Below are 48,978 nucleotides of genomic sequence, written 5' to 3'. Positions count from 1 at the left end.
TCACCCAACGCGGGGTGGAGCAGCCCGGTAGCTCGTCAGGCTCATAACCTGAAGGCCGCAGGTTCAAATCCTGCCCCCGCAACCAACGACGCTTGCGAATGACCATTCGCCACATTTCGCCGGGATCGTAGTGTGCGGTTCCCCGCAACCAACGATACTTGCGATACGAACGCATCAAGAACGCCACTGTCCGGATGGACTGTGGCGTTTTTCTTGTGTGCCGCGAACTGCAGGATCGCTGCCAGATCGCCGCGCAGGATGATCGTCAGTTCGCCGTCGGCCGGTTGGAGCGTGATCTGCGAGACGAGCGTGCGCAGACGCTCGGCCGCCTCCGTCTTCGTCTCTTCGGCCTGAAGGCTCTCATAAAGAGACGCGATCCGCTGCTGGTAGATCTCCGCCATGTTCGGATGGAGAAGGGGAGGCGGCTCCTCCGCGTTGGCCAGACGTTCTGTGAGTTCGATCTTGCGAGCTTCGAGCGCGCCGATCTTATCCTTGAGCTTCGCACCCGGAACGCCGTCGAGGATGGCCTGAATCGCCTTGTCCAGTTCGCGATCAATGCGAGGCAGTTCGTTCCGCATTGCTGCGAGATCGGCACCAAGTTCCATGCGCAGTCGGTTCACCTCGCGGGTGAACTCGTTGCAGAACTCCCTGAACAGGTCCGGTTCCATCAGATGCGTGCGCAGCCCACTGAGGACCGATGCTTCAAGCGCATCCCGACGGATGTTGAGCCGGTTATCGCAGGTGCCCTTGTTGCGTGCTGTCGAGCAGCCGAGCAGATCCTTCGAGATCATGCTGTACCCGCCGCCACAGCAGCCGCAGCGGATGAGCCCGGCAAAGAGGTGGCGAGGACGGCGCCGGTGATTGAGGGCTTCGTTGCCCCGTGCCGGCTGGCTGAAGGTTGTTTCGGCCTGGCGCGCCTTCACGGCATCCCATAGATCCTGCTCGATGATCCGCAGTTCCGGCACCTCCTGGATGACCCATTCGGATTTAGGATTGAGACGGGAGACGCGCTTGCCGCTATCAGGATCCTTGAGATAGCGCAGCCGGTTCCAGACCAGGCGTCCGACATACATCTCGTTGTTGAGGATGCCGGTGCCACGTTCCCGATTGCCGTGAATGGTGGATGGTCCCCATTCGTGACCCTGTGGACCCGGAACGCCGTCCCGGTTCAGTTCCATGGCGATCGTGCGCGACGACTTGCCCCGCGTGTAATCGGTGAAGATCCGTCTGACCGTACGGGCCTCTTCCTCGTTGATGGTCCGGTCGCCCCGGATGCGCTCGCCTTTCGCATCGAACTGGCGCACGACATCATAACCATAAGAGTTGCCACCGCCGGACTTGCCGTCCTCGACGCGTCCGCGCAGGCCACGGCGCACCTTCTCGGCCAGATCCTTGAGGAACAGGGCATTCATGGTGCCCTTGAGGCCGATGTGCAGGTGGGTGACGTCGCCCTCGGAGAGGGTGATGATCCGTACGCCGGCGAACGTCATCCGTTTGAACAGGCCGGCGATATCTTCCTGGTCGCGCGACAGCCGGTCCATGGCTTCGGCCACGATGATCGTGAAGCGACCGCGCGTGGCGTCCTGGATCAGTTCCTGAATGCCGGGGCGGAGCAGGGACGCACCGGAGATGGCACGATCCGTGTAGCTATCGACGATCGTCCAGCCCTGCTTCTCGGCATGGAGCCGGCACAGCCGAAGCTGGTCCTCGATCGACGCGTCGCGCTGGTTGTCGGATGAGTAGCGGGCGTAGAGCGCGACCTTCACAATCCTATCTCCCTATTCCTGGAGATCGCGTCGCCTCGCGGCCTCCACTTCAGCGTTGACGAAATCCCGTGCGGCCTGACGGGCCAGAAGCCGGACCAGACTGACCAGCCGAGGATCGGCTCCACTGCGTAATGGTGTCACGTTGGCGTCCGGGGCGTCGAGAATGAGCCGCACCTTGCCCGCTATCGTATCGCGTTGGCGTGCCATCTTCCCGTCCTTTCTGCATGGACCCGTGGGTGGTTCTGAACGCACTGTGGAGATCGAACGGGAGATGCGCGAACAGAAAAATACACGGAAACAAGGAGATGGATCGTCCGAAGAGGGCTTCGGGATAGTCACGAACATTCGCGGCTATCGTGGTCGGCATCATCACAAGATGGTGATGGAACGACTATAATAGTCGTAATTTATCGCGGTGAGCGTCGACTCGCAGGTTGGTTGATACGGGTTTGCGTTCCGTAAAGCCGTATCTACGCGGTTCCGTGGATGTGATCTGGTGTCTGTTGGGCCAGGAGAGAGGAAGAGGGACGTGGGGTTTTTCGTGACGGATTAGGGGTGGGAGAGAGGCTTCCGCCCGTCCGTCACGGAGTGTTCTGCCATGGCGAGCGCCATCCAGAAAATCGCCCTCAATGCGTCCCGTGATATCCCCTTCAACAAGCTGGTGCTGTCGCAGTCCAACGTGCGGCGCGTGAAGGCTGGCCTGTCGATTGAGGAACTGGCCGCCGATATCGAACGTCGTGGGCTGCTCCAGAGCCTGAACGTCCGGCCCATTCTTGACGATGCCGGTGTCGAGACCGGTACCTTTGAGGTGCCCGCCGGCGGTCGACGCTTCCGCGCCCTTGAACTGCTGGTGAAGCAGAAGAAACTGGCGAAGACCGCCCCGGTGCCCTGCGTCCTGCGCGAGGCCGGATCGGCCATTCTCGCCGAGGATGATTCCCTGGCGGAGAACGTCCAGCGCGTGGCCCTGCATCCGCTGGACCAGTTTCGCGCCTTTCGTGACATGCTGGAGAAGGGCATGTCCGAAGAAGAGATCGCGGCCGCGTTTTTCGTCGTGCCGGCCGTGGTGAAGCAGCGACTGCGCCTGATGACCGTATCGGACAAACTGCTCGATATTTACGAGCAGGATGGCATGAAGCTCGACCAGTTGATGGCGTTTTCCATCAGCGATGACCACACCCGTCAGGAACAGGTCTGGGAGATTATTGCCCAGAGCCACAATCGCGAGCCCTATCTGATCCGCCGCATGCTGACGGAGAAGACCGTGCGGGCGTCGGATCGCCGGGTACGCTTTGTCGGGCTGAACGTCTATCTTGTCGCCGGCGGTGCCGTCATGCGTGACCTGTTCGAGGCAGACGATGGCGGCTGGCTGCAGGATCCGACCCTGCTCGACCGGCTGGTGATGGAGAAGTTGCAGGAAGCTGCCGAACAGGTCCGTGCCGAAGGCTGGAAATGGGTCGAGACGGCGCTGTCCTTTCCCTGGGGTCATACACGGCACTTAGCGGAGATCGACGGTGTGCCGGTGGTGCTCTCGGAAGAAGATGCCGCGCGTCTGATCGGGCTGCACAGCGAGCAGGAAGCCATTGAGGCGGAATACGCGCAGGCCGATGAATTCCCGGAAGAAATCGACGCGCGCCTTGGCGAGATCGAACAGGCCATTGAGGCGCTGGAAGAACGCTCCGTTTCCTTCGAGCCGACAGACAAAGTGCGGGCAGGGGCCTTCGTCAGCCTGGACACCGACGGCACGCTGCTGGTCGAGCGGGGCTTCGTCCGGCCGGAAGATATGCCGGTCGAACCTGAAGTCGATCACGACGAATCAGACGGATATGACGAAGCCATTGACCATCGCGGCGATGGCGACGATGCCGAAGGGAATGGGAGGGAAGGCGCACCCGACATCGAGCCCGAGGAGGAAGACGGCCTGAAGCCGCTTTCCGACCGCCTGCTGACCGAACTGACAGCCTGGCGCACGCTGGCGCTGCGGGATGCGTTTGCCGGCAATCCCCACATCGCGCTGACCGAATTCCTGCATACACTGGTGCGCGATATCTACTGGCAGGTCTCGGGCGCGGACTGCCTGGAAGCCTATGTTCGGGAAATTTCCCTTCCGGTTCATTCCCCCGACATGCCGGGCAGTCTGCCGGCTCATGCGCTGCGCCAGCGCAACGAGGGTTGGAAGCACGATCTGCCGGAGGATGAGGACGCGTTGTGGCGCTGGATCGACGGACTGGATGACACCAGCCGTCTGGCCCTGCTGGCGCATTGCCTGTCTTTCGGGATCAACGCGTTGCATGAATCGTCCCATGGCCCGTCTTTGGCACGCAGCGTCAGGGAACGGCTGGCGCGAGCCGACCGTCTCGCCACTGCGCTTACGCTTGATCTGGTCGAAGCGGGCTGGCAGCCAACGGTGGAGAACTATCTGGGCCGTGTCACCAAGGCCCGTATTCTCGAAGCCGTACGCGAGGCGCGGGGAACTGAGGCAGCCGAGCGTATCGCACATCTGAAAAAGAACGACATGGCGCAGGCGGCCGAAAGGCTGCTTGAGGGCGCCGGCTGGCTGCCCGAGGCTCTGCGGACGGCGAACGTGCCGGAGCGAACTGAAAGGGAGGAAGGGGCGGCGCGTATGATCGATAGTCATGAGACGGTCGCAGCCGAGTGAGATCTGTCGATGAATATCATGGGCGGCTTCCGATCTTCGGGAGCCGCCTTTTGTATTGGACGAGACTGTATCCGGGCACAGCCGTTGCAACGTACACCCGGGTTGGTGGCCGGTTGGAGTCAGTGACGGGTCGCCGGGTGCAGGTGTCGATCCGTTTCAAGGCTAAGGGCTGCTGGCCATAAGGGCGTTTTGGTATAGAAATCCCGTCTGCTGAAGCCGGTGCCTGTTCGGTGCTCGTTGAGCAGTCCTGCCCAGCACAGCGGTCGCAGGACATGGACGTAAAGACTGGCGGTCAGCTTGAAATCCCGGCGACGGATATCTTCTTCCTCGCCCCCGTAGAGAACCGAACACAGCCGCTCTTCGGTGACGGCAACCTGAGCTTCGATATTGATGACGTTGAGAAAGATATCCCAGTTGCCGAACAGTGGTTCATCGCTTCGGGTATAAGGGCTGTGGTCGATGACAAAGAGAAGATGGGTCGTCAACAGCATCCAGAGCCGGGCTGGCTCCGATCTGAGCTTTCTCGCCAGGTCGGTCAGTCGCAGGGTTCCCTTGAAATGCCTTGCGAGCTTCGCACTGAGCAGAACCTCATGCAGGATCACCAGCGGCGGAAAATCGTGTTCATTGAGAACTTTGTTGACGGCATAGAGGTCTTCGACCGTATAGCCGGGCCAGTCAAATGCCTCGGCGGCCCACGCGACAAAATAGCGTTTCAGCGCCTTGCTGGGCGTGAGGCCGATCGGGCCGTGTTTCTCAATATAGCCGATCGTCAGCAGTGCGGCCTTCAGGATGAGGGCATGCGACAGGGGATGGTCGTTATCGGGCGAACGAAACGGATTCATTACGTAAACAATGAACCAGGTCGGCGCGAGTTGCCAGTCTGGCTTTGCGACGCAGGGACGATCTCTGTCCCGCGTCCTTCATTGTCATGTCGGCTGTCGCCCTCAAAGCAGAAAAATTTTCCAGAACTTGCCTGAGTTGCATTTTCACGTAAGCACTCAAAATACAATCAGGTCGAAGGTTGTCCTGCCTGCCGGTTGTTTTCTGATTGGTTGATGAAGCGCGTGGCGAGCAATAGAGCGCCATGAAATAAAGCGAGCAATCCAAATGTCTCGGCATAAGCCTCTGACGCGACATGAGACGGAGCGACTGTCGCAAGCCGCCACCCAAGGAATGTGGCGCACGCTGTAATCAATGTCGGCCCTCCGATCCTTTGCATGATGTTCAGCGCAGTTGTCGCCATCGGGATATCCGCGCGGGCGATCGAAGCGTATCCCGCGCTCATCGCCGGAATGCCGACGGCACCCCCGCCGCCGCCACGCAGCAACAATGCTATGCTCAGCAGGGCAACGTTCAGACCGCTATAGGCAAGCACCACCAAAATCACTGTTCCGACCAACGAGATAAGAACCCCGCAACCGGTCAGATCGCGCGCGTCAAACCGGTCACTCAGACGGCCAATGAGCGGATAGACGCACATCATCCCTAGACCCAGGGGTGCCATGAACAGGCCCGTCCGCTCGGGCGAGACACCGCAGGCGTGGATCAGCCATACGGGTAGCAGCATCTGACCAGCGAACGACACCCCGTTCGTCAGAAACATGATGATCGCCGATACCGAAAAGGCAGGCGTACGCAGCAGGCGCAGGTCGATCAGCGCGTCATCGCCCTTGCGTCGCGCGGATCGGACATACAGGACGAACAGTACGAGGGACGCGCCTAAGGTCGCCTGTCCATAAGGCCGGGCGACATGATCCATGCCGTAGAGAAACGAGACGAGAGCGGGCGCAAGAAATCCGAGCCCTACCAGGTCAAGCGGCCGAGGGCGCTCGTCATGCCTGTCGTCCGGGAGAAACAGAACAGCAAGGGCAAAAGCCGCAAGCCCGACCGGCACATTGAGAAGAAAGATCCAGCGCCAAGACGCGACGGAGAGAATGGCACCGGCGACGACGGGTCCAAGAAGCGGCGCGAGCAGAACAGGTGCCGTCATTGCGCTCGCAACCCTCGGCATCTGTCGGCCCGCCACCCGGGCAACCGTCATCTGCGCCATGGGTGCGAGCAGACCGCCCGCCATGCCTTGCAGCAGACGGAATACGATCAGCGACGGCGCTGACCACGCCAGCGCGCACAGACCTGATGTCAGCGTGAAGGCACCGAAGCACCATAAATAGACCGCTCGCCCCCCGAGGCGGCTTACGAGCCATCCATTCAGCGGCAGCGTCAGGGCGAGCGCCAGCAGATAACCGCTGACCACCCACTGTATGAGAGAAAATGGCGCGTGCAGGGTCGTGACAAGATCTGGTAGCGACACATTGACGATCGTGGCGTCCAGTTGCGCCATGAAAGATCCGATCGCCGCAACGCTCACGATTTTCCAGGTGCCCGGAGGCAGTTGATCCGGGCCTGAGGCTGGTGACGACGTTCTGGCGTTCATGAATGATCTCGCTGGGAACCGCGAGACGCGCAGACATCCGCCATGGACTTACGCATCCAGCGCGATCGCCTCGCTCGTCGTCACACGGCCAAGGCGCGGAAAAATCTCCTCACAGGCAAAGCGCTGCATGTCTTCGGTGAATGTGGACATGACATCCTCGACGAGCACGACGTTGTATCCATGCTCATGCGCCGCTCTGGCGGTAGATTCCACACCCAGATTGGTGGCGATTCCGCCGAGCACGATGGTCGTGATACCACGTCGCCGTAACTGGAGATCGAGATCCGTGCCGTAGAAGGCACCCCATTGCCGTTTCGTGATGCGCAGATCGGTCGGTTCGGCAAGCCCCTCGACCAGTTCTGTCCAGTCTGGTGCGAAGCCGCCAGGCGGTGAAAAGGAGCGATCGACGACCGCATGCACGGCATCGGCGAAATCTGGCGCAAACGCTACATTAACCAGAACGACCGGAGCCCCAGCAGCCCGGAAACGCGTTGCGAGCTCTTTCGATCTCTCAACAATCGCCGCACCCGATGTCGGAGCCAGGGGAAGCCCCGTAATGCCCTTCTGGAGATCGATCAGGACGAGGGCCGTCCTGCTGGCTGGGAGTGAAATCATGGCAAGACCTTCGCTGTTGACGTTTGACCGTCGTCCCGAACTGTTGTCCGGAACGCGCGGAAACGTTAGTAAGTTGAGTAGGTACTCAAGCAGGAGCATTATTTGAGGATAGACTCAAATTCGTCAAGGGGTAAACGGACATCTCTTCAACCGCTGCGCGCGGCTGGGCGTCAGCGCGTCGAGGAATTACTGGAGGCCGCGTCCGACCTCATGGCGGAACGAGGGTACGAGGCGACGACCATGGCGGAGATCGCCGTGCGCGCCGGAGCAAAAATCGGCTCGCTCTATCGTTTCTTTCCAAACAAAGAGGCGGTGGCGGACGCTTTGGTGCAACGGCATATCGCCATTCTGGAAGACGAATACGAGGCACTCGCCAAACGTGCCGCTACGCTATCCCCGGATGCTCTGGCGGACGTCCTGATCGAACTGCTTGTCACGCTTCATCCTCGTGTGAAATCCCTGTCCGCTCTGATGGAGGCACGGACTGACAGGATGGAGATCCGTGATCGTGCACGAGGACATGCCATAGCCGGAATTGCGGCAGCGTTGCGTGTCTGTGCGCCCGGGTTGGAGGAGGTATTGGCGAGAGATATTGCTGCGGTCGTTCTAAACAGTATGAAAGTGTTGCGTGGCATGCTCGCGCAGGACGCGCCCACGACACCTGGCGCGCCTGACGAATTGCGACGGATGCACCGTCTCTATCTAGCGTACCGGCTGGAGCCGTTTCGGCGTGCTCCAGACAGCATAAAGGACCTTTAGACGGCGTAACGGACGCACAACCATAATTTCCCGGATTTATGTAGTATTCGACACACCACCTAAGAACTTTGGCGCTGTCGCGAAGCAGGCAGAGTCTCGACGCGGGCGATCTAGGAAACCGATGTTCGCGAGCCCGCGATGAGGATATCGACCAAGCGTTTTGCACTACTTTCCCAGCCGGGACCAGCCGCGAAATTCGACACGCCCGCCAGCGCCCTCAGCAGATCCAGCGGTTCAATATCGTCGCGTAGGTCTCCCGCAGCGACGGCAGTCGACACCAGGTCGTTGGCTGCGGCTTTGAGAATATCGCCCGATTGCGCATAGAGGGCTCCCGTGCCGCTCACCAATCCGTTGAGTGCCGGGGCTATGACCTGCTTGGCAGCGATGTAATCCACGAACAGTCGCATCCATGCGCGAAGCGCCTCCACTGGAGGATGTTGCGCAGCCAAAACAGGAGCCGCTTCGGCAAGGCGGTCCAGTTCAACGCGATAAACCGCCTCGATGAGAGCGTCGCGGCTGGGAAAATGACGATAGAGCGTGCCAATCCCCACGCCCGCGCGGCGTGCGACGTCATCCAAAGCGATGTCGACTTCACCCATCGTAAACGCGGCTTTGGCCACTGCCAGGAGATGTTCCCTATTGCGCTGACCGTCGCTGCGCGGTCGACGGCGAGGCTTTTTCACGTCGGTCACCGGTCACTCTCTTGTTAAACGGAGTACTCCTCCGTATATATCAAACGGAGCGATGCTCCACATAAAGCCAATGTTGCCATTTCGGCAAGAAGTGCCCGCACCGTTCCAAGGGAGTTCTACTCATGACTCAGATCTTTGACGCGACCTCGACGACCGACGATGTTCTCTCCGGCGTATCCCTGAAAGGCAAGCGCGTTCTCGTGACCGGCGTTTCCGCCGGACTGGGTATTGAAACGGCCCGGGCACTGGCAGGTCATGGCGCGCATGTCGTGGGCGCGGCGCGCGATCTTGCAAAAGCGGAACGCGCAACCGATCAGGTTCGCGTGGCCGCGTCGCAAGGAGGCGGAGCATTCGAACTCACCGCGCTCGACCTTGCGGATCTGGCAAGTGTGCGTGCCTGCGCCGACCGTCTGAATGCGCAAGGCACGCCCTTCGACCTGGTCATCGCCAACGCGGGCGTGATGGCGACACCATTCGGGCATACGAAGGACGGGTTCGAGACGCAGTTCGGCACCAACCATCTGGGACATTTCGTTCTGGTCAACCGAATTGCCGGACTACTGCACGACGGCGCGCGACTGGTCAATGTGTCCTCGGCCGGACATCGCTTCGCCGATGTCGATCTCGACGATCCGAATTTCGAGCACACGCCGTACGTGCCGTTCGTGGCCTATGGACGTTCCAAGACCGCCAATATTCTCTTCGCCGTTGCCTTCGATGCGCGGCATCGCGCACGGGGCGTGCGGGCGACAGCGGTTCACCCCGGTGGAATCATGACGGAACTGGTGCGGCACATGGCGCCTGGCGAGATCGAAGCCATGGTAAGCCAGATCAACGAACAGGCCGCTGCCGAGGGCCAGAAGCCGTTCCAGTTCAAGAGCATCCCGCAGGGGGCTGCAACCTCGGTCTGGGCCGGTGTCGTGGCTGAAGCCGGTGCGGTAGGCGCTCATTACTGCGAGGATTGCCACGTCAGCGATGTCGTGCCGAACGACCAGCCGATCAGTCTGGTCAACGCGGGCGTACGCGCCTACGCTCTTGATCCGGCACACGCCGAAGCCCTGTGGACAAAAAGCGAGGAGATGGTCGGCGAACGCTTCGCCTGACGCATTCGCGCGAACAGCGCTTCGATAAGGGCAAGCTTGCAGATTGACCCGGCGCCGACGGCCAACACTTGCCGTCGGGCCCACCTATCCATGAGGATATCCATACTGGTGCGCGTTATCGTTTTCGGCCTGCTCCTGTCGATCGTAATTCTGAACTGGTTGTGGCCACTCCCTCTTCCGATCGCTGTGAAACTTCTGGCGTCCGTCTTCGTCATCGTGGCGTCACAATACCAGTTCTGGAGCAGGCTCTCTTCAGGCTCGGTGTTCGCGCCTGAATTTCCGCGACCGCTCATCATTCTGTTCAATTGGGCAGTCGGGACGATTCTGTTTCTTACGCTGCTGCAACTCGCGCTTGATCTCGGCGCGCTGGTGATCGCGCTGGTCGAGTGGCAACCGGTTTTTATCGGCACGCCGGCCCGGGTTGTCGTGGGTGCACTGGCCGGGCTGCTCGCCGCCATTGGCGTCGCCAACGCGCTGCGGGTGCCGCATGTCAGGGACGTGACCGTCGCTATACGCGGTTTGTCCGCGCAGTTCGACGGATACCGGCTGATCCAGTTGAGCGATCTGCATATCACGCGGCTCTTCTCTGCAAAGTGGACCGCTCGTGTCGTGGAGCGGGCAAACGCGGCGAGCGCCGATCTGATTGTCGTGACGGGGGATTTCATCGACGGGTCGGTAGAGATGCGCCGTGCCGACGTCGCACCGCTCGCAGCCCTGCACGCACCCGATGGCGTACTGGCGGCTCCGGGCAACCATGAATATTTCTTCGATTACGCTGCCTGGATACGGCACCTGTCGGCACTGGGTTTCGATATGCTGGAAAACCAGCACAAGGTTATAACGCGCGAAACTGCTCATCTGGTGATCGCGGGTGTAACGGATCGCTCGGCGCGTCGACACGGTGAGGTGGAGCCGGATTTCGACGCCGCGCTGGCAGGCGCGCCGACACATGCACCGGTCGTGCTGCTCGATCATCAGCCTGGCGACGCCCGGGCCGCGGCGGCGCGTGGGGTCGTGCTTCAGCTCTCGGGTCATACGCATGGCGGGATGATCCGTGGCCTCGACCGGCTCGTCGCGCGTGGCAATAACGGCTTTGTCTCCGGGCGCTACCAGGTGGGCGGCATGACGCTGTATGTCAGTAACGGGACCGGCCTATGGCCCGGCTTTGCGCTTCGACTGGGCGTGCCAGCCGAAATCACACAGTTTCATCTGCGGGCCGAATAGAGGGCGAGGCCCGGCCCGCGCGCCCTCATGTCTCCTTCTTGAACAAATCCTGAAAAATAAACGGTCCCCAAACGTGGCCGCGTGCATGCACCAGCGCGCCACCCTCGTCGAGTTTTCCCAGCTTGACGGGTGCAAATCCGAGTTGCCTGGCTAACGCCGCGACGGGTGCGGTCGCATCCTCGGCGTCGCTCGACAGAAAGACGACCCGGTGCCCGCCTTCGACGACCGGGTCGGTGGCCAGGGTGGCAGCAATCAGGTGATTGAACGCTTTTACAAACCGTGCGCCGATGAATGCCTTTGCGGCGAAGGCGGAGGATAGGAGTCCGTCCATCTCCACAAGAGGAGCCTGCGAATTCATTGCGTCGATGACCGTCTTGTCTTTCCAACTCGGCAGGATCTTCGCAACTTCACGATGTTGCTCAAACGGGACCGCCAGCATGATCGTGTCAGCCTCGAGCGCCTTCTGCAGCGACCTCGCGACGACCGTGGGTCCAATTGCCCGGGCCTGTGGCTCCAACGCCTCGGGCGGCCGACGGCTCGCGACGGTCACGTCGATGTTCTTGCGGGCGAAGGCGTGGGCGAGGGCCTGGCCAATCTTGCCAAAACCAATAATCGCGTAGCTCATGTCATTTTCCAGTCCGTGTTGAAATTGATGATGCTGGCGGACGAAATGTTCAGTGTGGAACGCTGTTCACGATGGACATTTCAGCCCCCCAGATCAGCTATTTGTCGCGATCCGGTGCGTGCTCAGATGGCTGAGAAACCGCCATCGACAGACAGTTCCACCCCGTTCACGAAACTGGAATCGTCCGAAGCAAGAAACAGCGCGGCCGCCGCAATTTCCTCGGGACGCCCCATCGTTCCTCGCGGAATCAGGGATTCGAACATCTGCTTCGCTTCCGGGGTGAGAACCTGATCCTGCATCGGTGTGGCGATCGGCCCCGGGTGCAGCACGTTCACCCGGATGTTCCGGCCCTTTAGTTCGTTGAGCCATCCGCGTGCGAAGGCGTGCAGTGTCGCCTTGCTCGCTGCATACACGCTGTAACCGGGGAAACCTTTGATCGAGGCCACTGAGCCGGTCATGAAGATCGACCCGCCATCGTTGAACAGCGGTAACGCCTTCTGAACCGTGAACAGCGTGCCACGCGCATTCAGGTTGAAGGTTGTATCGAAGTGCTGCTCGGTAATCTCGCCCAGCGGGAGGGCTTCGCCCGTGCCGGCGCTTGCATACAGGACGTCTATCTTACCTTTTTCCCGCTTAACCGTGTCGAACAGACGGTCGAGGTCGTCGAGGTTGGCCGCGTCACCGCGTACGCCGGTCACGTTCCGGCCAATGAGCTTGACGGCCTCGTCCAGCGTCTCCTGTCGTCGGCCGGTGATGAAGACATAGGCGCCTTCTTCAACGAACCGCCGGGCGCTCGCCAGCGCCATGCCGCTCGATCCACCTGTGATGACGGCAACCTTGCCCTCAAGCTTTCCCATAACTTTTCCCTTCAGGCTTCATCTTTGATCGTTCGGGGAAGTTCCCGACGGTCTCAACATGGGCCGGCCAAGGGCAGGCGTTGAGTGCGGAATCGCGCATATCGGTGGTGCGAAATCGATCCGGACGGACAATGGAAATCGATCGGATGATCATTGCTGGTCGTTTGAAAGCCGAGGAAAATTGGTTGCTATACGCTATAACGGCGGCTCGTCATGGCGCACGTTGTGGCGGATATGAGCTTTGGAAGGCGCACCATGCGGTGCCGGAGTGCACCATGATCGATTGGGATGATGTTCGTTACTTCCTCGCTGTCGCGCGAGGCGGCTCGGTGCGGACTGCTGCCGGACATCTGGGGGTGAACCATTCAACCGTGCTGCGGCGGATCGCTCAGCTTGAAAAGCAGCTCGGGACACAGATGTTCGAAAAACTGCCTGCGGGTTATCGCCTGACGGCAGCGGGCGAGGAGGTTCTAGAGTTCGCCAACCAGATGGAAGCGTCGTCGCACCAGCTCGAGACGCGTATTTTCGGTCGCGACCAGAGCGTGCGCGGGCTTTTGCGCGTAACGCTGCCTCCGTTCCTCGCGACACATCTGCTCATGCCAGATTTTGCTGATTTCGCACGGATGCATCCCGATATCGAAATGGAAATCCTGCCAACCGGTGCGATCGCAAATTTGACGAACCGGGAAGCCGACGTCGCCATCCGTATCGTGCAGGACCGCGAAACACTGCCGCCCAACCTTCACGGCCTGCCAGGCCCCGAATTGTCGAGTGGCATCTACATGTCTCGCGATCGCCTCACCGCATGGCGTGCAGGCGTGCCAGGTCCCATGCGCTGGATCGTCATCAACAATGATGGACTCCCGGGCTGGGCTCACGAAGGCGAGGTTCGTACCACGGGGGCTCCGTTCCGGACACCGGACGCTGAGGCGCAGATCGTCGCAGCGCGGCACGGAATCGGGATGACGAAACTGCCTTGTTTCGTCGGCGATGCCGACCCCCTGCTGGCGAGAGTCCCCGGCACCAGGTTGCACGGACACGGAACGCTCTGGTTTCTCACGCAGGGAGAGGCACGCAAGACGAAGCGTGTAAGGCTCTTTACCGAGTTCGTATCTCGAAGACTCGGTACCCATGCGGAGCGTCTCGCAGGGCGGTCCGTATCGCCCGAATGACACACTATGGGCGGTTGCGATCGGCTACTATGATGTATGCCCCTCACGGAATGACAGGCTGTCTTTCTCACCCAAACCCAACTTTCTGGTTTCTTCCAATCGTTATCGTGATTTCGGCGAGGCTGCGGCCTCGCCGTGTTCCGGAACGAGGGGCACGGTGTCTCTGCGGTTAAACGGGATCCCGCGTGGGAAGTGGTGATCAGAGGAAGAGGTCGGCTTCGCCGTTTGTGCCGAATAATCGGCATAAGAGGAGAGTTTCTCATGACCACCATCCTGTCTCCCGCGTCCCGTGGTGCCACTTCCGGCGGCTTCCGTATCGACCCGTCACGTGGCGAACGGAACGCCCGCGTCTCGTCCGAATGGTTCTCCCGCCCCGATGATGAGCGGTATCTGTCCCTGTCCGACCTGCACGCAGCCACACTTGCCCGTGCCGAGCGCGCCACCGCCCGCACGGTGGAAAGCCGCGCCATCCGCGTGGAAGCATCCCGCGACAATGCCGAGCGCCTCACCCTGACCGTGCCGGGCCAGAGTGAGCCGATCGCACCGACTCACTGGTCGTTCGGCCAGATGTGCAGCCTTGTCGGGGCACCTTCATCCTATCTGCGTAACCTTCCGGCTCCACTGGCGGCGATCAACCTGCAGCACGGCCTGCTGGCGCACCGGGCCGAACTGGTCAAAACCCTGGAGACGGAAGACGGTCGGGTGGAACTGCGCGCCGTAACCGGTCCGGATTACGGCCGCATCTGGGACCATGAACTGGTGGGCGCGGTGCGGAAGATCGCCGGTGATGGCACAGGCGATACAAACTGGAAGGTGCCTGGCGTCATCGACTGGGCCACCATGACCCATAATCCTTATGTGGACATCACCAGGGAGACCACCACGCTCTATGCGTCAGACAGGGATGTGTTTCTGTTTCTCGTGGACGACACCCACCCGATCGAGGCTGGACGGCTGCCCAATGGCGATCCCGATCTCTATTTCCGGGGTTTCTACGCCTGGAATTCGGAAGTCGGCAGCAAGAGCCTTGGTATTGCGTCGTTTTACCTGCGCGGAGTGTGCCAGAACCGTATGCTGTGGGGCGTGGAAAATTTCGAACAGATCACGATCCGGCATAGCAAGTTTGCGGCTTCGCGTTTCGTGCACCAGGCGACACCGGCCTTGCGGAATTTTGCCACGGCCAGCCCGACGTCGTTCGTCTCCGGCATTCAGGCCTCGCGTCGGATACTCGTTGCGAAGACCGATGACGATCGGGAAACCTTCCTGCGGCGTCGTGGGTTCTCGAAACCGGAAACCGCGAAGATCATCGAGACGGTGTTGAACGAGGAGGGACGCAAGCCCGAGAGCGTGTTCGATTTCGTGCAGGGCATTACCGCACTGGCGCGGACGAAGGCCAATCAGGATACGCGACTGGATATGGAAGAAAAGGCCCGCAGGTTGATGGAACGGGCTTCCTGAAAGCCGCTTCTCTATCTTTCCGTCAATACGTCTTTACGAGCCCGGCCGCTGCGCCGGGCTTTTTCGTTTCGGGAGTTCTTCCGATGGCTGATTTTTTCACGCATTTTTCCTGCGTTCTCGACGTGGATACGGTGGACAATGCCGCAAAGGCGCTCGATCTCTACAACGCGTTCATGGATGAGTTGGCGGCGGAAGATCCGCCCTCTAACGGGTTCCGGCTTTCCGTAGAACCGGAATATGGTGGCACCAAGCTCTGGATGCGCGATGACGTGACCGGGGATCCGCAGCAGATCGTGGAATTCGTGCTACGCTGCGCACGGGCATTCCGATTGCGGGGGCGATGGGGATTTCAATGGGCCAATACGGCCTCACGCCCCCGGATCGGCGCCTTCAGCGGCGGCGCGCATCTGCTTGACCTTGGCAGGCGCAGGACGATTTCATGGATAACCACCGATCGCTGGCTGGCGATTGCCCTGGATGGAGGCAATCCCGATACAGGAGGGCAGGGTGATGACCGGACATGATGCGGGCGATCTCGCCCGTCGTCTGGCGGAGAACGCAGAGGCGGTGTGCCGTCGATATCTGTCCGCCGGTCGCCGTCACGGCAATTACTGGCTGGTCGGCGACGTGCGCAACACGCCGGGGCGGTCGCTCTATGTCCGCCTGCATGGTGGGGCGGACGGACGTGGCCGCGCGGGCAAATGGACGGATGGCGCGACAGGACAGCACGGCGATCTGCTCGACATCATCCGCGAAAGCCTCGGGCTGCTGGATTTCCGTGATGTCGCCGACGAGGCCCGGCGCTTCCTCAGTTTACCGCAACCGGAGCCACGACAGACCGCTGATCGTGGTCGTTCTCATTCTCATGCGTTCAGCCACGATACGTCGGGGCAGGCATCTGGCACCGCAGACGCCGCACGTCGGCTCTGGGCCATGTCCCGCCCGATTGCGGGCACATTGGCGGAAACCTGGCTGCGCCATCGTGACCTTACCCGCCTGACGGACCTGTCCTCGCTGCGTTTCCACCCTGACTGCTATTATCGCGCCGATGCTGACAGCCCGACCGAGACCTGGCCCGCCATGATCGCCGCCGTCACCGACCTCGACGGCCGAGTGACCGGGGTGCATCGCACCTGGCTGGCGCGGGACGGAAAGGGCAAGGCACCTGTCGCCATGCCCCGTCGGGCGATGGGCGACCTGCTCGGCCATGCCGTGCGTTTTGGCGCAGCCTCTGACGTTCTGGCGGCAGGCGAGGGGATCGAGACGGTGCTGTCGCTCCACGAAATCATGCCCGATCTGCAACTGGCCGCGTGCCTGTCCTCGGCGCATCTCGCCGCCATGGCGTTTCCGCCTGCCCTGCGCCGGCTTTATGTGCTGCGCGATGACGACCCGGCCGGCGACCATGCGGTGACGACCCTGCTGGCCCGGACGCAGGAGGCCGGGATCGAGTGCCTCGTGCTGTCACCGCGTCTGGCGGATTTCAACGATGATCTGCGCTATCTCGGGCGTGGGGCGATGCGGGCGATCCTGCATCCCCAGCTTGCCCCGCAGGACGTGGCGCGGTTCCTGCAACCCGTCGCCCACTGAGGCGGGCCGGGAAGGGGGGTGAGGGTCCTCTTCTTTCCCTGTCGTGCGGGGCTGTCCCGTTTCCGGATGCGGCGCGCCCGCGGGCCTTTCATGAGGGGAGCGGGCGTCAGCCAGGCCGGGCCTGCAATGGCGAAGCCGGCTATTTTCCGCCGCGCGTGCCGCGCTTTGCATCGCGAAGCAAAATAGCCGGCTCCCTGCCATCCTCCACTGCGTTCCGGCCGCGCGATGCGCGGTTCCGGCCAGACCTTCGTCTGCCGCTTTCCGCCCCCGGAAAGGCCGCGAGGGGCGCGGCCAGAACCGGAGGACAGACCCATGACCCGCACACAGGACGATTTCGAACCCGCACACGCCACCTCTTCAACCGCTCATGTGCTGGCCGAACTCCAGCTTTACGGCCACCGTCCCTTCGAGGATGAGCCGGATCCAAGGCCCTTGCCCGACGCCAGCCAGATCGAGGGCGCGGTGGCCGATATCTTTGATGCCCTGTCAGCCACACTGACCGATACAAGGCTGGAACCTGATCTCGAACCGTTGCTCTGGTCCACGGTCAATGTCTTTCACCGCATGGTCGGGCAGGTGGAGCGCGATCTCGATCGCAACGAGGCGGCACAGAAACGCAGCCAGCAGGAACAGGATGGCAGCGAGATCCGCTCGGTGGAACTGGAGCGCCTCATTGCCGAAGGCCTGACCCTGCTGGAGCGACGCAATGCCTACGAAATTTTCCGCGACTCCGCCTGCGATCAGCTCGAACGCCTGACGATGTCGCCCTGGCGGCCGCGCTCAGGCTCACTGGTCAGCCGCAGCACCCTGACGGCGTCCATGATCGACAGCCGCGATTTTCTCAACGCCCGCCGCAAGGCCGAGACCGAACTGCTCGTGCCTCCCGGGCCAAAGGTCGCGGTCACCGGCGGGCTCGACTACGAGGACCATCACCTGATCTGGAACCGGCTGGACAAGGTGCGCGAAAAGCATCCCGATATGGTGCTGCTGCACGGAGGTTCCCCCAAGGGCGCGGAATTCATTGCCTCCCGCTGGGCCGATCATCGCGAGGTCGCGCAGATCGCCTTCAAGCCGGACTGGAACCGGCACGGCAAGGCTGCTCCGTTCCGCCGGAACGACGCCCTGCTGAAAGTCCTGCCCGTCGGGGTCATGGTATTTCCGGGATCGGGCATTCAGGACAATCTGGCCGATAAGGCCAAACAGATGGGCATCCCGGTCTGGCGGTTCCGCAAGGACAGTGGCGCGTAAGCGCCATTGTCTTTTTCGATACATCCCGAAAACAATGACTGCTGCGCACGATGTTTCGCATAGCACCGATCGATCAGAATTGTCCGTCGGGCTCCCTGTTGCCCGCGCTGCCGGTTGAAGCAAACGGGATTGACCGGGCCCCGGAAGGCCCCACCCGGAGAGATCGGGGGCGGGTTGTGACCTCTTTCCCCGTTCCGGCTGCGGGGCCGGGTCCAGATGAGGGAGGCGATGGCCCCCTTCCTCGTCGGTGAACAGGTCGAAACAGCAGTGGCGAAGCAGGGATCGTCCAGCGGGCAACTGGCTGGCCAGCCTTCGTTGGAACGACGGGTCCATAGGATGCGGCCCGAACCGTTCGCAGCAGGGACGCGGCAGTCGGGGGCGGGTGCCTGGCCGCGATCCGCGCCACCAGCAGGGAAGACGGTCGCACCGGGCGAGCACGATATCCTCCTGTGTCGCACTGTCCCCACCTGTCGGACCGGTCATGCCGGCATCGTCTCTCCATTGGGCTGGCGGGTTCGCACACCATGGCCTCGGTCGGATGGCTGATCTAGCCGAAGACCGGCTACGCCTCGATCGGCTGGCCGCAACGGCGCTCCAGAACTTTCTTCCCCTGACGGCGGCGCCGTCATTCCTCGCGAGACAAGAAAGTTCGGGTCCTGCCGTCCTCTGCTGCGCTTCGGCCCTGAAGGGTGCTCTGCCGCTCGCCTCCGGCTGGTCGATCGCCATCGAGGCCACGGTGGTCGCGGCCCGATAACAGCATGGAGATACGACAATGGCTAACATCGGTTCCTTCAAGAAGGTGGGCGAAGGCTTCGAAGGCGAAATCGTCACCCTGGCCCTGCAGGCCCGCAACGTCCGTCTGGTGGCGGAAACCAACCGGGCCAACGACAACGCCCCCAACTACCGCGTCTACCTCGGACGGGTTGAACTCGGCGCCGCATGGACCCGCCGCTCCAACGAAGGCCGAACCTATCTGAGCCTGAAGCTGGACGATCCCTCCTTCGCCGCCCCGATCTTCGCCAACCTGTTCACCGACGAGGAAGGGGAAGGCTACACCCTCATCTGGACCCGGCCACGCAGCCGGAACGGGGAGTAAGCGCCCCACCACCAACCCCGCCCGGTCTCCCCGGGCGGGGCCTTCCGGGGCCTCTTTTCCCACGTGCTTTTCCGGAGCGCGGGCGGTAGCGCTGGTCGCCCGACGTGAGACGCAGAAGGAACATGAGGCTTTCCCTCAGCCTTCCTATTGTACCATGCGCGAAGGCGAACCGCGTCAAGGACGCGTGGTCCCCCCAATTTTGCCCGTCGTACCCTTCGGGCACGCCGAACAAAATCGGCTCCCCCACGCGCCGGCGAGCCGGTCGCCTGCGGCGATCCCTGACCCGGTCCGCCCCGGCACGAGCCGTCCGTCCTGTCTTCGAGAAACGAAAGGAGCAGGACGATGACCACGCGACACGACCAGATCCAGATGCTGCGCGCCGAACTGACCAGTTTTCACCTGAGCCGCCGCGAGCGCCGGCAGATCGAGCGCGAACTGAAGCAGGCATACGCGCAATGCGCGGCGGAACGCCACGACGAGACGACTCCCGCATAGAGCGGGGGTCTTTTTCGTATGGTCGCCCGTACCATCGGAAATTCAGACGTCGATTCCATTTGGCCATCATCCTGAAAAAACGATATTGAATCTCTCCAACGCGACTATTATAGTCGTATTTCTGGTGTGCTTGCCCCGCGTGTCGGATGTGATCATGGATGATCACTGGCCGACAGGTAAGGGCGGCACCGGCACTTCTGAACTGGACACAGGAGATGCTTGCTGAAAAGGCCCTCGTAGCATTGACCGCGCTCAAGCGCCTTGAATCCGAACGCGGTCTTGGCGTTCATGAGGGCACGACCGACCAGGTGCGCCGCGCGCTGGAAGCGGCGGGCATCCTGTTCATCGAGTCCGGACAAGGGCGCGGCGTCATGTTTCTTCACGAGACTTCCGGCACCGAAACGCGGCAGGGTAGGGTGCGTCGCGTTCGTTCTCCGACCTGATCGGACCCATCATGCAGCAGCCTCCGCTCGACCCGTCCGTCGCCGACAGCGCCCCGGAAGCGTCCTGTCTCACCGGCTATGACGAACAGCACCTCATCACCTATCTCCGCCTGCTGGATGCCGAGGCCGATGGCGCCGACTGGCGCGAGGTCGCCCGGATCGTCCTCCACCGCGACCCGGCGTCCGACCCCGAGGGCGTCTACCGCTGCTGGCACAGTCATCTGGCGCGGGCGCACTGGATGACTGAGCATGGCTACCAGCATCTGCTGCGCGGCGGCGCGCCCCACTGACACCCTGAATCGTTGCGTGACCTGCAAGACCTGTTGCAGGTCTGGGGCGTAGCGGGCAACGGGACGGTCTGGCATACTCTCGCGAGCAAGTGCTTGCCCTGTTCCCACCCGTTACGCATCGGAGACGACGTCATGAGCCGCGCCAACTGGCGGTCGGCGGGCGCGTACGAGGGCCTGCGGTCGCTCGACGCCCCTGCCTTTGCCTTGCAGTTTGTCAGCCGTAACCGCGACTTTATCCGTGACTGGGCCGCCCTTCAGCGCGCTGCGCGCCGGGCCGCATTGTCCGCATCGGATGCCGAAGCCTTCGCCCGGCGCTGGGGGTTGCGATTTCGAGAGTGTCCGCACGGCCCTCGATCCACGCACCGCCCTCTGGACTGTTGCGGTATCGCCGGCCGTGATTGCGGCTGTTCCCCTGCCGACAGCACTGGCTGATGCGGTGTATCGACCGTTCTCACTCGCTCGGACAGGACTGCCGCCCGATATGGCGGGAGAAGTCCTGCTCGAGCAGGGTGAGACGATCCTGCGCCTATACGTCCTGCCGCCTGACAGGGCTCCGGTCGGCGTGTTGCTGCCGATCGACGCCTTGTTCGAGGTACGCGTCCAGGCCGCCTTGCGGCTTTGGCGCGTCCTCAAGGGACGCCCGTCTGGTCGCGATCCGGCCCGCCTGTCATCCGATCGCATCAGCAGGCTGATCCTGGCGCTCCGCACGCTCGACGGTCTCGATGACGGGGTATCGCAGCGCGAGATCGCCGGTGTTCTGTTCGGCTGCGAGGTTTCTGCAGGGGACTGGCTCTCGCACGATCTGCATTTCCGTATGAAACGGCTGGTACGTTTTGCACGGGTGCTGCGCGACGGAGAATACCGGCGTTTGCTGTTGCATCCATTCCGGGGGCGATAGGACGACTCGTCCTTGCGTGTGCCACTTCACAGACAATCAAGACTTTCGAGAAGCAGCCAGCATCCGGTTTTTCTTGACGTGGGGGACGGCAGCGGCCAGCGGTGAAGGCATGGACACCATCAGCCTCCTCGCCCTGCTTCTGACCCTCTCGGCAGGGTTCAGCATTCTCAATCACCACACATTTCGCCTGCCTGTGACGATCGGCGTGCTGGTCTTCTCATTGCTGTCTTCTCTGCTGGTCATGATCCTGAATCCGTTGATCCCGGCCTATGACCTTCAGGCTCTTCCGCGATCTGTTCTCGGAGCCATCAATCTTCCCACGGCCCTCCTGAATGGCGCGCTGTCCCTGCTTCTGTTTGCCGGGGCCACGCAGGTGGATGTCGGACATCTGCGCGCAAAGCTTGCCTCCGTGGCCGCTCTCTCTGTTCTGGGAACCGTTCTGGCTGTTGCCTTTCTGGCGATCGCGGCATGGTACGTCTTCCCTGTGTTGGGTCATGCCATTCCTTTCACGTGGTGCATCGTCCTTGGGGCCATTCTCGCGCCAACTGATCCAGTTTCAGTTGTCGGCATGCTGAAACGTCTCGGACTGCCAGGACCGATTCAGGCCGTTTTCGCGGGTGAGAGTCTGTTTAACGACGGCGTGGGCGTGGTGATTTTCGGTGTCACGATCGGGCTGGCGACCGGGGACAGTCAGGGAGTGACCGCCTCCGAGATTGCTCTGAGTTTCTGCCGTGAGGCAATCGGTGGCGGTCTGCTGGGCGCACTGACCGGATGGATCGCACTCCATGTGCTGAAAGGGCAGCGGGATCCGCATATCGATCTGCTGACGTCGCTGGCTCTGGCAACCGGAGCCTTCAGCATTGCCAACCAGCTTGGCATGTCGGGTGCGATTGCCGTCGTGGTGGCGGGCCTGTGCTTCGGAACGAGTTATAGCCATTCCGTTTTCGATGAGGCATCCCGAAAGGAACTCGATATCGCATGGACACTCATTGACGAGGTGCTGAACGTCCTGCTGTTTATGCTGATCGGTTTTGAAATTCTGGAGATCACGCCGCATCTGTTTACGGTGATGGCAACACTTGCCGTGATCCCTCTATCCATTGCCGTGCGGGCATTGAGCGTGCTGTTTTCAACGCTTCCGGTTCACCTCAGACAATGGGAGCGGGGCCGTGTTCTTGGTATCCTGACCTGGGGCGGCCTGCGTGGCGGCATCTCGGTTTCGCTGGCACTTGGATTGCCACCAGGAGACTTGCGTGAGTTGCTGCTGCCTGTCTGTTACGGCGTCGTGGTGTTTACGATCATTGTACAGGGGCTAACCATGGAACGGGTTGCCCGTAGGCTTTATCCGGCATCCGTCTAAGCGGTAATTTCGCTTGTTTCACTTCGGTCAACATGATGCGACGTGTTTGTCGCGCTACCATGGAGCATCGATTTTTCGCTTCCAGTATTTAGTTGTTTACTGCAAAAATATAAATGAGAAATAAAATATATGAAATAAGAATACTTTATTTAAAAATATAGATATGATTTTAACGTTGGGAGAGAATTTAAACATGCCAAATCGGGTTGATATGAAATCACCTATACGCATCATGCTGGATACAAACATTTGGAGTGAGTTCGCTAAAGCCGACGTAGGTCCTGATTTGCGCCGGGCTATTAAACGTACCAATAATATTATTGTCGTTCCGCCACTAATTCTTTTTGAAGCTCTAGCAACCCCCGCTGATGAGCATCGTCGTCGATTAGTAAGGTTACTTACTATGCCCACTTGGACACGCCTAATGCCAGAGGCTTACACTTTATCTCAGGAAATTCTTTCAGAAGTTAAGCGGTTGCGACCCGAGTGGCTCCGTCATGAACCCAAAACTCAACGCTTCAATAAGCTACGTTATGATTGGACGCGAAAGACCAGAGGATTCTGGGAGCGAGCACGTTATCATTCGGAATTACTTAGAAATGCATTACAGGAGGATGGTAATTGGCCCCGTAATTTACTCGAAATGGCAAGGAAAGATTATGCTGATCAACGAAGCCTAAATAAGGAGCAAGGCATTCGTGATATTGGTTCACTCACAAATTGTGAGGGAACATTTCCAGCCCCTTTGCCTGAAGGGATCACAGATGAACCTATTCAATTCTGGAGGATACGTTCGTGGGCTTCTGTAACAAGAGCGCTGGCATATCCTGAACACCCTCTTGGTGAATGGTTAACGCCTTTTCTTGATTTTGATCGGATGCAGTTTTCTTTGGCATCGTGGAATCGTTTTTGGTTGCGAGAAGTCAATGAAAAACAGATGAAATGCTTCTGGTTGCACTATGCTTTCGAAATGCTGCAGTCCGTACAAAAAGTAACACGTGGGACGCCTGCTGATGCAGCGTTGTCCGTCTATCTCTGTGAATCTGACTTGGTTATATCTGCAGATAAAAATTTTATACGAAACATTGATGGAATCAGGAGTGCTGCACCATGTGGAGTTCCTATTGCAAGAATAGTGCAAGGTGGATCGTCTGGTATCCAGGAAACCTTAGATATAGTAAATAATAATTATTAAATACTGTCAATGTGACTTATGTTGGCGGTAGGCATGCGGTGATTTTTCACCTGTCACGGACCGATCTCATGCCTCTGCGAGATCGGTCCTAGTTCCAAACACACCCGCTCCGCCACGCTGATCCCTGCTGGCCGCATTTGTCCCGCGGCCTCAGACAGCGATCACGGAGCCTTCTCATGTCCGCCAATTACAGCGATCTGCCGCCGCGCTACCTGCGCACGCCCGACGCCTCGCGCTTCGTCGGACTGTCCATTCGCACCTTGGAAAAACATCGGATCTACGGCACCGGCCCGCGCTACTCGAAGCTCGGCGGCCGTGTGGTCTATCGGGTCGATGAACTGCAGGCCTGGGTCGAGAGCGGGGCACGGGCCCACACCTCGGATACCACCGCCGGCACCGTGTCAGCGGCCGCGCGGCAAAGCCCGCTGATCCCGCCGACCTCACGTGGGAGCCGGCGCTGATGTCCCCGACGAGCAGAACGCGCTCCGAGCGTGAGCAACTGGAGCTCTTCCATGCCATCGCGGGAGATTTCGCGCCTCGTGACGCCCAGGATCTGATGGCGTTTCCTTTTTTCAGCCTCGCCAAATCCCCTCGCATGGTCCCGATCGATTATCGGACCCCGGATGTCACCATTCGGGTCGAGGCGTCAGCCGAACATGGCATGGCCACGATCTGGGACGCTGACGTGCTGATCTGGGCCGCCAGCCATCTCGTTGCCGCGCGCGACGCCGGTCGGCGCACATCGCGGCTGATGGTGGCCAGCCCGCGCGAGATCCTGACCTTCATCGGCCGGGGCGACAGCGCGCGGGACTATGAGCGGCTGGAAGCAGCCTTCGACCGGCTGCAATCCACCACGATCAAGACCTCGCTCCGGCAGACCGGGAAGGGACAACTGCACCGGTTCTCCTGGATCAATGAATGGAAGCGGCACACCGCGCGGGAAGGGCGCACCCGCGTGATCGAACTGATCCTGCCCGACTGGTTCTACCAGGCGGTACTCGATGACGCGCTCGTGCTGACCATCGACCCGGTCTATTTTAGCCTCACAGGCGGTCTGGAGCGCTGGCTCTATCGCATTGTGCGCAAGCATGGCGGTCGCCAGCGTGCGGGCTGGGCCTTCGGCCTGCGCCATCTCTACGAAAAATCCGCCAGTCTTTCCCCCTATCGCCGCTTTGCCTTCGAACTGCGCGAGATGGCGAAACGGCAGCCCTTTGCCGGCTATCGGCTGTCGGTGCGCCCCGACCGTAACGGCAACGACACGCTGGCCTTTGCTCCTGTCAAACTATCCACAGGCGCCTGTGGACAAGCTGTGAATTCATCCGTGCTATCGGTTGTGGATTTATCCGTGCCATCACTGCCACGGCATCCGTGCTATCGTTTGCGGAAAACGCCGAATCACGACCTTGAATCAAACGGTTATGACGCCCTTAACTTAGAATCTAACTTAAAAGAGTCTAACTTTAAGGATGTTGGCCCCCCTGCCGATCCGTGGATAAGCCCCTGAGAGGGGTCATGATCGTGGCCCTCCTCAACCAGAAGGGCGGCGTCGGCAAGACGACGCTGGCGCTGCATCTCGCGGGCCAATGGGCTCGGGAAGGTCAGCGCGTGACGGTCATCGACGCCGACCCGCAGGGCTCGGCGCTGGACTGGTCGGCGCAGCGCGCGCGGGAAGGACTGCCCCGGCTGTTCGGTGTCATGGGGCTGGCGCGCGACACGCTGCATCACGAAGTTCCGGCACTGGCTCAGGGGGCGGATCACGTCGTCATCGACGGTCCGCCGCGCGTGGCGGCATTGCTGCGCTCGGCCCTGCTGGCCGCCGACCTGGTGCTGATCCCGGCGCAGCCCTCGCCCTTTGACGGCTGGGCCTCGGCCGAGATGCTGCGGCTGTTGGAGGAGGCGCGGCTCTTCCGTCCCGGCCTGCTGGCCCGGTTCGTGTTCAACCGTTGCGCTGCGCGCACGGTCAGCGCCCGCGAAACCCGGCTCGCACTCGCCGGGCATGAGCCGGCGGCGCTGGCATCGAGGATCGGCCAGCGGGTCGCGTTCGCCGACGCTGCGCGCACCGGCCGCCTGGTCTGTGACCTGCGTCCGCATGGGATTGCCGCCCGAGAAATCGCCGCCCTGACCGCTGAGATCGGGGGGCTGGTGTCATGACCCTATTGACCGGCGATAGCGCGCTCCTGATGCCCTGGCACGGCCCCTACGACATGATCCTGGTCGATCGCCCCTATGGCGATACGTCGCTTGCCTGGGACCGCCGCGTTTCGGGCTGGCCGGTAAAGGCGTGTGCCGCCCAGAGACCGCGTGGCCAGTTCCTGATCGGCGAAGGAATTTCGCCATGACAGGGCGTCGCACGCTGCTCGGCTTCGCGTCGCGCCCCCCAGACCCGGAACGCTGGGTCAAGGCGCCGGACAAGTCCGCGATCACCAACCGCTTCACCGCCCGGCTGACGATCGACGTCACGCCGGCGCTGCGCGCGCGGCTCAAGGTCGCGGCGTTCCAGCGCGACATCACGGTCGCCGACATGCTGCGCGCCCTGCTGGCCCGAGAGTTCCCCGATAACCCAGGAGACACGCCATGAACGCTACGCACGAGGCGGCATGCGGCCGTCCCGCCGACACGCTTGCCCATGTCGAACTGACCTGGATCGAGAAGCGCATCGAGCACTGGATCCGCTTCGGCTCTGTCGCCCATGAGCAGATTCTCGATCGTCGGCGGCGGATACTGAGCTTTCCGCCGGACACCGTGTTCGCCTTCCTGCGTTGGGCTGCGAACGATTACGGCACGGTGGTCTCCTGCATCGACATCGTGCGCGTCACCCGTCCCGGAGAGCCGTATCAGACGGTGCCGTTCGTGCGTCCCGGTGGTGAGAGCCTGCTGCGTCAGAGCGGTTGGCCGAAGGTCCGCCTGGTGCTCGAAGCCGTCGATCATGTCGAAACCATCGGCATCGACCCCGTCGATGTGGCACCCGAGCATTGGCGGCATCTGCACAACCGGATGCTTTCCGGGCAGGCGTCACGTCCCTACACGCGCGACCGCCATCAGGCCTGGCTGCGCCGGAGGGCGGTGTCATGACGCGCTTCGGCTGGTTCTTCACCACCTATTTCGCAATCCTCGGTGCTGGCACGTCAGTGGTGATCCATCCGGCGCCCCGGCTGATCTGGAACGCCACCGCCAGCACGCCGGTCGGGCTGTATCGCCTGCAATCGGTAAGCCCCCTGCATGTCGGTGATCTGATCGCGATCCGCCCGCCCACCGACATCGCCGCATTGCTGGCGCGCGGCGGCTATCTGCCGCTCGGCGTGCCGCTGCTCAAGCCTGTCGCGGCGCTGCCGGGACAGGTCGTGTGCCGGAACGGCGCCGTCGTTTCGGTCGACGGCAAGGCACTCGGCACGACCCTCGCCCGCGACCATCGCGGTCGTCCGCTGCCGGTCTGGCAGGGCTGCCGACACGTCTTGCCCGGCCAGATTTTCGTCATGAACCCGGCGGTCCCGACCAGTCTCGACGGCCGCTATTTCGGCGTCCTGCCGGTCGACACCGTGCTCGGCCGCGCCCAGCCGCTGTGGCTCGCGCCGTCACCGATTTCTCCCAACCCCAAACAGAAACGAGGCTGACATGGCCCAGATCGGTAATTTCACACGCACGGCCGACGGCTTCGCCGGTCGCCTGCGCACGCTCGCCCTCGACGTCGAACTGACGATCGTGCCGGCGACATCGTCGGACGCCGAGCATGCACCCGACTATCGCGTCCATCTCGGCGATGCCGACGTCGGACCGGAGATCGGCGCTGCGTGGAAACGCACCGGCGAGAAGGCGGGCACCTATCTCTCGCTGGTTCTCGACGACCCCATGCTGGCGCAGCCGATCCGCGCCAATCTGTTCCAGTCCGACCGTCAGGGACGCGCTTTTCATCTGGTCTGGAACCGTCCGGTGAAGCGTGATGACCGGCGGTAGGAAGGTTCGCGATCTTGTCGCGAACGCACTGGTTGCAGTGCTGGTTTCCGTGTCACCCGTTCGCATGGCGGAGGCTGATCCGTACGCCGACATGATCGCGGAAGCCGCCACGCGCGCGCAGATTCCAGCGTCATGGATTGCTGCCGTCCTGCATGCAGAGAGCCGAGGCGATGTGCATGCCGTGTCGTCGGCGGGTGCGATGGGGCTCATGCAGGTGATGCCCGGCACATGGGCCAGCCTGCGTACGTCCCTCGGGCTCGGCGACGATCCCTTTGACCCGCACGACAACATTCTGGCCGGCGCGACCTATCTGCGCTGGATGCGGGATCGCTACGGCGAGGCCGGGTTTCTCGCCGCCTATAATGCCGGTCCCGCGCGCTATGACGAGCATCTGGCGACCGGCCGACCGTTGCCTGCCGAGACGCGGAATTACGTTGCGTCGGTCAGCGCGCGGCTGGCTCTGCCGATTGCTGATGACATCGCGATCGGTACTTCGGCGACACCATCCTGGCAGGTTTCCTCCCTCTTTCCGGCGTCATTTCTGCGCGCGGGCGAGGCGTCCCGGCCTGTCGAAAGCGTGCACGATCCGGTGCATGCCGACGACGCCCGCCCGAGCGACTGGACGGCGCTTGCACCGCAATCGGCCGGGCTGTTCATCGCGTCGGGACATGGGGAAGCACGTCGATGACCCCCGTTCCGGTTCATCGGGTGCTGGCAGGGTGTGGGTGCCTTGGGGATGGGGTGCTGGGGGGGAGGCTGGCAACGGAGGAAAGGACGGCAAGGTAAAAGCAACGCCCGTTCGGGGCTGCATATGGTTGGTTTGATTGGGGAATTTGCCCTCTCACCACGCACCACCTGCGGCTGTCCGTGCAGTTTTCCTCATGTTTTCAACGATCCGGGCGCCGTCAGGTGCAGATCGAAGCGGAGAGCGGGCCATGGCGACGCGCGATGACAGCCTGACTGTCCGACCCGGACGCATCCAGCATGGCAATCAGGGCGCACGACCGAAATCTTTCGTCGGCGAGGTCATGCGTGCCGCGAAGAAGGCCGGTCATACCGGCACCCGGTTCGGCGCGAAGGGCAAGGGCGGCGGTGGTTCCCGCTTCGGGCGGGGCCGCCGCGCGGCGCTGTCCATGCAGCTGCGCAGCAATGCCCGTCGCGTCGTCGTCAAGGCGCGCGTCGTCCGCCAGCAGGGTACACGGTTTCGTTCCGCGCCACTCGCCCGGCACATCGCCTATCTCAGACGCGAGGGCGTGACCCGCGACGGGGCCAGGGCCCATTTGTTCGATGCCGAGAAGGACGTGACGGACGACAAGGCGTTCGCGGAACGCTGCGCCGACGATCGGCACCATTTCCGCTTCATCGTCTCGCCCGAAGATGCGGCGAAGATGGACGATCTGCGGGGCTTCGCGCGCGAGTTGATGCAGGACATGGAGCGCGACCTCGGCACGAAGCTGGATTGGATCGGGATCGACCATTGGAACACCGATAATCCGCATGTCCACATCCTGGTGCGCGGGGTCGCTGACGACGGCAAGGATCTGGTCATCAGCCGGGACTATATCAGCCGAGGCCTGCGCGACCGCGCTGCCGAACGGGTGACGCTGGAACTTGGCCCGCGCAGCGAGCAGGAAATCCGCACCGCCCTGGAGACCGAGATCGGCGCAGACCGCTGGACCAGCCTCGATCGCGCGCTGCAGGACATCGGCGACGAAGGTGGCGGCATCGTCGATCTGCGGCCGGGCGCGGGTGCTGAAGACCCGGAACTGAGGCGTCTGCTGGTCGGCAGGGCGACCAGGCTGGAGCGGCTTGGCCTCGCCGAACAGGTCGGGGTGGCGCGGTGGACCCTCAAGCCGGGGTTGGAAACCACGCTGCGCGATCTTTCCATTCGGGGCGACATCATCAAGACCATGCACCGCGCCATGGCCAGCGGCGGGGCGGAACCCGATGTCGCGGGTTTCGCGATCCATGGCGAAAAGCCGGCCGATCCCGTTCTCGGTCGGCTGGTCGAGCGCGGGCTGGATGACGAGTTGAGGGGCTCGGGCTATGTGGTGATCGCGGGAACCGACGGGCGGACGCATCATGTCCGCTTCCCGGATCTGGAGTTGACCGGCGATGCCCGGACCGGCGCAATCGTCGAGACCCGGAGTTGGGAGGACGCGAAAGGCACGCAGCGCCTGTCGCTGGCGACGCGCTCGGACTTCACGCTGACCGAGCAGGTGACAGCACCCGGCGCGACATGGCTGGACCGCCAGCTTCTCGCCAAAGACCCTGCACTGGCCAACGCGGGTTTTGGCACGGAGGTCCGTGAGGCGATGGCGCGGCGGATTGATCGTCTGGCGTCCGAGGGGCTGGCCCGACGGCAGGGTGAGCGCGCGGTGTTCGCGCCCGACCTGATCGGCACCCTGCGCCAGCGCGATCTCGATCAGGCGGCGGCCAGATTGGCGGCGCAGACCGGGCTGGAGCATCGGCCCGCGAAGGAAGGCGAGATCGTCTCGGGGGTCTATCGCCAGCGGGTAGCCCTGTCCTCGGGTCGGTTCGCGATGGTCGATGACGGGATGGGCTTCCAGCTTGTGCCGTGGCGCCCGGCGCTGGAGCAAAAGCTCGGACGGCAGGTTTCCGGCACCCTATCGCCGGGTGGATCGGTGGACTGGAATTTCGGTCGCAAGCGGGGGCTGGGGATTTGAGACCTGACCGGTCAGCTCGTCAGCCCCACGCCATAGATGTCCATCAGCTCATAGAACCAGTCTGCATCAAGGTTGTCGCTCTGGGAGGCGATCGCAATCGCGCTTTCCGCCCGGTCAAAAAGGGCGAAACAGATCTGATCGTTGTCATGGCGGGCGCGGTAGCTGATGCCGTCCGCATCGGGCCAGGTGTCGTGAACGGCTTTCGACCAGGCGTGCGGCAGATCGTAGGGCAGGCCGGATGATGTGACCTCCGCCGTGGCGCCGAGCACAGCCAGTCCGGGACCGTGCAACTCTACGAGTCGCAGTTCTCGATCGGCGCTGAGGATGGCACGGGCTTTGGCGGCGATGAGATCCATCGGCAGCAGCGTGCGGCCAGGTGCGCGCAGGAACGTTTCCGCGAACGCGCCAGCCGACTGCTCCGCCGTGTAGAGAACGCCATGAGAGCCGTCCGGCGCGTTGAGACGCCCGGAGCGCGAACGGTCGAAATAAATCGGGTCATGAGCGCGGGAGTAAAAACGATGCAGGGGCTGGCCCGCGGGCAGAACGCGCCAGCGGGGTTGCCGGGAAGCGAGGTCTCCCGGCGGCCAAGGCTGGTCCGGCACGCGGTCAGCTGCCCTGGACACCGATGGACCGCGCCACTTCCACGACTTCCTCAGTCTTGCCGGCGCCCAGCGCTTCGATCGGCGTTTGCCCGTCGAGTTGCGCGAGCGGCGTGACCAGGAAATTCAGACGGAACCATGCGCTTTCGCTTGGCAGGGCGACGAGCACAGGCTTCAGACCCGACACGATCCCATCGCCGGTGAACTGCGCGACCGGATAGCGCCGCTCGCCGCTCGGTCCCGGAACCGCCAGGATCGCCTGTTCGCGGACCTTCTTCTCGACGGCCTGGCGCGTGATCCTCAGCAGTTCTCGGACTTGATCGAGCGTATAGGCGCCACCGGCACGGCGGAGATCGTCGTCCCTGATCTGTTTCCCGCGCAACAGGGCGAGCCCGCGCGGGCCGACCGCATAGGCGTCGGTCGCGGTCTCGCGGCGAGAGGACCGATCGACTTGCGGGCGAACCTCGTATTCCAGAACCTGTGGCTTCGCGCTGGCACGCCCGCGCGCTCGGGCTGTCTCGCGTGCTGCCAGTTCCAGCCCCGCAGGCACCGTCACGATGCTTCCTACGCCGAGAAGCCGGGTTCTGGTCTGGCTTCCCGCAACGCGCGCGCGCGTTTGCGAAACGGATGTCGTCGGCATCGTATCGCCTCCCGGAAAATTCCTCTCCATGATGGCAATATAGGAAACCATGACAACCAAAGCAACCGATAGAACGTAGTCTCGCCCCCGGCTCCGGGCTGATGTCAGATTGGCGCCGTGTCCGCCGGTTCGGTATTCGGATCCCCTGCGCCGTCCGCCTTCGGCGCTTCTTCCGGTAGCCGCTCCGGCAGCAGGGCGCGACGCTGCCCGAGCCAGAGCCCGTCGCTGATGTGATCCCGGCGCGGAGAGTGCGTATTCGGGTGGATCAGGATGCTCAGGCTACGGTGATTGAGCATCAGCCAGGGAACGAGCGTCGCGAACAGCGTCGTCTCGAAGGCGACCTGATACATCGGCAGCGTATGCGGTCCGACCGGAATCTCATGCCAGCGTCCCAGTCGGACGACGAAACGTTCACCGATTTCGGTGCGCAGCAATTCCGCGGTCGCGCGCTCGTCCGCGCCGTCGAAATAGACGTGGGCATGATAGCTGGCGACGGCCTCGATCAGGCGGATGGTGTCGGTCATCGTTCGATCCCTGCGGACGGGAGCCGTCCGTTTATTATCCGCTATTGTCCGGCGGCCCCAGGCGTTGTCATTAAGCCTTGAATATCAGACAATCGAGCCGTTTGGTCGGTTCCTGTCATGAATCAGACCAAAATCCTCTGGGGATCGGTGTTTTCCGTCAGCACCGTGATCCTCGCCTTCACGTGGGCTGCCACCCAGTGGACCGCTTGGCGGCTCGGCTTCCAGCCGCAGCTCGGCGCGCCGTGGGTCATGCTGCTCGGCTGGCCGGTCTATTATCCGCCGGAGTTCTTCTGGTGGTGGTTCGCCTATGACGCCTACGCCCCGGATATCTTCACCACCGGCGGTTACATCGCGGGGTCGGGAGGGATTGTCGCCGTCATCGTCGCGATCACGATGTCCGTCTGGCGTGCCCGCGAGAAAAAGCGTGCCACAACCTATGGCTCGGCACATTGGGCCGATCCGCGTGAGATCCGTCGGGCGGGGCTGCTCGCACCCGATGGCGTGGTGCTGGGCCGCTCGGCCGATGCCTATCTCCGTCATGACGGACCGGAGCATGTGCTGTGCTTTGCGCCGACCCGCTCGGGTAAGGGCGTCGGGCTGGTTGTGCCGACGCTGCTGACCTGGCCGGGCTCCGCCATCGTCCATGACATCAAGGGTGAGAACTGGACGCTGACCGCCGGCTGGCGCTCCCGCTTCGGCCGGGTGCTGCTGTTCGATCCGACCAATCTCGCCAGCGCCGCTTACAATCCGTTGCTGGAGGTCCGGCGCGGTGAGCGGGAGGTTCGCGATGTACAGAACATCGCCGACGTGCTGGTCGATCCCGAAGGCGCCCTTGAGAAGCGAAATCATTGGGAGAAGACCAGCCACGCGCTGCTGGTCGGCACCATCCTGCATGTCCTCTACGCCGAGGAGGACAAGACCCTGGCCGGGGTCGCCAATTTCCTCTCCGATCCCAAGCGCGCGATCGAAAGCACCTTGCGCGCGATGATGACCACGCCGCATCTTGGCAAAAAAGGTGTCCATCCGGTGGTCGCCAGTTCGGCGCGGGAACTGCTCAACAAGAGCGATAACGAGCGCTCGGGCGTGCTCTCCACCGCCATGTCGTTCCTTGGCCTGTATCGCGATCCGGTGGTGGCGCATGTGACCCGGCGCTGTGACTGGCGGATCCGCGATCTTGTGGCCGGCAGTCATCCGGCGACGCTGTATCTGGTGATTCCGCCCTCGGACATCAGCCGCACCAAGCCCCTGGTCCGTCTGGTGCTGAATCAGATCGGCCGTCGTCTGACCGAGGAACTGGAGGCGACGCGCCGCCATCGGCTGCTGCTGATGCTCGATGAGTTCCCGGCGCTGGGACGGCTGGATTTCTTCGAGAGTGCCCTGGCCTTCATGGCGGGCTACGGCATCAAGAGTTTCCTGATCGGCCAGAGCCTGAACCAGATCGAGAAAGCCTACGGCCAGAACAATTCGATCCTCGATAACTGCCATGTCCGGGTCAGTTTCGCGACCAATGATGAGCGGACCGCCAAACGCGTTTCCGACGCACTGGGTACCGCCACAGAGATCCGTGACGCGAAGAACTATGCTGGACACCGGCTGTCGCCGTGGCTCGGGCATCTGATGGTGACACGCCACGAAACCGCCCGGCCCTTGCTGACGCCCGGCGAGATCATGCAGCTTCCTCCTGACGAGGAACTGGTGCTGGTTTCCGGCTGCCCGCCGGTCCGGGCGCGCAAGGCGCGGTATTTCGAGGATACTGAACTGGCCGCGCGCATCCTCCCGCCACCCCGGTTCGAGCCACCTTCGGCCCCCGAGGGAACGCCACCCACCGGACCGCAGTCGCCAGGGGACTGGGCCGATGTGGTCCAGCCGCCTCCTGCCAGTAATGCAAATGATGATCCCGCCAATGCCGGCATCCGCCGTGAGCCGGAACTACCGGAACAGGAAGAGGTGGTTCAGACGCCGAGGAAGCCGGTGCATGAGTTCGACCCGCCGGAGGATGAGTCCGAGGACGATGCCACACGAGCGCAGACCATACGCCGCGGTGAGCAGGTTCTCGCGCGTCAGGTCTCGCTCGATCCTGGCGATCGGATGGGGCTATGACAGCGATGCGGATCAAGCACACGATCCGGCTGCCGCCCGATCTCAGCGCAAAATTAGCCGATTACGCTGCTCGCAAGAAGGTGCCGCAGGCGCTGATCGTGGAGACGGCGCTGGCGTCGTTCCTGTCGCCGGACGGGCCGGAGCGGCTGGAAGCCGCGCTGACCCGGCGACTGGACCGGATGACGCGCCAGTTGGAGCGCATGGAGCGGCGGGTGACGATCTCCAATGAATCGCTGGCCGTGTTCGTGCGCTTCTGGCTGACCAGCACACCGCCGTTACCAGATGCGGCGCTTGCGGCAGCGCAGAGCAAGGGGCGAGAGCGGTATGACGGATTTATCGAGGCAGTCGGGCGCAGGCTCGCCAGAGGGAAAACACTGGACGACGAGGTGAGGCTGGACGTGGTTCCTCGTGCGGAATGTCATGATACTTGACCCGCGAGACTACCCCATAAATTTTGGTCTGGATGTGGAGGATAGCGGTCGGTCTGCTTTAGGGGCAGTGCAACCAGTTGCAGACCTATTTAACAATCCCGGTGCGGTTTACTCTATTGGCGAACTCTTTTCGAATTATAGCCAAGAGCCCCAAAATCACGCAGAGAAAGTCGAGCAGCCAGCCATGACATTGAAAAAGAAATCCTTCTTTCATGCCGGATACCTTGCTATCCCGGTTATTATCATGGCGTCCCAAGCATCATCTAGGACGTTCCGTAAAGCGTCGGACGGCTGTCAATGATATTCTTGTCGGCTCCAACCATCGTTGGCCGAATCCACAGCAACCTGCTTTCTGCCAGCGCCTTCCCAAACCGTTGATTCCGCCAGTGTCCTCGGCGCCAGTGACCAACGGCCGTCCCGCCGAGCGTGTTTCGCTTCTCGAATGACGTTCGATAGCCGCAGAAATTGATCCAACGGCAACCGTCCTGACGTGCTTGCGCCTCTGCCATTTTTCTGGCTTTGCCCTTGGCCCGCCCGACTTTTTCATGGATACGCGGATCGTTTAGTCGTTTTTCCTGAGCGCGTTCGGGATAATTCAAGTAGCAGACGAGGTTGAACACCAGTCGCGTGACCTCTTCCAGAACCGTCGGATCGGAAATCACGTTGCGAAGATCGTCAGGATGCCCGTCTTCTTCTCGAAAGGTATCCATTGGAATCGCCGATCGGCGACCGCGTTCGATGCCATCTCTAACCGTATTGCGGTGCGAGACAAAATCGTAGTGCGCACGGAGCGTTGGCTGGCCCAAAAGATCGGTCAATGAAAGTGACGCCGGAGCATGATTGCGCTGACGGAACGTGAAATCCACCGTGAACATCAAGTATGAGCGCCACTCGCCCGAACCGCGGATATCCACCTTTTCTGCGATTTCATCCATCACCGCATCGGGATCTAGCAGGTATCGGTCGTAAAGCTGTTGGACAGCCGTATTTTCGGCCAATAGCTTCGCAATGTAACTGTCAAAGCTTACAAAACTTTCTGAGCCGTCCTTACACAGCCTCTCCAGAGCGCCTGGTATTCGCTCAAGATCCGCCCATTGCTTCCTCTGCTCAGCGATCAGTTCGTTCGGAGGACGGGGCTTCATCCGGAGAGAGTCAACCAGGCAAATTTCAGCCGTGACATAGAACCCATCGATGACCCAGTCGCGATTGTAGTCGGGCAAAAAATGTCCCGGCGCAAGAGCGACATAGAACGTGTCGTATGGCATCCGCAGGTTTTGGATGGGCAACTCATCCACGTCCGTATCGGCCAGCATTGCCAACAGGTCTGGCGCAAACTCGAATATTTGTTGACCACCGTGGCGCCAGTTTCGGAGCACCGAGCGCCAATTCTCTTCACGCAGGATAACCTCCCAGGCGGCTCTTTTCGGCACACCTTGAGGGAAATCGGCGAGAAAGGCATCTTCGTGAGGCGCCACCACCTGTCGGTAATAGTTTTCCCGCTCTGCGTCGGTACCGTCCGGCCTATTACTATCGACTGCCCAATAAGCATCGAGCCGAGGTTGTAAACCGCGCAATTCAGTTTCATGACGCCAAGCGTGCAACTGAGATAGCCTCACGGCCGGATTCTTCAAAATCGTCCCCAACAAAGATAGATTTAGCTCACTGCCGGTCTGCACTCATACCCAATAACAAATGTTCATCTTAATCGGAAATCGAGACGATACATCGCCTAAACTCTGCTAGAAAAACGATCGTAAGCAGTAACACGAACAGTTCTTATGTCTGCTTCGTATCGATATATTTCACGTAGAAGGTAGGATATTTCTGCATCCTTTTCAGCGTCAGCAACATCGAAATACCAAGATCGGGGCTTGCCATTCTCCTCGCCGTTCCAACGATATCCCCGAGCCTTCAGGATATCTTTGAATTCGAACGGCGAATTTTCGGCCCAGATCCGCCAGGTTGGCAGGCGTGCACGATCCAGCAGCCTGACAAGAGCCGGAACGTGCGTTCTCGGCAGTTCTTGCGCGAGGATTTCAATGGCGGCCAAGCAGTCATTCGCAGCGCGATGCCGATCGTAAAAGAAACCTAGGGCCATCGCGAGGTAGGAGAGTTTGGTGCCTTCGAACCCCTCAGCCGCCCAGTCGATCTCCGACATGGAACAGGCCCAAGGCTTGGTTGAGAACACCGGACTAAAGCGTTCAAGGAAATGCCGATCAAACGCTGCATTGTGAGCGATCACCACAGCAGCCGGAGCAGCAAAAGCAGCAACCTCTTCCGGATCAATTGACTTGCCAGACACCATGGTGTCAGAAATACCGGTCAACGTTGTGATTTCGGGCGAAATCAGCTTCGTCGGCTCGCGGAGACGGTCAAAGGGCTCTTGGACCTCCACGATCATCCCATCCAGCGCATACCTAAAAGGCACCATTGCCAGTTCGATAATCTCGTCCAGATCGGGATCGAGGCCTGTCGTCTCGACGTCGACCATCAAGCCTAGGCGCGTCTCGGTGGCGTCGTATCCTTCCACTGGCTCTCGCGGTCGAAGGCGCCGTAGCACCCGATAGTCTGGACTGGCCTCCAGCGCCGCTGCTAACTCTTCCAGATTTGAGACATCGATCATCAGTCGAATACGCCCTTCAGATCGACATTCTGGACAGGAGGCGCCGAGATCCGGATCTGAGCTGCACGTCCCTCTTCGTGGAACCAGAGTTCCCCAATCTTCGCGTCATCGCTTTTTGGAAGCGGTTTTACCTCCCGCACCTTGAAGGTGGTTGGGAGGTTCACCGATGTTCCAAACACGAGCGCGTGCTGCTTAGGCAACGACGGCAAACGCTTCAGGACCGCATCGGAAATGAATGGCGTCATCTGCCGGATCTGCGAAAGGTCATCCGGGTTCTGAATTCTATGGATCACAAAATTCGAGCATTGCGAGAGAACAGTTTTAGAAAGTTCGCTGGGTCGTTGCGACGCGACCAGCAGGAAAAGTCCATATTTTCGTCCCTCCTTGGCGATGCGCTCGTAGATTTTGCTGGCGTCAATTGCAAATTTTGACGGTGTCTCGGAGATGTAGCGATGGGCCTCCTCAAGCAAGAGGTGAACAGGAAAGCGGTTCCTTGGTTCGGCTTGCCGAAGCAGACGGAATGTCATTCGTGCAAGGACCGACGAGACCAGTTCGACCACCTCGTCTTCGACGGCGTTCATATCCACGATGATGATCTGATGGCGCTTTCTCCAGTGGTCGCCATTTTTTGACAGCCCAAGTAGCTGTTCGAGGAAAGCCTCCATAGTCGGGGTCGCTTCGCCCGGCTTTATGTCATAACGCATGAACGCATATTCGGATCTATCGCGAAGCGACTTGAACCGGGTAAACATCTGTGAGCAGTAATCACGGATTTGCCTGTTGCCATGCGCCTCTTCATAGAGAATTGCAAAATCCAAGCATTCCTCAAGATCATCGAACGTGAACGGCGCCTGTTTGTAGGACGGCAGATCAACATCCTTTCGAAGTTTTTTGCGAACCTCATCCAGAAATGGAGCCAGGTTCCCATCTCTGAAATTTCCGTACTGGTAGTTTGCTCCGTATTTCTGAAGAAGATTTATGTTCAGGTCTTTCGTTGGGTACTTCTGGAACAACGATACGACACGTTGAAACTTCGCGACTGGCGAATCCCCATCGGCACCTCTGAAGCATTCAATGACACAGGTAGCGATAAAGTGCTCCTTGATTGCCAGCGCTTCTGGAGTGTTTTCCCGAAACAGCCCTGTCAGTCCCAAAGCTGTACGAAGGACCGGAATTTGTGTTCGCTCGCTGGCTTGCAGAAGCAACTCCCATTCCGATTGTTCCAGGAACCAGTGCGGGAGGCGGAATTTGTGGTCATTCGCAGTTCCGTCCAGCACAACATGGGCGACGCCAATGCCGTTCTCTTTGGCGAGCGGCATCAACGCATTGGCGTATTCGCCATTTACATCGAAGACCACGAACGTCGCACCTCGAGCATGGAACTCGTCCGCCTTGTCGAACAACGACTGGAGCACCGACGCGACGGTGCAGGACTTCCCGCTCCCGGTATTGCCAAGGACAGCGGTATGGCCGCCGAAAAAGTCATTGATCCGGACTTTGACGTCATAGCCCTCGAATACCACAGAGCGGCCGATCGACATGGCGCGAAAGCGCGTCGCATCTTCGGGCACTGGCAGGGCACCATTGAGGCCTGAAGCGGGTTCGCTCGGCTTATCGGTCTCGAAAACGCGATCAAGCTCTGCATCGAGAGCATAGAGAGCATCCGCATAGAGCGACGGAAAGACGGAGACTCCGAAGCGAAACTTTGCGCTCCGGTCCTGTGGCAGCATCCCGACCGGCACGACGTCGAGATACTTCGCAGACGCGGCCTTGTCCAGCTCGCTCTCGCCACGTCCAACGCTGGCGATGTCCCGCTCTCTCAGGCCGACAACCTCCACCACGACATATTCCGTCTGAACCGGAATCATCAGGAACGAGCCGAGACGGGCGACATAATGGACGTCATCGAACCCGACGACGGTGAAATTGTCTGTGCCAGCGTGCATCTCTACGACGAAGCGATCAGCCGCGACGGAGACCACCTTGCCGATGGCGCGTTTGCGGTCGTCGCGGCTCATTCGCTGTCTCCAGCGATGGACGGAGCCTCAGCCTTCTTCGGGGACATCACCTCCAGCACCTTTCGGATTGCATCGTCGATGCGCTCGCTCGGCCGCTGGGGCATAAACTCTTCAATGATCGTATCGAAATAATGCGCCTTGCGATCGGCTTCCGGACCGCTGCCACCGATGATCCAGATGCGGGGATCGTTCAGGGCGCGGAGTTTGGCCACTTCTCCCTCCAGCATCGGATCGACAAAGATTACCAGCCGAAACGTCGGTATGGTGAGGGCCTGATAGATGATATTGTTGATGTGTTCGTCGCCGAAGGCATATCCCATGGTGAAGAGAACACTTTGCTCCCTCACGATCCGCGACTGGAACTCGCGGAACAGGTCCGCATAGGGAGATCCGAGGCTGGAATTTTGCTTCGCAGGGGTGGGATAGATCATCACCTTTCCCGGTTCCTGCTTTTTCGAGACAGCCGTTTCGCGGATCGGGAACAGGCCGTGATCGTCTTCGGTCCAGCTAATCGACCCATGAATCTTGCCGAGATAGACAAAGCCATCGACAGCCGACCATTTCCTGTTGGTCAGATCAAGCTGCTCGGCGAGTGCGTAACGGAAGGTCGCCGGATTGAAGCGGCGTTCAACCACACCGGAGAAGCCATTGGCATAGGGCAGGCCAAGCCGGTCCATCGCCGTCTCGTTGAAAAGGTCGTAGTTGGTGGTGAAAATCCACGGACGCGGCAGCGAGCGATCACGCAGGACCAGCTTTCTGTAGAATGTTTCGTAGAGCATCCCGACGGTGCTGTCGCCATTGGCAAACGCTCCGTTCGTGCATTTGTCCCAGAGGAAAGCCTGCACCTTCTTAATGATCGAATTGACGACCTTCAGATTACCTTCCGCCTTCGCAAGCGTGCTTCGAGAAAGCGAGAACCGAAGGCTGAACAGCAGCTCCATCAACCGTTCAAGGTTGCGGGCATACTCGTTCCCGCCGATATCTATCCCCAACTCGTCAGAAAGGACTTTCCGTTCGACTGCGGTCGGGAACCTCGCCTCGTCGGAAGCCCGCGCTTTCGTGAACTCCTTGGCAAGAGGCGCCATGGTCGGGATGCCAACCTCCCGCCAGTCATCGCCGAGCAAGTCGTCAGTTTCCTTGACGTAATACGACGAACATCCTGCCCCGAGCAGGAACGCTACGTTCTTTGCATTCAGAGATTCCGATAGCGCTTTCCTGACGACATCGGCACCGGCCGGCCATTCAAGATCGCCGGCATCAGCCTCGACACCCCGCAGAAATTTGAATGTCAATTTCTCAGGCTCTTCTCCGTCGGAATCCGCCACGGGCCCCCCCTTAGTTGAACAATACTTCAATATCCGCCATAGGCCGGAAAAGCTTCATCGGTTGATCTGGAAACGGTAAAAAACTCTCTCGCTCATAGAAGCGCTTCGCGCCTTCGCCCTTGGCGTCCACGATCACCGCAAAAGATGCGATCTCGCTGCGCACGGCCCGATAGAGCGCGTCCGCTAGAAGAAACCGACCGTACCATTCTTTTGTCGCGAGATGAAAACCAGCGCTTACGATGAATGTCCGCTTTGGGAAAACAGATCTTAGACCGATAAGTGTCTGCAGAGAGGGCGGAAGCCGCCTGTCTCCTAATCTTTTATCTCCGAAAATTACCATCTGACGGTCACTGGATGACGTGTCCAATCAGACTGCCTTCTTCAGCACTGGGCTTGCCTTGAAGCGCACGGTCTTGCCCGCCTTGACCTTCACCGGTTCGCCGGTGCGGGGATTGAGCGCCTTGCGGGCCTTGGTCTTGTGGACGGTGAAGGTTCCGAAGGACGGCAGCGTGAACCCGCCCTCCTGCTTCAGTTCGGCGACAATAGCTCCGACCAGGTCATCGGCGGCCTTGGTGGCGGCAACGCCCGTGCAGTCGAGGGAATCCTGAAGAACGGCGGCAATGAAGGCTTTGCTCATGCGGGCGCAGGTCCGTGTCGTGGTCGAATCCGAGGACGGTAGCAGCGCCCTTTCGCCCCGTCACCGGCCAAACGCACTCTACTCCTATGCAAGTTCTTCTATCCCGGCGCCCTACGACCAAAGAGACTTGTTGCGCTTCCGTGTTCATGCCTCTTTCTAATCGACCCCGTTGATCCATTGCCTCCCTCGCGAGGCCAATCACGGGGTTTCGATGACCGTCGCTCCATTCCGCTCCGAAGCCGTTGCCCGAGGCACGCGCATGCTGCGCACCGCCCTCGGCCCGGCCATTGCCGGGCATCTCGATGATCCATCGATCGTCGAGGTGATGCTCAATCCCGATGGCCGGCTGTGGATCGACCGGCTGGCTGGCGGCATGGAGGACACCGGCACCTGGATCGGGCCGGCCGACGCCGAGCGGATCGTCCGCCTGGTGGCCCATCATGTCGGGGTCGAGGTGCATCCCGCCAGCCCGCGCGTCTCCGCCGAACTTCCCGGAAGCGGTGAGCGGTTCGAAGGGTTGGTGCCTCCGGTGGTGGCCGCACCCTGCTTTGCCATCCGGCGCCCAGCCGTCGCGGTGTTCTCGCTCGACGACTATGTGGCCGCCGGGATCATGGCCGCGGCGCAGGCCGAATTTCTGCGCCGCGCCGTCGCGGAGCGGCAGAACATTCTGGTTGCCGGCGGCACGTCCACCGGCAAGACCACGCTGGTCAACGCCTTGCTGGCCGAGATCGCGCAGACCGGCGATCGGGTGGTGCTGATCGAGGACACGCGCGAACTGCAATGCACGGCGCCCAATCTGGTCGCCCTGCGCACGAAGGACGGCGCGGCCTCGCTCTCCGACCTGGTGCGCTCTTCGCTGCGCCTGCGCCCCGACCGGATTCCCATCGGCGAGGTGCGCGGCGCGGAGGCGCTCGACCTGCTCAAGGCCTGGGGCACCGGCCATCCCGGCGGTGTCGGCACCCTGCACGCGGGGTCCGCGATCGGCGCCCTGCGCCGGTTGGAGCAGTTGATCCAGGAAGCCGTCGTTACCGTCCCGCGTGCCCTGATCGCCGAGACAATCGACGTGATCGCCGTCCTGTCCGGGCGTGGCAGCGCGCGGCGCCTGGTCGAACTCGCCACCGTCCAGGGGCTGGCCCCGGAGGGCGACTACATCCTCACACCTGCCGGAGACCTGTCATGACCCCGACGCTCGCCCTGCGCCGCCGCCTCGCCGTGGCGGGCGCTACCTTGTCCGCAACGCTGCTGTCGGCCCCGGCCTATGCGTCCGGCTCCAGTATGCCGTGGGAAACGCCGCTCAACGAGATTCTCGAATCCGTGCAGGGGCCGGTGGCCAAGATCATCTCGGTGATCATCATCACTGTGACCGGCCTGACCCTGGCCTTCGGGGAAACCTCGGGTGGCTTCCGCCGCCTGATCCAGATCGTCTTTGGCCTGTCGATCGCCTTTGCCGCCTCCAGCTTCTTCCTGTCTTTCTTCTCCTTCTCGGGCGGGGCGCTGATCTGATGGAGCCGGACGCCATTCCCGGCTTCACCGCCCCGGTGCATCGCGCCCTGATCGAGCCGATCCTGCTCGGCGGGGCGCCACGCACGGTGGCGATCGTCAACGGCACGCTGGCGGCGGCAATCGGCCTCGGCCTGCGGCTGTGGATCGCCGGCGGGATCTTCTGGCTGGTCGGCCATCTCGCCGCCGTCTGGGCGGCCAAACGCGATCCCGCCTTCGTCGACGTGGTGCGCCGTCACCTGCGCTATCCCACCCATCTGGTCGGGTGAGCGCGTCATGCTGAACCTCGCCGAATACCGTCATCGCCGCGACCGGCTGGCCGATTTCCTGCCTTGGGCGGCGTTGGTCGCCAAGGGCATGGTGCTGAACAAGGATGGCGCCTTCCAGCGTACCGCCCGGTTCCGCGGTCCGGACCTGGACTCCTCGACCGCCTCCGAACTGGTCGCCATCACGTCAAGACTGAACAACGCCCTGCGCCGGCTGGGCTCCGGCTGGGCGCTCTTCGTCGAGGCGCAACGCCGCCCGGCACGGGGCTATCCGTCCGGCCCGATCTCCGATCCCGCCTCCGAACTGGTCGACGCCGAACGTCGGGCGCAATTCGAGGAAGAGGGCGCGCATTACGAGAGCCATTATTTCCTCACCCTGGTCTGGCTGCCACCGGCGGACGATGCTGCCCGTGCGGAGGCTTTGCTCTATGAGAACCGCGCCCGTGGCGGTTCCGACTGGCAGGCTGTGGTCGCGGGATTCATCGACCAGACCGACCGGGTGCTGGCCCTGCTTGATGGTTTCATGCCGGAAGCCGACTGGCTCGATGACGGCGAAACCCTGACCTATCTCCACTCCTGCATCTCCACGCGCATGCAGCGGGTCCGGGTGCCGGAAATTCCGATGCACCTCGACGCCATCCTGGTCGACGAGGAACTGACTGGCGGCCTGGAGCCCCGATTGGGCGACGCGCATCTGCGCACGCTCACCGTCACCGGTTTTCCGACCCAGACCTGGCCGGGGCTGCTGGACGAGCTGAACCGGCTGGCCTTTCCCTATCGCTGGTCGACGCGGGCGATCTGCCTGGACCGCACCGACGCAACGAAAGTACTGGGCCGGATCCGGCGGCAATGGTTCGCCAAGCGCAAATCGATCATGGCCATCCTCAAGGAGGTCATGACCAACGAGGCCTCGGTGCTGCTGGATTCCGACGCCGCCAACAAGGCCGCCGACGCCGATGCGGCGTTGCAGGAACTCGGCACCGACCAGGTCGGGCAGGCCTATGTCACCGCCACCGTCACGGTCTGGGACGAGGATCCGGCCGTCGCCGCTGACCGGCTGCGACTGGTCGAGAAGACGATCCAGAGCCGCGACTTCACCTGCATGCGTGAGACGGTGAACGCCATAGAGGCCTGGTTCGGCAGTCTGCCGGGCCATGTCTACGCCAATGTCCGCCAGCCCTGCGTCTCGACCCTGAACCTTGCCCATATGATCCCGCTCTCCGCAGTGTGGGCGGGGCCGGAGCGGGACGGGCATTTCGCGGCACCACCGCTATTCTATGCCCGCACCGAGGGCTCGACCCCGTTCCGCTTCGCACTCCACGTCGGCGATGTCGGGCACACGCTGATCGCCGGGCCGACCGGCGCCGGCAAGTCCGTGCTGCTGGCTTTCATGGCGATGCAGTTCCGCCGCTATGCCGGGGCGCGGATCTTCGCCTTCGATTTCGGGGGCTCGATCCGTGCAGCCACCTTGGCGATGGGGGGCGACTGGCACGATCTCGGCGGCGCGCTGGCACAGGATGGCAACGACCCTGTCGCGTTGCAGCCGCTGGCGCGGGTCGAGGAGCCGGGCGAACGGGCCTGGGCGGCGGAATGGGTGGCGACACTGCTGGAGCGCGAGGGCGTCGCGGTTGCGCCCGACCTCAAGGAGCATCTGTGGTCGGCGCTGACCTCGCTGGCCTCGGCGCCGGTCGTGGAGCGTACCATCACCGGCCTGTCCGCGCTGCTCCAGTCGCTGGCGCTGAAGCAGGCCCTCCAGCCCTATTGTGTTGGAGGTCCGTGGGGGCAATTGCTCGACGCTGAACATGAGCGTCTTGGTGTCGCCGACATCCAGGCCTTCGAGATCGAGGGGCTGATCGGCTCCGGTGCCGCGTCCGCCATGCTGTCCTATCTGTTCCATCGCATCGAAGACCGCTTTGACGGCAGCCCGACGCTGCTGATCATCGACGAGGGCTGGCTGGCGCTGAACGATCGCGCCTTCGCCGGCCAGCTCCGGGAATGGCTGAAGACGCTGCGCAAGAAGAACGCCTCCGTCATCTTCGCCACCCAGTCGCTGGCCGATATCGATGCCAGTCCGATCGCGCCGGCGCTGATCGAGAGTTGCCCGACACGCGTGTTCCTGCCCAATGATCGGGCGCTGGAGCCGCAGATTACCACGATCTATCGCCGCTTCGGGCTGAACGACCGTCAGATCGAGATCCTCAGCCGGGCCACACCCAAGCGCGATTATTACTGCCAGTCCCGCAGAGGCAACAGGCTGTTCGATCTCGGCCTGTCCGAGGTGGCGCTGGCCTTCACCGCCGCGTCGTCGCCCGGCGACCAGGCCGCCATCGACCGGATCTTTGCCCGGGACGGGCGCGATGGTTTCGCGGCGGCATGGCTCGTGCACAAAGGCGTCGAGTGGGCGGTGGAGATGCTCAATCCGGGAGCAGGGTCATGAGAAATCGGCTGATAATGAAATCGGTTTTCGTGTCCGGTGCTGTTCTTCTGTTGCCGCTTGCCGTGAGCGTGCCGGCCCATGCGCAATGGGCGGTCTATGACGGGGCCAATCATGTGCAGAGCGTCCTGATTGCCGCTCGGGCACTGCAGCAGGTCAACCAGCAGGCGCAGAGCCTCACCAATGAGGCGACCATGCTGGAGAACCAGGCCCGCAATCTGACCAGTCTGCCGTTCTCCGTGCTAGCGCCGCTGGACCAGTCGATCGCCCAGACGGCAGCAATCGTCGGTCAGGCGCAGGGGCTTTCCTATAACCTGTCCAGCATCGATCAGGCCTTCACCCAGACCTATCCCCAGGCGCTGGGTAGTCCGACCTCAGCGGCGCAGATGACCGCCGATGCCCAGACGCGATGGCAGAACGCGCGGGGCGCCTATCAGGACGGGCTGCGGGTGCAGACCGGCGCGGTGCAGAATCTTGATGCCACGCGCAGCCAGATCGACAGTCTGGTGACGTCGAGCCAGTCCGCGACCGGCGCCTTGCAGGCCGCGCAATCAGGCAACCAGCTCTCAGCCCTCCAGACGCGCCAGCTTGCCGACCTCACCGCCGTCGTTACGGCGATGGGCCGCGCCCAGGCGCTGGAAGGCGCCCGTCAGGTCGAGGGCGAGGAGCAGGGCCGCGCCCAGCTCGCGAACTTCCTCGATTACGGCGCCGGCTACACGCCCGGCACCGCGCAGATGTTCCACTGATGCGCCCGTTCCGTCTCTCCCTGCCGATCGTCTTCCGGCTCGTGGCCGTCGGGCTGGTCGTTCTGATCCTGGTCGCCGCCAGCCTGCATCTCCGGCACGTCCCCCATGACGTCGGTGTGCCCGATCTCGGGCCGCCGGGATCGCGTGACCGGTTGGCCACCGGTCTGGCGCGCTGCCAGGCGCTCGGCATGAAGGCTGACGGCGATCCGGCCTGTGCTGCGATCTGGGCCGAGAACCGCAAGCGCTTCTTCGCGCCCGACGCGGCACGGTGACGCCATGCAGCAGGGCACCGGCGTCATCGACAATTTCCTTGCCATCTTCACCCAGTATATCGATTCCGGGTTCGGTCTGGTGCAGGGCGACGTCCACTGGCTCGCCGGTATGCTGATTGCGATCGACATCACGCTGGCCGGTCTGTTCTGGGCGCTGGCCCCGGATGAGGACGTGCTGGCGCGGCTGATCCGCAAGACCCTGTTCATCGGCCTGTTTGCCTTCATCATCGGCAATTTCAACGGGCTGGCACGGATCATCTATGAATCCTTCGCCGGGCTGGGCATCGAGGCCGGTGGCGGGCATCTTACTCAGGCGCAACTGCTCCAGCCGGGACGACTGGCGCAGGTCGGCATTGATGCCGGCAAGCCGATCCTGACCTCGATTTCTTCGCTGGTCGGTTTCGTCGCCATCTTCAACAACGCGATCCAGATCGCCGTGTTGCTGATCGCCTGGCTGATCGTGGTCATCAGCTTCTTCGTCATGGCGATCCAGCTCTTCGTGGCGCTGATCGAGTTCAAGCTGACCACGCTCGCAGGCTTCGTGCTGGTGCCCTTCGGTCTGTTCGGCCGCACCGCCTTCCTCGCCGAGAAGGTGCTGGGCAACGTCGTGTCGGCCGGGATCAAGGTTCTGATGCTGGCCGTCATCGTCGGCATTGGTTCGACGGTGTTCGGCCAGTTCACCAGTGGCTTCAACAACCCGCCGACCATCAATGATGCGCTGACCCTGATCCTCGCGTCCTTGACGCTGCTCGGTCTGACCGTGTTCGGTCCGGCGCTGGCCAACGGGCTGATCGCCGGTGGTCCGCAACTGGGCGCGGGATCCGCTGTCGCCACGGCCGCCGGGGTCGTTGGTGCCGGTGTGGCCGCCGCATCAGGGGCCGGACTGGCTGTGGGAGCGGCGGCCGCCGCCGTGCGGGGCGGCGCTTTTGTCGCGGGTGGCACGACCGCCGCCTATCGGGCCGGCGGCGCGGCCGGTGTCGCCAAGGCCGGAATGTCCGCCGCCGCCAGCCCGTTGCGCCGCGCCATGGCCAGTGTCCGCACCAGCTATCAGGCCGGCGGGGCGGCCGCGACCGGTGGCGCGGGTAGTGCCACGGCCTCGAGTGCCGGCGGCGGAGCGAGTGCTGCCGGCAAGCCACCGGCCTGGGCCAGCCGGATGCAGCGCAACAACCGGATCAAGGGCGGAGCGGAAGCGGCCGCGCAGGCGATCAAGGGCGGCGACCGGCCCAGCGGCGGCCATGACGTCGATCTTTCGGAGGGAGAATAGCCATGTTCCGCCGCCCCAATGTGCGTTTCGGAAGAACACCGGAACCCGAGACGCCCTATCACAGGGCCGGACAGGTCTGGGACGACCGCATCGGCTCGGCCCGTGTCCAGGCGCGCAACTGGCGGCTGGCCTTCTTCGGCTGCCTGGCTTTGAGCGGTGGCCTCGCCGCCGGGCTGGTCTGGCAGTCGGCGCGCGGCACCGTCACGCCGTGGGTGGTGCAGATCGACCGGCTGGGTCAGGCGCAGGCCGTCGGTCCGGCAACCGCCGCCTATCGGCCGACCGATCCGCAGATCGCCTGGTATCTGGCGCGCTTCATCTCCGAGGTGCGCGGCATCCCGGCCGATCCGGTGGTGCTGCGCCAGAACTGGCTCGACGCCTATAACTACGTCACCGATCGCGGGGCACTGGCCCTGAACGATTATGCCCGCACCAGCGATCCGTTCAACCGGATCGGCAAGATGCAGGTGGCGGTTGAGATCGCCAGCGTGATCCGCGCTTCCGACGACAGCTTCCGGGTGGAATGGATCGAGCGCCGCTATGTCGATGGTGCGCTGGCTGCCACTGAGCGCTGGAGCGCGATCCTGACCATCGTTGTCAGCACCCCAACCGATGCCGAACGGCTGCGGAAAAACCCGCTTGGCATCTACATCCACGCCCTCAACTGGTCTAGGGAACTCGGCTGATGCGCACCCTCAACACCATCGCGCCGTTCATGATCCTGCTGGCGCCGCTGGCGGCCTGCTCCTCATGGAAGCCGCCTGCCATCAGATACGACGATACGCCCCGGCAGGCAGTGCTTACGCCTGACCCGCCTAAGCCGGTGCAGGTGGTGGCACTCCCCGAGCCCTTGCCGTTACCGGGGCAGCTCAAGCCGATCCCAACCCGGCATGCGGTGCCGGACCCGACGGATCCGCACCAGCGGGTCGAGCGCGCCAACAGTGCGGCGCGGATCCAACCGACGCGGGCCGGCTATCTCAATGCGATCCAG

At 62.0% G+C, this 48,978-nt stretch carries 55 protein-coding genes, 1 tRNA gene and 1 pseudogene (1 of these 57 cut by a window edge); 40 read left to right on the top strand and 17 right to left on the bottom strand.

Annotation, left to right across the window (positions count from 1 at the left end):
• The first annotated feature begins 8 nt into the window (after positions 1–8).
• A tRNA-Met gene (locus J2D73_RS15270) sits at positions 9–85 on the top strand.
• Here J2D73_RS15270 and J2D73_RS15265 read toward each other — a convergent pair.
• Positions 42–1,766 carry a recombinase family protein gene (locus J2D73_RS15265; protein WP_207882648.1) on the bottom strand — a complete coding sequence of 575 codons (1,725 nt, stop codon included), beginning with the start codon at positions 1,764–1,766 and terminating at the stop codon, positions 42–44. The two genes, J2D73_RS15270 and J2D73_RS15265, sit on opposite strands and share 44 nt — an antisense overlap.
• Positions 1,767–1,778: 12 nt before the next feature.
• Positions 1,779–1,973, bottom strand: coding sequence for a hypothetical protein (locus tag J2D73_RS15260; RefSeq protein ID WP_113596960.1), 195 nt, complete (start codon positions 1,971–1,973; stop codon positions 1,779–1,781).
• 391 nt (positions 1,974–2,364) lie between these two features.
• On the opposite strand from J2D73_RS15260, the gene J2D73_RS15255 reads away from it, so the two are divergent.
• Complete coding sequence (locus J2D73_RS15255; protein WP_207882629.1) at positions 2,365–4,422, top strand: ParB/RepB/Spo0J family partition protein; 2,058 nt, start codon at positions 2,365–2,367, stop codon at positions 4,420–4,422.
• 119 nt (positions 4,423–4,541) lie between these two features.
• Here the strand turns inward: J2D73_RS15255 and J2D73_RS15250 are convergent, their stop codons facing one another.
• From J2D73_RS15250 to J2D73_RS15240, 3 genes are all read right to left on the bottom strand, one after another.
• Positions 4,542–5,264, bottom strand: a complete 723-nt coding sequence (locus J2D73_RS15250) for a hypothetical protein (protein ID WP_113596958.1) — start codon at positions 5,262–5,264, stop codon at positions 4,542–4,544.
• A gap of 167 nt (positions 5,265–5,431) precedes the next feature.
• On the bottom strand, positions 5,432–6,856 hold the full coding sequence (locus J2D73_RS15245; protein ID WP_207882627.1) for a DHA2 family efflux MFS transporter permease subunit: 1,425 nt from the start codon (positions 6,854–6,856) through the stop codon (positions 5,432–5,434).
• A 48-nt stretch (positions 6,857–6,904) separates the two neighbouring features.
• The gene (locus J2D73_RS15240) at positions 6,905–7,471 is read right to left on the bottom strand and encodes a hydrolase (RefSeq protein ID WP_207882625.1); all 567 of its coding nucleotides are present in this window, start codon (positions 7,469–7,471) and stop codon (positions 6,905–6,907) included.
• 108 nt (positions 7,472–7,579) lie between these two features.
• Here J2D73_RS15240 and J2D73_RS15235 point away from each other — a divergent pair, with 108 nt between their 5' ends.
• Positions 7,580–8,230 (top strand): TetR family transcriptional regulator, encoded by a 651-nt coding sequence (locus J2D73_RS15235; protein ID WP_207882646.1) that lies wholly within the window; start codon positions 7,580–7,582, stop codon positions 8,228–8,230.
• A gap of 110 nt (positions 8,231–8,340) precedes the next feature.
• On the opposite strand, the gene J2D73_RS15230 is transcribed toward J2D73_RS15235, so the two are convergent.
• On the bottom strand, positions 8,341–8,922 hold the full coding sequence (locus J2D73_RS15230; protein WP_207882623.1) for an SbtR family transcriptional regulator: 582 nt from the start codon (positions 8,920–8,922) through the stop codon (positions 8,341–8,343).
• Positions 8,923–9,044: 122 nt separating this feature from the next.
• Here J2D73_RS15230 and J2D73_RS15225 point away from each other — a divergent pair, with 122 nt between their 5' ends.
• Complete coding sequence (locus tag J2D73_RS15225; RefSeq protein WP_207882621.1) at positions 9,045–10,025, top strand: SDR family NAD(P)-dependent oxidoreductase; 981 nt, start codon at positions 9,045–9,047, stop codon at positions 10,023–10,025.
• Positions 10,026–10,133: 108 nt separating this feature from the next.
• The gene (locus J2D73_RS15220; RefSeq protein WP_207882619.1) at positions 10,134–11,249 is read left to right on the top strand and encodes a metallophosphoesterase; all 1,116 of its coding nucleotides are present in this window, start codon (positions 10,134–10,136) and stop codon (positions 11,247–11,249) included.
• A gap of 25 nt (positions 11,250–11,274) precedes the next feature.
• Here J2D73_RS15220 and J2D73_RS15215 read toward each other — a convergent pair whose 3' ends face one another.
• Together J2D73_RS15215 and J2D73_RS15210 are read right to left on the bottom strand one after the other, a co-directional pair.
• On the bottom strand, positions 11,275–11,886 hold the full coding sequence (locus J2D73_RS15215; RefSeq protein WP_341535102.1) for an NADPH-dependent F420 reductase: 612 nt from the start codon (positions 11,884–11,886) through the stop codon (positions 11,275–11,277).
• Positions 11,887–11,996: 110 nt separating this feature from the next.
• Positions 11,997–12,731, bottom strand: coding sequence for an SDR family NAD(P)-dependent oxidoreductase (locus tag J2D73_RS15210; protein WP_207882615.1), 735 nt, complete (start codon positions 12,729–12,731; stop codon positions 11,997–11,999).
• A gap of 275 nt (positions 12,732–13,006) precedes the next feature.
• Here J2D73_RS15210 and J2D73_RS15205 point away from each other — a divergent pair, with 275 nt between their 5' ends.
• The 24 genes and pseudogenes from J2D73_RS15205 (at position 13,007) to J2D73_RS15095 (ending at position 30,611) form a co-directional block, all read left to right on the top strand.
• Positions 13,007–13,903 (top strand): LysR family transcriptional regulator, encoded by an 897-nt coding sequence (locus tag J2D73_RS15205; protein ID WP_207882613.1) that lies wholly within the window; start codon positions 13,007–13,009, stop codon positions 13,901–13,903.
• A 261-nt stretch (positions 13,904–14,164) separates the two neighbouring features.
• A complete protein-coding gene (locus J2D73_RS15200) occupies positions 14,165–15,361 on the top strand; it encodes a DUF932 domain-containing protein (RefSeq protein WP_207882611.1) in 1,197 nt (398 codons plus the stop codon).
• Positions 15,362–15,444: 83 nt separating this feature from the next.
• Positions 15,445–15,885 carry a hypothetical protein gene (locus tag J2D73_RS15195; RefSeq protein ID WP_207882609.1) on the top strand — a complete coding sequence of 147 codons (441 nt, stop codon included), beginning with the start codon at positions 15,445–15,447 and terminating at the stop codon, positions 15,883–15,885.
• Complete coding sequence (locus J2D73_RS15190; RefSeq protein WP_207882607.1) at positions 15,872–16,948, top strand: DUF7146 domain-containing protein; 1,077 nt, start codon at positions 15,872–15,874, stop codon at positions 16,946–16,948. The genes J2D73_RS15195 and J2D73_RS15190 overlap by 14 nt, the downstream gene beginning before the upstream one ends.
• Positions 16,949–17,260: 312 nt before the next feature.
• A complete protein-coding gene (locus tag J2D73_RS15185; protein WP_207882606.1) occupies positions 17,261–18,196 on the top strand; it encodes a DUF2493 domain-containing protein in 936 nt (311 codons plus the stop codon).
• Between the two features lie 481 nt (positions 18,197–18,677).
• A complete protein-coding gene (locus J2D73_RS15180) occupies positions 18,678–18,950 on the top strand; it encodes a hypothetical protein (RefSeq protein ID WP_243429989.1) in 273 nt (90 codons plus the stop codon).
• Between the two features lie 18 nt (positions 18,951–18,968).
• Positions 18,969–19,292, top strand: coding sequence for a DUF736 domain-containing protein (locus tag J2D73_RS15175; RefSeq protein ID WP_035378674.1), 324 nt, complete (start codon positions 18,969–18,971; stop codon positions 19,290–19,292).
• 342 nt (positions 19,293–19,634) lie between these two features.
• A complete protein-coding gene (locus tag J2D73_RS15170; RefSeq protein WP_207882605.1) occupies positions 19,635–19,787 on the top strand; it encodes a hypothetical protein in 153 nt (50 codons plus the stop codon).
• Between the two features lie 158 nt (positions 19,788–19,945).
• Entirely contained in the window at positions 19,946–20,230 is a 285-nt protein-coding gene (locus J2D73_RS15165; protein WP_207882603.1) for an XRE family transcriptional regulator, read from the top strand.
• Between the two features lie 11 nt (positions 20,231–20,241).
• Positions 20,242–20,520, top strand: a complete 279-nt coding sequence (locus J2D73_RS15160) for a DNA -binding domain-containing protein (RefSeq protein ID WP_207882601.1) — start codon at positions 20,242–20,244, stop codon at positions 20,518–20,520.
• Positions 20,521–20,652: 132 nt separating this feature from the next.
• Positions 20,653–20,793, top strand: a pseudogene (locus tag J2D73_RS20895) (transcriptional regulator domain-containing protein); the annotation flags it as partial.
• Positions 20,759–21,418: a DUF2285 domain-containing protein gene (locus tag J2D73_RS15155; protein ID WP_341535101.1), complete on the top strand. Its 660-nt coding sequence runs from the start codon at positions 20,759–20,761 to the stop codon at positions 21,416–21,418. The pseudogene J2D73_RS20895 and the gene J2D73_RS15155, both read left to right, overlap by 35 nt.
• 109 nt (positions 21,419–21,527) lie before the next feature.
• Entirely contained in the window at positions 21,528–22,778 is a 1,251-nt protein-coding gene (locus J2D73_RS15150; RefSeq protein ID WP_207882599.1) for a cation:proton antiporter, read from the top strand.
• Between the two features lie 163 nt (positions 22,779–22,941).
• On the top strand, positions 22,942–23,973 hold the full coding sequence (locus J2D73_RS15145; RefSeq protein WP_207882597.1) for a type II toxin-antitoxin system VapC family toxin: 1,032 nt from the start codon (positions 22,942–22,944) through the stop codon (positions 23,971–23,973).
• Positions 23,974–24,149: 176 nt separating this feature from the next.
• On the top strand, positions 24,150–24,434 hold the full coding sequence (locus tag J2D73_RS15140; RefSeq protein WP_012553533.1) for a helix-turn-helix transcriptional regulator: 285 nt from the start codon (positions 24,150–24,152) through the stop codon (positions 24,432–24,434).
• Positions 24,434–25,477 (top strand): replication initiator protein A, encoded by a 1,044-nt coding sequence (locus J2D73_RS15135; protein WP_207882596.1) that lies wholly within the window; start codon positions 24,434–24,436, stop codon positions 25,475–25,477. The genes J2D73_RS15140 and J2D73_RS15135 overlap by 1 nt, the downstream gene beginning before the upstream one ends.
• Before the next feature lie 8 nt (positions 25,478–25,485).
• Positions 25,486–26,124: a ParA family partition ATPase gene (gene parA / locus J2D73_RS15130; RefSeq protein ID WP_207882594.1), complete on the top strand. Its 639-nt coding sequence runs from the start codon at positions 25,486–25,488 to the stop codon at positions 26,122–26,124.
• Entirely contained in the window at positions 26,121–26,312 is a 192-nt protein-coding gene (locus J2D73_RS15125) for a hypothetical protein (RefSeq protein WP_243429987.1), read from the top strand. The genes parA and J2D73_RS15125 overlap by 4 nt, the downstream gene beginning before the upstream one ends.
• Positions 26,309–26,551: a hypothetical protein gene (locus J2D73_RS15120; protein WP_207882592.1), complete on the top strand. Its 243-nt coding sequence runs from the start codon at positions 26,309–26,311 to the stop codon at positions 26,549–26,551. Before J2D73_RS15125 ends, J2D73_RS15120 begins: the two co-directional genes overlap by 4 nt.
• Positions 26,548–27,045: a DUF2840 domain-containing protein gene (locus tag J2D73_RS15115; protein ID WP_207882590.1), complete on the top strand. Its 498-nt coding sequence runs from the start codon at positions 26,548–26,550 to the stop codon at positions 27,043–27,045. Before J2D73_RS15120 ends, J2D73_RS15115 begins: the two co-directional genes overlap by 4 nt.
• Entirely contained in the window at positions 27,042–27,584 is a 543-nt protein-coding gene (locus J2D73_RS15110) for a S26 family signal peptidase (protein ID WP_207882588.1), read from the top strand. Before J2D73_RS15115 ends, J2D73_RS15110 begins: the two co-directional genes overlap by 4 nt.
• Position 27,585: 1 nt before the next feature.
• A complete protein-coding gene (locus tag J2D73_RS15105) occupies positions 27,586–27,924 on the top strand; it encodes a DUF736 domain-containing protein (protein WP_207882586.1) in 339 nt (112 codons plus the stop codon).
• On the top strand, positions 27,911–28,612 hold the full coding sequence (locus J2D73_RS15100; RefSeq protein WP_207882584.1) for a lytic transglycosylase domain-containing protein: 702 nt from the start codon (positions 27,911–27,913) through the stop codon (positions 28,610–28,612). Before J2D73_RS15105 ends, J2D73_RS15100 begins: the two co-directional genes overlap by 14 nt.
• Before the next feature lie 247 nt (positions 28,613–28,859).
• A complete protein-coding gene (locus J2D73_RS15095) occupies positions 28,860–30,611 on the top strand; it encodes a relaxase/mobilization nuclease domain-containing protein (RefSeq protein WP_207882640.1) in 1,752 nt (583 codons plus the stop codon).
• 11 nt (positions 30,612–30,622) lie between these two features.
• Here J2D73_RS15095 and J2D73_RS15090 read toward each other — a convergent pair whose 3' ends face one another.
• From J2D73_RS15090 to J2D73_RS15080, 3 genes are all read right to left on the bottom strand, one after another.
• On the bottom strand, positions 30,623–31,234 hold the full coding sequence (locus J2D73_RS15090) for an RES family NAD+ phosphorylase (protein WP_341535100.1): 612 nt from the start codon (positions 31,232–31,234) through the stop codon (positions 30,623–30,625).
• The gene (locus J2D73_RS15085) at positions 31,218–31,850 is read right to left on the bottom strand and encodes a hypothetical protein (RefSeq protein ID WP_183009837.1); all 633 of its coding nucleotides are present in this window, start codon (positions 31,848–31,850) and stop codon (positions 31,218–31,220) included. The genes J2D73_RS15090 and J2D73_RS15085 overlap by 17 nt, the downstream gene beginning before the upstream one ends.
• Positions 31,851–31,954: 104 nt before the next feature.
• Positions 31,955–32,374 (bottom strand): DOPA 4,5-dioxygenase family protein, encoded by a 420-nt coding sequence (locus J2D73_RS15080; RefSeq protein ID WP_183009836.1) that lies wholly within the window; start codon positions 32,372–32,374, stop codon positions 31,955–31,957.
• A gap of 117 nt (positions 32,375–32,491) precedes the next feature.
• Between J2D73_RS15080 and J2D73_RS15075 the strand changes: the two genes are divergently transcribed.
• Both J2D73_RS15075 and J2D73_RS15070 read left to right on the top strand, forming a co-directional pair.
• Positions 32,492–34,474 carry a conjugal transfer protein TraG gene (locus J2D73_RS15075; RefSeq protein WP_183009835.1) on the top strand — a complete coding sequence of 661 codons (1,983 nt, stop codon included), beginning with the start codon at positions 32,492–32,494 and terminating at the stop codon, positions 34,472–34,474.
• The gene (locus tag J2D73_RS15070; protein WP_456304361.1) at positions 34,471–34,905 is read left to right on the top strand and encodes a CopG family transcriptional regulator; all 435 of its coding nucleotides are present in this window, start codon (positions 34,471–34,473) and stop codon (positions 34,903–34,905) included. Before J2D73_RS15075 ends, J2D73_RS15070 begins: the two co-directional genes overlap by 4 nt.
• Before the next feature lie 263 nt (positions 34,906–35,168).
• Here J2D73_RS15070 and J2D73_RS15065 read toward each other — a convergent pair whose 3' ends face one another.
• Genes J2D73_RS15065 through J2D73_RS15040 form a run of 6 tightly spaced genes read right to left on the bottom strand, consistent with a single transcriptional unit; the run spans position 35,169 to position 41,508 of the window.
• Positions 35,169–36,581 (bottom strand): hypothetical protein, encoded by a 1,413-nt coding sequence (locus tag J2D73_RS15065; protein ID WP_207882582.1) that lies wholly within the window; start codon positions 36,579–36,581, stop codon positions 35,169–35,171.
• Positions 36,582–36,634: 53 nt separating this feature from the next.
• Positions 36,635–37,528, bottom strand: coding sequence for a 3'-5' exonuclease (locus tag J2D73_RS15060; protein ID WP_116100232.1), 894 nt, complete (start codon positions 37,526–37,528; stop codon positions 36,635–36,637).
• On the bottom strand, positions 37,528–39,546 hold the full coding sequence (locus J2D73_RS15055) for an ATP-binding protein (protein ID WP_183009833.1): 2,019 nt from the start codon (positions 39,544–39,546) through the stop codon (positions 37,528–37,530). Before J2D73_RS15055 ends, J2D73_RS15060 begins: the two co-directional genes overlap by 1 nt.
• Positions 39,543–40,871: an SIR2 family protein gene (locus J2D73_RS15050; protein WP_183009832.1), complete on the bottom strand. Its 1,329-nt coding sequence runs from the start codon at positions 40,869–40,871 to the stop codon at positions 39,543–39,545. The genes J2D73_RS15055 and J2D73_RS15050 overlap by 4 nt, the downstream gene beginning before the upstream one ends.
• A gap of 10 nt (positions 40,872–40,881) precedes the next feature.
• Entirely contained in the window at positions 40,882–41,238 is a 357-nt protein-coding gene (locus tag J2D73_RS20890; RefSeq protein WP_243429986.1) for a hypothetical protein, read from the bottom strand.
• Complete coding sequence (locus J2D73_RS15040) at positions 41,239–41,508, bottom strand: HU family DNA-binding protein (protein ID WP_182959353.1); 270 nt, start codon at positions 41,506–41,508, stop codon at positions 41,239–41,241.
• A gap of 211 nt (positions 41,509–41,719) precedes the next feature.
• On the opposite strand from J2D73_RS15040, the gene trbB reads away from it, so the two are divergent.
• The 9 genes in view from trbB to trbG are tightly spaced (at most 7 nt apart) and all read left to right on the top strand, a layout consistent with a single transcriptional unit that may run on beyond the window.
• Positions 41,720–42,688, top strand: coding sequence for a P-type conjugative transfer ATPase TrbB (trbB, locus tag J2D73_RS15035; RefSeq protein ID WP_207882581.1), 969 nt, complete (start codon positions 41,720–41,722; stop codon positions 42,686–42,688).
• Positions 42,685–43,011: a TrbC/VirB2 family protein gene (locus tag J2D73_RS15030; protein WP_019086273.1), complete on the top strand. Its 327-nt coding sequence runs from the start codon at positions 42,685–42,687 to the stop codon at positions 43,009–43,011. Before trbB ends, J2D73_RS15030 begins: the two co-directional genes overlap by 4 nt.
• Positions 43,011–43,277 carry a VirB3 family type IV secretion system protein gene (locus J2D73_RS15025; protein WP_077807154.1) on the top strand — a complete coding sequence of 89 codons (267 nt, stop codon included), beginning with the start codon at positions 43,011–43,013 and terminating at the stop codon, positions 43,275–43,277. Before J2D73_RS15030 ends, J2D73_RS15025 begins: the two co-directional genes overlap by 1 nt.
• 7 nt (positions 43,278–43,284) lie before the next feature.
• The gene (gene trbE / locus J2D73_RS15020) at positions 43,285–45,711 is read left to right on the top strand and encodes a conjugal transfer protein TrbE (protein WP_207882578.1); all 2,427 of its coding nucleotides are present in this window, start codon (positions 43,285–43,287) and stop codon (positions 45,709–45,711) included.
• Positions 45,708–46,454 (top strand): P-type conjugative transfer protein TrbJ, encoded by a 747-nt coding sequence (gene trbJ, locus J2D73_RS15015; RefSeq protein WP_207882576.1) that lies wholly within the window; start codon positions 45,708–45,710, stop codon positions 46,452–46,454. Before trbE ends, trbJ begins: the two co-directional genes overlap by 4 nt.
• Complete coding sequence (gene trbK-alt, locus J2D73_RS15010) at positions 46,454–46,726, top strand: putative entry exclusion protein TrbK-alt (RefSeq protein WP_113596911.1); 273 nt, start codon at positions 46,454–46,456, stop codon at positions 46,724–46,726. The genes trbJ and trbK-alt overlap by 1 nt, the downstream gene beginning before the upstream one ends.
• A 4-nt stretch (positions 46,727–46,730) precedes the next feature.
• The gene (trbL, locus tag J2D73_RS15005) at positions 46,731–47,990 is read left to right on the top strand and encodes a P-type conjugative transfer protein TrbL (RefSeq protein ID WP_207882574.1); all 1,260 of its coding nucleotides are present in this window, start codon (positions 46,731–46,733) and stop codon (positions 47,988–47,990) included.
• Positions 47,991–47,992: 2 nt separating this feature from the next.
• Positions 47,993–48,673, top strand: a complete 681-nt coding sequence (gene trbF, locus J2D73_RS15000; protein WP_207882572.1) for a conjugal transfer protein TrbF — start codon at positions 47,993–47,995, stop codon at positions 48,671–48,673.
• Positions 48,673–48,978 carry the 5' end (the start) of a P-type conjugative transfer protein TrbG gene (gene trbG, locus J2D73_RS14995; RefSeq protein WP_207882570.1) on the top strand. Its footprint extends 681 nt past the window's final position, so 306 of the gene's 987 nt are visible here — the first part of the coding sequence; its start codon is at positions 48,673–48,675; the stop codon falls past the right edge of the window. The genes trbF and trbG overlap by 1 nt, the downstream gene beginning before the upstream one ends.

Origin of the sequence: Acetobacter sacchari, assembly GCF_017377715.1 — a bacterium.
GTDB classification, from domain to species: Bacteria; Pseudomonadota; Alphaproteobacteria; order Acetobacterales; family Acetobacteraceae; genus Acetobacter; species Acetobacter sacchari.
This window is presented reverse-complemented; position numbering and strand designations above follow the sequence as displayed.

Bases quoted from the DNA above. Each gene is read 5' to 3' on its own strand.
- J2D73_RS15060 (WP_116100232.1), bottom strand. From the start codon at position 37,528: ATGATCGATGTCTCAAATCTGGAAGAGTTAGCAGCGGCGCTGGAGGCC.
- parA (WP_207882594.1), top strand. From the start codon at position 25,486: ATGATCGTGGCCCTCCTCAACCAGAAGGGCGGCGTCGGCAAGACGACG.
- J2D73_RS15225 (WP_207882621.1), top strand. From the start codon at position 9,045: ATGACTCAGATCTTTGACGCGACCTCGACGACCGACGATGTTCTCTCC.
- J2D73_RS15030 (WP_019086273.1), top strand. From the start codon at position 42,685: ATGACCCCGACGCTCGCCCTGCGCCGCCGCCTCGCCGTGGCGGGCGCT.
- J2D73_RS15185 (WP_207882606.1), top strand. From the start codon at position 17,261: ATGACCCGCACACAGGACGATTTCGAACCCGCACACGCCACCTCTTCA.
- J2D73_RS15025 (WP_077807154.1), top strand. From the start codon at position 43,011: ATGGAGCCGGACGCCATTCCCGGCTTCACCGCCCCGGTGCATCGCGCC.
- J2D73_RS15120 (WP_207882592.1), top strand. From the start codon at position 26,309: ATGACAGGGCGTCGCACGCTGCTCGGCTTCGCGTCGCGCCCCCCAGAC.
- J2D73_RS15160 (WP_207882601.1), top strand. From the start codon at position 20,242: ATGCAGCAGCCTCCGCTCGACCCGTCCGTCGCCGACAGCGCCCCGGAA.
- J2D73_RS15245 (WP_207882627.1), bottom strand. From the start codon at position 6,856: ATGAACGCCAGAACGTCGTCACCAGCCTCAGGCCCGGATCAACTGCCT.
- J2D73_RS15140 (WP_012553533.1), top strand. From the start codon at position 24,150: ATGTCCGCCAATTACAGCGATCTGCCGCCGCGCTACCTGCGCACGCCC.
- J2D73_RS15250 (WP_113596958.1), bottom strand. From the start codon at position 5,264: ATGAATCCGTTTCGTTCGCCCGATAACGACCATCCCCTGTCGCATGCC.
- J2D73_RS15260 (WP_113596960.1), bottom strand. From the start codon at position 1,973: ATGGCACGCCAACGCGATACGATAGCGGGCAAGGTGCGGCTCATTCTC.
- J2D73_RS15135 (WP_207882596.1), top strand. From the start codon at position 24,434: ATGTCCCCGACGAGCAGAACGCGCTCCGAGCGTGAGCAACTGGAGCTC.
- J2D73_RS15115 (WP_207882590.1), top strand. From the start codon at position 26,548: ATGAACGCTACGCACGAGGCGGCATGCGGCCGTCCCGCCGACACGCTT.
- J2D73_RS15125 (WP_243429987.1), top strand. From the start codon at position 26,121: ATGACCCTATTGACCGGCGATAGCGCGCTCCTGATGCCCTGGCACGGC.
- J2D73_RS15240 (WP_207882625.1), bottom strand. From the start codon at position 7,471: ATGATTTCACTCCCAGCCAGCAGGACGGCCCTCGTCCTGATCGATCTC.
- trbK-alt (WP_113596911.1), top strand. From the start codon at position 46,454: ATGCGCCCGTTCCGTCTCTCCCTGCCGATCGTCTTCCGGCTCGTGGCC.
- trbB (WP_207882581.1), top strand. From the start codon at position 41,720: ATGACCGTCGCTCCATTCCGCTCCGAAGCCGTTGCCCGAGGCACGCGC.
- J2D73_RS15095 (WP_207882640.1), top strand. From the start codon at position 28,860: ATGGCGACGCGCGATGACAGCCTGACTGTCCGACCCGGACGCATCCAG.
- J2D73_RS15200 (WP_207882611.1), top strand. From the start codon at position 14,165: ATGACCACCATCCTGTCTCCCGCGTCCCGTGGTGCCACTTCCGGCGGC.
- J2D73_RS15080 (WP_183009836.1), bottom strand. From the start codon at position 32,374: ATGACCGACACCATCCGCCTGATCGAGGCCGTCGCCAGCTATCATGCC.
- J2D73_RS15055 (WP_183009833.1), bottom strand. From the start codon at position 39,546: ATGAGCCGCGACGACCGCAAACGCGCCATCGGCAAGGTGGTCTCCGTC.
- J2D73_RS15085 (WP_183009837.1), bottom strand. From the start codon at position 31,850: ATGCCGACGACATCCGTTTCGCAAACGCGCGCGCGCGTTGCGGGAAGC.
- J2D73_RS15195 (WP_207882609.1), top strand. From the start codon at position 15,445: ATGGCTGATTTTTTCACGCATTTTTCCTGCGTTCTCGACGTGGATACG.
- J2D73_RS15040 (WP_182959353.1), bottom strand. From the start codon at position 41,508: ATGAGCAAAGCCTTCATTGCCGCCGTTCTTCAGGATTCCCTCGACTGC.
- J2D73_RS15110 (WP_207882588.1), top strand. From the start codon at position 27,042: ATGACGCGCTTCGGCTGGTTCTTCACCACCTATTTCGCAATCCTCGGT.
- J2D73_RS15170 (WP_207882605.1), top strand. From the start codon at position 19,635: ATGACCACGCGACACGACCAGATCCAGATGCTGCGCGCCGAACTGACC.
- J2D73_RS15175 (WP_035378674.1), top strand. From the start codon at position 18,969: ATGGCTAACATCGGTTCCTTCAAGAAGGTGGGCGAAGGCTTCGAAGGC.
- J2D73_RS15255 (WP_207882629.1), top strand. From the start codon at position 2,365: ATGGCGAGCGCCATCCAGAAAATCGCCCTCAATGCGTCCCGTGATATC.
- J2D73_RS15165 (WP_207882603.1), top strand. From the start codon at position 19,946: ATGATCACTGGCCGACAGGTAAGGGCGGCACCGGCACTTCTGAACTGG.
- J2D73_RS15075 (WP_183009835.1), top strand. From the start codon at position 32,492: ATGAATCAGACCAAAATCCTCTGGGGATCGGTGTTTTCCGTCAGCACC.
- trbL (WP_207882574.1), top strand. From the start codon at position 46,731: ATGCAGCAGGGCACCGGCGTCATCGACAATTTCCTTGCCATCTTCACC.
- J2D73_RS15190 (WP_207882607.1), top strand. From the start codon at position 15,872: ATGACCGGACATGATGCGGGCGATCTCGCCCGTCGTCTGGCGGAGAAC.
- trbF (WP_207882572.1), top strand. From the start codon at position 47,993: ATGTTCCGCCGCCCCAATGTGCGTTTCGGAAGAACACCGGAACCCGAG.
- J2D73_RS15150 (WP_207882599.1), top strand. From the start codon at position 21,528: ATGGACACCATCAGCCTCCTCGCCCTGCTTCTGACCCTCTCGGCAGGG.
- J2D73_RS15210 (WP_207882615.1), bottom strand. From the start codon at position 12,731: ATGGGAAAGCTTGAGGGCAAGGTTGCCGTCATCACAGGTGGATCGAGC.
- J2D73_RS15100 (WP_207882584.1), top strand. From the start codon at position 27,911: ATGACCGGCGGTAGGAAGGTTCGCGATCTTGTCGCGAACGCACTGGTT.
- J2D73_RS15070 (WP_456304361.1), top strand. From the start codon at position 34,471: ATGACAGCGATGCGGATCAAGCACACGATCCGGCTGCCGCCCGATCTC.
- J2D73_RS15105 (WP_207882586.1), top strand. From the start codon at position 27,586: ATGGCCCAGATCGGTAATTTCACACGCACGGCCGACGGCTTCGCCGGT.
- J2D73_RS15180 (WP_243429989.1), top strand. From the start codon at position 18,678: ATGCCGGCATCGTCTCTCCATTGGGCTGGCGGGTTCGCACACCATGGC.
- trbJ (WP_207882576.1), top strand. From the start codon at position 45,708: ATGAGAAATCGGCTGATAATGAAATCGGTTTTCGTGTCCGGTGCTGTT.
- J2D73_RS15205 (WP_207882613.1), top strand. From the start codon at position 13,007: ATGATCGATTGGGATGATGTTCGTTACTTCCTCGCTGTCGCGCGAGGC.
- J2D73_RS15145 (WP_207882597.1), top strand. From the start codon at position 22,942: ATGATTTTAACGTTGGGAGAGAATTTAAACATGCCAAATCGGGTTGAT.
- trbE (WP_207882578.1), top strand. From the start codon at position 43,285: ATGCTGAACCTCGCCGAATACCGTCATCGCCGCGACCGGCTGGCCGAT.